The sequence below is a fragment of the Gelidibacter pelagius genome (assembly GCF_017581925.1).
Lineage (GTDB): Bacteria > Bacteroidota > Bacteroidia > Flavobacteriales > Flavobacteriaceae > Gelidibacter > Gelidibacter pelagius.
This window is the reverse complement of sequence record NZ_JAGEVG010000015.1, coordinates 57,672-115,342: the sequence shown is the minus strand read 5'-3', so window position 1 is coordinate 115,342 and position 57,671 is coordinate 57,672. Positions and strand designations below refer to the sequence as shown.

The 57,671-nt window shown below is 37.6% G+C and carries 50 protein-coding genes and 1 tRNA gene (2 of these 51 cut by a window edge); 28 read left to right on the top strand and 23 right to left on the bottom strand.

The features are described from left to right. The 5 genes from J4051_RS13470 to J4051_RS13450 form a co-directional block, all read left to right on the top strand. Positions 1-1,033: the 3' portion of a hypothetical protein gene (locus tag J4051_RS13470; protein ID WP_208234394.1), read on the top strand. Its footprint begins 251 nt before the window's first position; the window shows 1,033 of its 1,284 coding nt (coding positions 252-1,284); the start codon falls outside the window, past its left edge; its stop codon occupies positions 1,031-1,033. 50 nt (positions 1,034-1,083) lie between these two features. Then, positions 1,084-3,483, top strand: a complete 2,400-nt coding sequence (locus tag J4051_RS13465) for an efflux RND transporter permease subunit (protein ID WP_208234393.1) — start codon at positions 1,084-1,086, stop codon at positions 3,481-3,483. A 105-nt stretch (positions 3,484-3,588) separates the two neighbouring features. Beyond that, entirely contained in the window at positions 3,589-5,022 is a 1,434-nt protein-coding gene (asnS, locus tag J4051_RS13460; protein ID WP_208234392.1) for an asparagine--tRNA ligase, read from the top strand. Positions 5,023-5,164: 142 nt separating this feature from the next. After that, positions 5,165-6,625, top strand: a complete 1,461-nt coding sequence (gene rpoN / locus J4051_RS13455; protein WP_208234391.1) for an RNA polymerase factor sigma-54 — start codon at positions 5,165-5,167, stop codon at positions 6,623-6,625. Beyond that, the gene (locus tag J4051_RS13450; RefSeq protein ID WP_208234390.1) at positions 6,622-7,230 is read left to right on the top strand and encodes a hypothetical protein; all 609 of its coding nucleotides are present in this window, start codon (positions 6,622-6,624) and stop codon (positions 7,228-7,230) included. Before rpoN ends, J4051_RS13450 begins: the two co-directional genes overlap by 4 nt. A 53-nt stretch (positions 7,231-7,283) precedes the next feature. Here J4051_RS13450 and J4051_RS13445 read toward each other — a convergent pair whose 3' ends face one another. The 10 genes from J4051_RS13445 to J4051_RS13400 all read right to left on the bottom strand — a co-directional run bounded on the left by J4051_RS13445 (position 7,284) and on the right by J4051_RS13400 (position 14,012). Continuing rightward, on the bottom strand, positions 7,284-8,027 hold the full coding sequence (locus tag J4051_RS13445; RefSeq protein ID WP_236027440.1) for a porin family protein: 744 nt from the start codon (positions 8,025-8,027) through the stop codon (positions 7,284-7,286). Positions 8,028-8,086: 59 nt separating this feature from the next. Next, the gene (locus tag J4051_RS13440) at positions 8,087-8,566 is read right to left on the bottom strand and encodes an ExbD/TolR family protein (protein ID WP_208234389.1); all 480 of its coding nucleotides are present in this window, start codon (positions 8,564-8,566) and stop codon (positions 8,087-8,089) included. 21 nt (positions 8,567-8,587) lie between these two features. Then, complete coding sequence (locus tag J4051_RS13435; protein ID WP_208234388.1) at positions 8,588-9,187, bottom strand: ExbD/TolR family protein; 600 nt, start codon at positions 9,185-9,187, stop codon at positions 8,588-8,590. A gap of 2 nt (positions 9,188-9,189) precedes the next feature. Next, a complete protein-coding gene (locus J4051_RS13430; RefSeq protein ID WP_208234387.1) occupies positions 9,190-9,642 on the bottom strand; it encodes a hypothetical protein in 453 nt (150 codons plus the stop codon). 21 nt (positions 9,643-9,663) lie between these two features. Then, on the bottom strand, positions 9,664-10,449 hold the full coding sequence (locus tag J4051_RS13425) for a MotA/TolQ/ExbB proton channel family protein (RefSeq protein ID WP_182202403.1): 786 nt from the start codon (positions 10,447-10,449) through the stop codon (positions 9,664-9,666). A 195-nt stretch (positions 10,450-10,644) separates the two neighbouring features. Then, positions 10,645-10,732, bottom strand: a tRNA-Ser gene (locus J4051_RS13420). A gap of 72 nt (positions 10,733-10,804) precedes the next feature. Further along, positions 10,805-11,836, bottom strand: a complete 1,032-nt coding sequence (locus J4051_RS13415; protein ID WP_208234386.1) for an asparaginase — start codon at positions 11,834-11,836, stop codon at positions 10,805-10,807. 2 nt (positions 11,837-11,838) lie between these two features. Continuing rightward, positions 11,839-12,606, bottom strand: coding sequence for a TatD family hydrolase (locus J4051_RS13410; protein WP_208234385.1), 768 nt, complete (start codon positions 12,604-12,606; stop codon positions 11,839-11,841). Positions 12,607-12,690: 84 nt separating this feature from the next. Then, a complete protein-coding gene (locus tag J4051_RS13405) occupies positions 12,691-13,428 on the bottom strand; it encodes a tetratricopeptide repeat protein (protein ID WP_208234384.1) in 738 nt (245 codons plus the stop codon). 2 nt (positions 13,429-13,430) lie between these two features. Further along, positions 13,431-14,012 (bottom strand): RNA polymerase sigma factor, encoded by a 582-nt coding sequence (locus tag J4051_RS13400; protein ID WP_208234383.1) that lies wholly within the window; start codon positions 14,010-14,012, stop codon positions 13,431-13,433. Between the two features lie 138 nt (positions 14,013-14,150). Between J4051_RS13400 and J4051_RS13395 the strand changes: the two genes are divergently transcribed. From J4051_RS13395 to J4051_RS13370, 6 genes are all read left to right on the top strand, one after another. After that, on the top strand, positions 14,151-14,594 hold the full coding sequence (locus J4051_RS13395) for a hypothetical protein (RefSeq protein ID WP_208234382.1): 444 nt from the start codon (positions 14,151-14,153) through the stop codon (positions 14,592-14,594). A 74-nt stretch (positions 14,595-14,668) separates the two neighbouring features. After that, on the top strand, positions 14,669-15,667 hold the full coding sequence (locus tag J4051_RS13390) for a hypothetical protein (protein WP_208234381.1): 999 nt from the start codon (positions 14,669-14,671) through the stop codon (positions 15,665-15,667). 74 nt (positions 15,668-15,741) lie between these two features. After that, complete coding sequence (locus J4051_RS13385; RefSeq protein WP_208234380.1) at positions 15,742-17,694, top strand: DUF7849 domain-containing protein; 1,953 nt, start codon at positions 15,742-15,744, stop codon at positions 17,692-17,694. Between the two features lie 73 nt (positions 17,695-17,767). Then, positions 17,768-20,344 (top strand): CHAT domain-containing protein, encoded by a 2,577-nt coding sequence (locus tag J4051_RS13380; RefSeq protein WP_208234379.1) that lies wholly within the window; start codon positions 17,768-17,770, stop codon positions 20,342-20,344. Continuing rightward, complete coding sequence (locus J4051_RS13375) at positions 20,341-20,796, top strand: retropepsin-like aspartic protease (RefSeq protein ID WP_236027439.1); 456 nt, start codon at positions 20,341-20,343, stop codon at positions 20,794-20,796. The genes J4051_RS13380 and J4051_RS13375 overlap by 4 nt, the downstream gene beginning before the upstream one ends. A gap of 66 nt (positions 20,797-20,862) precedes the next feature. Next, entirely contained in the window at positions 20,863-21,498 is a 636-nt protein-coding gene (locus tag J4051_RS13370) for a response regulator transcription factor (RefSeq protein ID WP_208234378.1), read from the top strand. A 769-nt stretch (positions 21,499-22,267) separates the two neighbouring features. Here J4051_RS13370 and odhB read toward each other — a convergent pair. Both odhB and J4051_RS13360 read right to left on the bottom strand, forming a co-directional pair. Then, positions 22,268-23,536 (bottom strand): 2-oxoglutarate dehydrogenase complex dihydrolipoyllysine-residue succinyltransferase, encoded by a 1,269-nt coding sequence (gene odhB, locus J4051_RS13365; protein WP_208234377.1) that lies wholly within the window; start codon positions 23,534-23,536, stop codon positions 22,268-22,270. Positions 23,537-23,730: 194 nt separating this feature from the next. Then, positions 23,731-26,499, bottom strand: coding sequence for a 2-oxoglutarate dehydrogenase E1 component (locus tag J4051_RS13360; RefSeq protein WP_208234421.1), 2,769 nt, complete (start codon positions 26,497-26,499; stop codon positions 23,731-23,733). Positions 26,500-26,621: 122 nt separating this feature from the next. Between J4051_RS13360 and J4051_RS13355 the strand changes: the two genes are divergently transcribed. Then, positions 26,622-27,155 (top strand): alpha-ketoglutarate decarboxylase, encoded by a 534-nt coding sequence (locus tag J4051_RS13355; protein WP_317192720.1) that lies wholly within the window; start codon positions 26,622-26,624, stop codon positions 27,153-27,155. 157 nt (positions 27,156-27,312) lie between these two features. On the opposite strand, the gene J4051_RS13350 is transcribed toward J4051_RS13355, so the two are convergent. After that, on the bottom strand, positions 27,313-28,248 hold the full coding sequence (locus J4051_RS13350; RefSeq protein WP_208234376.1) for an isoaspartyl peptidase/L-asparaginase family protein: 936 nt from the start codon (positions 28,246-28,248) through the stop codon (positions 27,313-27,315). Positions 28,249-28,646: 398 nt separating this feature from the next. Between J4051_RS13350 and J4051_RS13345 the strand changes: the two genes are divergently transcribed. From J4051_RS13345 to J4051_RS13335, 3 genes are all read left to right on the top strand, one after another. Then, positions 28,647-29,237, top strand: a complete 591-nt coding sequence (locus J4051_RS13345; RefSeq protein ID WP_208234375.1) for a HupE/UreJ family protein — start codon at positions 28,647-28,649, stop codon at positions 29,235-29,237. A 114-nt stretch (positions 29,238-29,351) separates the two neighbouring features. Further along, complete coding sequence (locus tag J4051_RS13340) at positions 29,352-29,786, top strand: deoxycytidylate deaminase (RefSeq protein ID WP_208234374.1); 435 nt, start codon at positions 29,352-29,354, stop codon at positions 29,784-29,786. Then, positions 29,783-31,375, top strand: coding sequence for a S41 family peptidase (locus J4051_RS13335; protein WP_208234373.1), 1,593 nt, complete (start codon positions 29,783-29,785; stop codon positions 31,373-31,375). The genes J4051_RS13340 and J4051_RS13335 overlap by 4 nt, the downstream gene beginning before the upstream one ends. Positions 31,376-31,469: 94 nt before the next feature. Here the strand turns inward: J4051_RS13335 and J4051_RS13330 are convergent, their stop codons facing one another. The 4 genes from J4051_RS13330 to J4051_RS13315 all read right to left on the bottom strand — a co-directional run bounded on the left by J4051_RS13330 (position 31,470) and on the right by J4051_RS13315 (position 33,289). Then, positions 31,470-31,805, bottom strand: coding sequence for a n-acetylglutamate synthase (locus tag J4051_RS13330; RefSeq protein WP_208234372.1), 336 nt, complete (start codon positions 31,803-31,805; stop codon positions 31,470-31,472). 66 nt (positions 31,806-31,871) lie between these two features. After that, positions 31,872-32,480, bottom strand: a complete 609-nt coding sequence (locus tag J4051_RS13325) for an NAD(P)/FAD-dependent oxidoreductase (RefSeq protein WP_208234371.1) — start codon at positions 32,478-32,480, stop codon at positions 31,872-31,874. Then, positions 32,473-32,682 carry a hypothetical protein gene (locus tag J4051_RS13320; protein WP_208234370.1) on the bottom strand — a complete coding sequence of 70 codons (210 nt, stop codon included), beginning with the start codon at positions 32,680-32,682 and terminating at the stop codon, positions 32,473-32,475. The genes J4051_RS13325 and J4051_RS13320 overlap by 8 nt, the downstream gene beginning before the upstream one ends. A 19-nt stretch (positions 32,683-32,701) precedes the next feature. Beyond that, the gene (locus J4051_RS13315; RefSeq protein ID WP_208234369.1) at positions 32,702-33,289 is read right to left on the bottom strand and encodes a MarC family protein; all 588 of its coding nucleotides are present in this window, start codon (positions 33,287-33,289) and stop codon (positions 32,702-32,704) included. 122 nt (positions 33,290-33,411) lie between these two features. Here J4051_RS13315 and J4051_RS13310 point away from each other — a divergent pair, with 122 nt between their 5' ends. From J4051_RS13310 to J4051_RS13300, 3 genes are all read left to right on the top strand, one after another. Then, positions 33,412-33,978: a DUF3109 family protein gene (locus tag J4051_RS13310; protein WP_208234368.1), complete on the top strand. Its 567-nt coding sequence runs from the start codon at positions 33,412-33,414 to the stop codon at positions 33,976-33,978. Positions 33,979-34,087: 109 nt separating this feature from the next. Beyond that, entirely contained in the window at positions 34,088-34,789 is a 702-nt protein-coding gene (locus tag J4051_RS13305) for a DUF4412 domain-containing protein (RefSeq protein ID WP_208234367.1), read from the top strand. A 133-nt stretch (positions 34,790-34,922) separates the two neighbouring features. Continuing rightward, complete coding sequence (locus tag J4051_RS13300) at positions 34,923-35,546, top strand: FEKKY domain-containing protein (RefSeq protein ID WP_208234366.1); 624 nt, start codon at positions 34,923-34,925, stop codon at positions 35,544-35,546. 100 nt (positions 35,547-35,646) lie between these two features. Here the strand turns inward: J4051_RS13300 and J4051_RS13295 are convergent, their stop codons facing one another. Beyond that, on the bottom strand, positions 35,647-37,638 hold the full coding sequence (locus tag J4051_RS13295; RefSeq protein WP_208234365.1) for a tetratricopeptide repeat-containing sensor histidine kinase: 1,992 nt from the start codon (positions 37,636-37,638) through the stop codon (positions 35,647-35,649). 4 nt (positions 37,639-37,642) lie between these two features. Beyond that, on the bottom strand, positions 37,643-38,377 hold the full coding sequence (locus tag J4051_RS13290) for a LytR/AlgR family response regulator transcription factor (protein WP_208234364.1): 735 nt from the start codon (positions 38,375-38,377) through the stop codon (positions 37,643-37,645). 479 nt (positions 38,378-38,856) lie between these two features. On the opposite strand from J4051_RS13290, the gene J4051_RS13285 reads away from it, so the two are divergent. The 4 genes from J4051_RS13285 (at position 38,857) to J4051_RS13270 (ending at position 43,289) form a co-directional block, all read left to right on the top strand. Continuing rightward, the gene (locus J4051_RS13285) at positions 38,857-39,306 is read left to right on the top strand and encodes an RDD family protein (protein WP_208234363.1); all 450 of its coding nucleotides are present in this window, start codon (positions 38,857-38,859) and stop codon (positions 39,304-39,306) included. Positions 39,307-39,456: 150 nt separating this feature from the next. Continuing rightward, positions 39,457-41,214, top strand: coding sequence for an aspartate--tRNA ligase (gene aspS / locus J4051_RS13280; RefSeq protein WP_208234362.1), 1,758 nt, complete (start codon positions 39,457-39,459; stop codon positions 41,212-41,214). A gap of 39 nt (positions 41,215-41,253) precedes the next feature. After that, a complete protein-coding gene (locus tag J4051_RS13275) occupies positions 41,254-43,056 on the top strand; it encodes a chloride channel protein (RefSeq protein WP_208234361.1) in 1,803 nt (600 codons plus the stop codon). Next, the gene (locus J4051_RS13270; RefSeq protein ID WP_208234360.1) at positions 43,056-43,289 is read left to right on the top strand and encodes a hypothetical protein; all 234 of its coding nucleotides are present in this window, start codon (positions 43,056-43,058) and stop codon (positions 43,287-43,289) included. The genes J4051_RS13275 and J4051_RS13270 overlap by 1 nt, the downstream gene beginning before the upstream one ends. Here the strand turns inward: J4051_RS13270 and J4051_RS13265 are convergent. After that, entirely contained in the window at positions 43,286-43,735 is a 450-nt protein-coding gene (locus J4051_RS13265; protein WP_208234359.1) for a nucleoside deaminase, read from the bottom strand. The genes J4051_RS13270 and J4051_RS13265 overlap by 4 nt on opposite strands. A gap of 61 nt (positions 43,736-43,796) precedes the next feature. Here J4051_RS13265 and dxs point away from each other — a divergent pair, with 61 nt between their 5' ends. Next, positions 43,797-45,581, top strand: coding sequence for a 1-deoxy-D-xylulose-5-phosphate synthase (gene dxs / locus J4051_RS13260; protein ID WP_208234358.1), 1,785 nt, complete (start codon positions 43,797-43,799; stop codon positions 45,579-45,581). Here dxs and J4051_RS13255 read toward each other — a convergent pair. Both J4051_RS13255 and J4051_RS13250 read right to left on the bottom strand, forming a co-directional pair. Continuing rightward, positions 45,552-45,710: a hypothetical protein gene (locus tag J4051_RS13255; RefSeq protein WP_208234357.1), complete on the bottom strand. Its 159-nt coding sequence runs from the start codon at positions 45,708-45,710 to the stop codon at positions 45,552-45,554. The two genes, dxs and J4051_RS13255, sit on opposite strands and share 30 nt — an antisense overlap. Positions 45,711-45,781: 71 nt before the next feature. Then, a complete protein-coding gene (locus J4051_RS13250; RefSeq protein WP_208234356.1) occupies positions 45,782-47,125 on the bottom strand; it encodes a deoxyguanosinetriphosphate triphosphohydrolase in 1,344 nt (447 codons plus the stop codon). Between the two features lie 179 nt (positions 47,126-47,304). On the opposite strand from J4051_RS13250, the gene J4051_RS13245 reads away from it, so the two are divergent. After that, positions 47,305-50,040, top strand: a complete 2,736-nt coding sequence (locus tag J4051_RS13245) for a TonB-dependent receptor (protein WP_208234355.1) — start codon at positions 47,305-47,307, stop codon at positions 50,038-50,040. Between the two features lie 51 nt (positions 50,041-50,091). Then, positions 50,092-51,285 carry a hypothetical protein gene (locus J4051_RS13240; RefSeq protein WP_208234354.1) on the top strand — a complete coding sequence of 398 codons (1,194 nt, stop codon included), beginning with the start codon at positions 50,092-50,094 and terminating at the stop codon, positions 51,283-51,285. A gap of 296 nt (positions 51,286-51,581) precedes the next feature. On the opposite strand, the gene J4051_RS13235 is transcribed toward J4051_RS13240, so the two are convergent. Beyond that, the gene (locus tag J4051_RS13235) at positions 51,582-54,839 is read right to left on the bottom strand and encodes a zinc-dependent metalloprotease (protein WP_208234353.1); all 3,258 of its coding nucleotides are present in this window, start codon (positions 54,837-54,839) and stop codon (positions 51,582-51,584) included. A 403-nt stretch (positions 54,840-55,242) separates the two neighbouring features. On the opposite strand from J4051_RS13235, the gene J4051_RS13230 reads away from it, so the two are divergent. The 3 genes in view from J4051_RS13230 to serS are tightly spaced (at most 60 nt apart) and all read left to right on the top strand, a layout consistent with a single transcriptional unit that may run on beyond the window. Next, a complete protein-coding gene (locus J4051_RS13230) occupies positions 55,243-56,178 on the top strand; it encodes a bifunctional riboflavin kinase/FAD synthetase (protein WP_208234352.1) in 936 nt (311 codons plus the stop codon). Continuing rightward, positions 56,144-57,523, top strand: a complete 1,380-nt coding sequence (locus tag J4051_RS13225; protein ID WP_236027435.1) for an HTTM domain-containing protein — start codon at positions 56,144-56,146, stop codon at positions 57,521-57,523. Before J4051_RS13230 ends, J4051_RS13225 begins: the two co-directional genes overlap by 35 nt. Before the next feature lie 60 nt (positions 57,524-57,583). After that, positions 57,584-57,671: the 5' portion of a serine--tRNA ligase gene (serS, locus tag J4051_RS13220; RefSeq protein WP_208234351.1), read on the top strand. It continues 1,181 nt past the right edge of the window; 88 of the gene's 1,269 nt are visible here — the first part of the coding sequence; its start codon is at positions 57,584-57,586; its stop codon lies beyond the right edge, outside the window.

Here is a 57,671-nt window from a genome sequence, read left to right as displayed (position 1 = left end):
ATCTGAGAAATACCGTATGGTTGGCTATGTGGTGTACGGATTTAAGGACCATAATTTTAAATACAGTATTGGTGGTGGATTTAGAATTTCAAAAAGTACTGATACATGGGTGGATTTTTCCTATACTGACGACTTGCAAGAAACAGGGAGCTCAACCTTTTTGACAGATAAACGCTTTTTTTCATTTTTTGAACCCCGATTGCTAAACATCAGTTTGTTTCATCATCATATTACCAAAAACATTTCTCTTGAACACAGAATCACTCCTTATTTGCTGTCAGAAATTGAATTGTCAAGAAGCAATATTACCACCACCTACGACTACACCTTTTTTGTAGATGATACCGCATTTAAAGAGTTTCGCATGAGTATGGCCAAAGTATCACTCCAGTGGAACCCATTCAATACTTTTGAATCGGTTGGCGACATCGAAGTCGAAAAAGAAGGTTTCCCAAACTTTACACTACAAGTATCCAAAAACTTTAAAGATGTTTTAGGTGCCGATTTTAATTTTTTCAAAGCCGATTTTAGAACCATCTACAAATTGAATTTCAATACTGATGGCAGTTCTTTCACAGAAGCTACATTGACCGGTGGTGTATCTAAGGGCAAAACGCCATTGACACATTTATATCACACCTACCCCAACAACATTAATAAAGCCACCATCTTGAACCGTTTCTCTGTTGCGGGCATCAATAGTTTCGAAACCATGTATTTTAACGAGTTTTTTTCAGACAGATTTGCAACACTTCAACTTAAACACTACCTCAAACCTTTTAATATTTCTAAACGTATGCAGCCACAAATGGTCTTCATTTCACGTTTCGCATTAGGAAATATGGATCATATAGAACGTCATCAAGACATTGAATTTGGCACCCTCAATAAAGGCTACTCTGAGGCAGGCCTGGAATTGAATAAAATCCTTTTTGGTTTCGGCTTAAGTTTTGCCTACCGCTACGGCGCTTATCATCTGCCTAAATTGACGGATAATATTGCCGCCAAATTCACTTTTAATATTAGTCTGTAAACAAAAGTTTAATCTTTTGTTTTTTTACCTTTGTTGCAGCAATAAACACTATGTCCAAACTGTCTACAAAAAGTTTCTGGGAAGTTGTAGCGCGATTGATTTTGCGCAACAAAATTATTATCCTCGTCCTTATCGTCTTAGCCACACTTTTCCTGAGTACGCAATGGAAAAACATGCGCTTTACCTTTACGGAGGCCAATCTTCTCCCTGATGACCATGACGTCAATATCACTTACAATCAATTTCTGGAGATTTTTGGGGAAGAAGGCAATCTCATAGTTCTTGGAGTCAAAGACCCTTCACTTTTTACGGTAGAAAAGCTTAATGCCTGGAACCGACTTTCAGAGAGCTTCAAACATTATGATGAAGTTGAAACCGTTCTATCGATAAAAGATTTACAAAAACTTGTTAAAAATACTGAAAAACAAAAGTTTGACTTGCAACCTTTTATCAAGGATTCTTTGTCATCTTTAGCTGAAATAGACTCCCTGCAACAAGAGCTTTTTCAACAATATCCTTTTTATGACAACTTTCTATTTAACAAAGAAACGCGTACCATAAGAACGGCCATATATCTCAACAAAGACATTGTAAACACGTCGGCAAGGAAGGACTTCATTATTGACATTCTTCAAACCAATGTTGAAAAATTTGAAGCAGAATATGATTTAGACGTTCGGGTCTCAGGCATGCCCTATATCCGAACCCTCAATTCGCAAAACATCGTCGATGAAATTGGCTTGTTCATTGGTGCAGCACTGTTAGTGACCTCGTTAATTTTCTTTTTGTTTTTTAGATCGTTTAGGGCCACTATGATCGCATTGGTCGTCGTGTCATTTGGCGTGATGTGGACCTTTGGCATTATTGGACTTTTGGGTTATGAGATAACAGTCTTAACCGCTTTGATTCCGCCTTTGATCATCGTGATCGGGATTCCCAATTGTATATTTCTGATCAACAAATATCAACAGGAAGTCAAAAACCACGGGAACAAAGTCAGGTCTCTACAGCGGGTCATCACCAAAACCGGAAACGCTACCTTAATGACCAACGCTACAACAGCTGTAGGTTTTTCCACCTTTATCTTGACAGAAAGTGCACTTTTAAAGGAATTTGGAGTTGTAGCCTCTTTAAGTATTCTTGCCATTTTTTTGCTCTCAATACTTATTATTCCCATTATTTACACCTTTCTACCCTTCCCGAAAGAGCGTCATTTAGAGCATCTTAACCGTCGATGGACCAGCGGGTTTGTTAATTGGATGGAGCGTATGGTCAAAGAACGCCGCATCACCATTTACATTACTGCAGTGACTTTGTTGACCGTAAGTTTGATTGGAATTTTTCAAATTAAAATTTCCGGTAGCCTCATCGAAGACATGCCTCAAAACACCGAATTCTTCAAAGACATCCGTTTTTTTGAAAGTGAATTCAATGGAATTATGCCTTTGGAAATTATGGTGGATACCAAAAGAAAAAGAGGGGTCATGAGATTGAGTACGCTCAAGCGGATGGATGAATTGGAAGAGTGTATTAATGAAATACCTCAATTATCCCGTCCGATTTCTGTAGTGAGCTTGGTTAAATATTCCAAACAAGCGTATTATAATGGCAATCCAAAATACTACCAATTGCCAACAAGTCAAGAGAACAGTTTCATCTTGTCGTACGCCAAAAACTCCACCACGGAAGCCGATCTTTTACAAAGTTTTGTGGACAGTACAGGTCGCTACGCGCGAATCACCACCTTTATGAAAGATATTGGTACGGACAAAATGGAACGTATAGAAGAAGACCTTCAAATGGAAATCAACAAACTATTTCCGGCCGAAAACTATAACGTCATCATGACGGGTAAGGCCTTGGTGTTCCAAAAAGGCACGAACTATTTAGTGAAGAATTTAGCCATCTCCCTATCACTTGCCATTTTCTTGATTGCCTTATTTATGGCCTATCTGTTCAGATCGTTTCGAATGATTGTCATTTCGTTAATTCCCAATCTTTTACCTTTATTGATTACCGCAGGATTGATGGGCTATTTGGGCGTTCCTTTAAAACCTTCTACAATTTTAGTGTTTAGTATTGCTTTTGGAATTTCTGTAGATGACACCATTCACTTTTTGGCTAAGTACCGTCAAGAATTACAAGCTAACAATTGGAAGATCAAAAAATCAGTTTATGGAGCATTACGAGAAACTGGGGTGAGTATGTTTTACACCTCCATTGTCCTGTTCTTTGGGTTTTCGGTGTTTACGCTTTCCAACTTTGGAGGTACTGTCGCATTAGGTGCTTTGGTATCTGCCACGTTATTATTCGCCATGTTGTCCAACTTATTGTTGTTGCCATCCTTACTTTTATCCTTAGAGAGAAGTATTGCCAACAAGGAAACATTGAAGCAACCTACCATTAACATCATTCCTGAGGACGACGACACTGACGAAAACTCCAATTAAATAACTCGAAATTCCAACAGTGTGAGATGGAATATACAATTTCATCGTTTGGTACTTGAAACCTCATAGGCTTTTTTTATCTTTGCACTCTTAAATTTTATGACAATGACATCTAAAACCGTTGCACAACTATTAAAGGCCGATTTCAAATCGGAAGACGTTGACATTAAAGGTTGGGTAAGAACCTTTAGAGCTAATCGATTTATCGCTTTAAATGATGGCTCTTCTCTTCAAAACATACAATGCGTTGTAGACTTTCAAAACACCGACGAAAAAACCTTAAAACGAATTACCACTGGTGCTGCAGTTCATATTAAAGGCCAATTGACCGAAAGTCAAGGCAAGGGACAATCTGTTGAAATACAAGTAGAAAAAATTGTTATTTTGGGAGACTCTGATCCAGAGACCTTTCCTATTCAACCTAAGAAGCACTCATTCGAGTTTTTACGTGAAAACGCACATTTACGCACCAGAACCAATACGTTCAGCGCCGTAATGCGTCTGCGCTCCACTTTGTCCTTCGCCATTCATAAATATTTTAACGACAACGGGTTTTATTATATGCACACGCCGATCATTACCGGAAGTGATGCTGAAGGTGCGGGTGAAATGTTTCGTGTAAGTGCATTGGATCCTAAAAACCCTCCATTGACTGAAGATGGTGAAGTAGATTATAAACAGGATTTCTTCGGCAAGGAAACCAATTTGACCGTTTCTGGACAGTTGGAAGCTGAGGCTTATGCCATGTCATTAGGTAAAGTCTATACGTTTGGACCCACTTTTAGAGCCGAAAATTCCAATACGTCACGCCATTTGGCAGAATTTTGGATGATTGAACCTGAGGTTGCTTTTATGGATTTGGCTGGGAATATGGATTTGGCTGAAGATTTCCTCAAATCGGTCCTTAAATATGTATTGGAACACAATCGTGAGGACCTCGAGTTTTTAGAGCAACGTTTGTTGGATGAAGAAAAAACAAAACCACAGGCTGATCGTTCAGAATTGAACCTGATTGACAAGCTGAAATTTGTCATTGAAAATAATTTCAAACGTGTAAGTTATACGGAAGCTATCGATATTTTAAAAGATTCAAAACCGAATAAAAAGAAACAATTCAAATATACAATTGAAGAATGGGGTACTGATCTTCAAAGTGAGCACGAGCGTTTTTTAGTTGAAAAACACTTTAAATGCCCAGTGATTTTATTTGATTATCCAGCCAATATCAAAGCATTCTATATGCGTTTGAATGAAGATGGAAAAACCGTTCGTGCCATGGACATTTTGTTCCCTGGTATTGGTGAGATGGTTGGAGGCTCACAACGTGAAGAACGCTTGGATGTTCTCAAGGAAAAAATGAAAGCCTTGGATATTGATGAAGAAGAATTATGGTGGTATTTGGAATTACGCAAATACGGTACTGCAGTACATTCTGGTTTCGGACTTGGCTTTGAGCGTTTGGTCATGTTTGTGACAGGAATGGGCAATATCCGGGATGTCATTCCTTTTCCAAGAACGCCGCATAATGCCGACTTTTAAATAGCAAACAAACCTAACTAGCTTTTGCCCCTCAAAGTCAAGCGCTATAAGGTCTGAAAACGTAAATTTTTCACAAAACAATCTCCATTTATTACTTATGTAGATTGTTTTTTCTATTTTTAGACTAAATCTTTTAAAACCCATGCTTAAACAGTATTTACAGTTCAAATTATCACAAAAGTTGTCGCCGCAACAGATTCAGTTGATGAAGCTGATCCAATTGCCTACGCAAGCATTTGAACAACGTTTAAAGCAGGAGATGGAAGAAAATCCAGCCTTAGAGTCTGGAAAGGAAACGGATGAATTTGACAATCAACTGGATGAATTTGACAATACTCAGGACGACTATGAAGAGCATGAGCAAATTGGTGAAGACATCAATGTTGACGAGTATTTGAGTGATGACGATATTCCTGATTACAGGACTCAAGTCAGTAACTATAGTGCAGACGATGAGGATAGAGATATGCCTTTTGCCGCAGGCACGTCTTTCACACAATATTTAACCAATCAGCTCAACACCTTCAGATTGACTGATGATGAGCGTGATATCGCTGAGTTTTTAGTGGGTAGCGTAGATGAAAGTGGCTATATCCGACGATCATTGGCTGATATTACTGACGATTTGGCCTTTACCCAAAACGTGTTTACGGATGAGAAAGCGATAGAGAAAGTACTCCATGTGGTCCATCAATTGGATCCTGCTGGCGTTGGAGCACGAAATCTTCAAGAATGCCTGAGCATCCAACTGCATCGTAAGGAAAAAAATCCTGATGTGGAGTTGGCGATTGAGATTATTGATAATGCATTCGATCAGTTCACCAAAAAACATTACCAAAAGTTAATTCAGAAGTTTGACATCACCGAGCTTCAGCTTAAAGATGCCATTGAGGAAATAGAACGGCTTAACCCCAAACCGGGTGGTTCTTATTCTGGCAATAATCGAATTGTGGAACACGTGGTTCCAGATTTTGCAATCAGAATCGTGGATGGTGAATTAGAGCTTACCTTAAACGGTCGAAATGCACCAGAGCTGCATGTTTCTCGAGAGTACACCAATATGATGAAAGGTTACAAGGAGGCCAAGGACAAATCGAAATCGCAAAAAGATGCGGTGATGTTCATCAAACAAAAACTGGATGCCGCCAAATGGTTCATTGAAGCCATCAAGCAGCGTCAGCAGACCTTGTTCGTGACGATGAGTTCAATAATGCACTATCAGAAGGATTACTTTTTAACTGGCGATGAGCGCAAGCTAAGGCCAATGATCTTAAAGGATATTGCAGAAGAAATTGAAATGGATGTTTCTACAGTGTCGCGTGTTGCGAACAGTAAATATGTGGATACCCCCTATGGTACGAAATTGATCAAAGAGTTTTTCTCCGAATCCATGACCAACGATCAAGGTGAAGAAGTTTCTACACGTGAAATAAAAAAAATACTGGAAACCGTCATTGAAAATGAAGACAAGCGCAAGCCACTTACCGATGAAAAATTGGCGGCTATCTTATTAGAAAAAGGCTATCCTATCGCTCGACGCACAGTTGCCAAATACAGGGAACAATTAGATATTTCTGTAGCGCGATTACGAAAACAATTATGATTCATTATCTTTTAAAAAGCATTTCCTACATTTTTCATCCTTTGCTCATGCCTCTACTTGGTGTGATTTTTTATTTCTCAAAAACGCCTCGTTTCATTCCTGAGCCTGTGATGAAAGCGAAAGTTTTCTCCATTACTATCTTAACAATCATTTTACCAATACTTTTATATTTTTTGCTTAAAACTATTAAAAGAGTAGAATCTTTAGAGCTGAAAACGACCAGAGAGCGTATCATTCCATTGATACTAAATGTATTGATCATATTCTTGATTTTAAAAAGAGTCCTGTCTCATGACGAGATACCAGAATTGTACTATTTCTATTTGGGCATCCTCTTCTCTACTTTAACTTGCTTGGTCTTGGCAATTCTAAGATTCAAGGCGAGTATTCACATGATTGGCAGTGCTGGATTTTTTATGTTTGCGGTGGCTTTAAGCATTCATTTTAAGATCAACATCAATGGTACTATCGCCTTAATGTTTGTTATTATAGGTGGTATTGCAACTTCCCGATTGCACCTAAAAGCACATAACAATGCAGAATTATTAATTGGTTTTTTAGTCGGATTGGTCCCACAATTGGTATTGTTGAATTATTGGCTTTAGAACGCTTAAAATATCACTGATACGTGATCTCTACGTGATCATGCTTCATTAAACTAAAGTATGTAAAACATTAGCCCAATCTTAATACTATTCATGTCAACAGACTTTCCGTTCAATTTTACCGAATCATTAAAAATAGAATTCAATCCGTAGTAGACGTGAAAATTCCAAGTAGAGTAACCAGCATTCAAGGTGAGTCCATATTGTAATTTGTTGAAATCATCAATACCACTCAGTTTGACATCATCAATGCTTCCAACGAATTTAGAGGAATTATAAAGCAAATAGCCAATTTTCACACCTGAGTATATCCTCCAAAATTTATAATCCTTGGCTGTAGAAGTCCGCCATCGGTATTGTAATGGCATTTCAATCAAATAGGTCGTAAACTTATTTCTTTTGACCGTAATCTCACTTTCATCAATAATTTGATAAGTATATCCACCATCAGGATCTGGCGAAATCAACATGTTTTGATTAAACGAGTTTACTGAGAGTCCTAGTCCAATACCAAAGGCTTTATTTCGACGTTCGTTAATGGGCATGTCCTTGATAACCCCAAAATGAATGCCGCTAGAAAAACCACTCTGTTTGATTTCTTTAGCTTTTTTGCCGAGTAACTCGTAGGTAATTGAAAAATAGAATTGATCTTCTTTATACTTATGGTCCACAAAAGTAGTATCAATAGATTGCTGCGCAAACAAGATTGAAGTGACACAAGAGAACACAACAATAAAAATGGATGTCTTCATACTACAAATATAATTGATAATGCTGCGCTTTTGAATTTTGCCCATAAAAAAAGCATCCCATTTTATTAGGATGCTTTATAGACTATTTAACTAATAAACTAATTTTACCTGTTTTCAGATATATCACCTTTTTTGGTTGTATAGTTTATTTTTAGGGCATTTTCTTTTCTAAGTTCCTGTTTAACGTCACTTACAAGACCCATATTGGCATTTTCATCCACTTTAAGAGCAACGGTCAAAAAAGGAACCAACTCTTCTCTTTTTGAAGCTCTTTCTGATGCTATAAACGACTTTATGTCAACTAATTCAGCAAATTTATCATTAAGCTGAATTCGTGACTCTGTCCCATATTGCCCTTGGAAAGCTTCTTGTGGTTTTCCAATATAAATATACATTATCAGATCCTTCTTATCGAGTTTTTCGACTTGGTCAGCAAACGGTAATTTGTTTTCAATCTTCAATGTCGTCTCACGCATTGTAGTTGCCACCATAAAAAAGAACAATAGCATAAATACAATGTCGGGTAAAGACGCCGTTGATATTGCCGGTAATTCGCCTGACTTCTTTTTATTAAATTTGGCCATTATTGATGTTTTTCTAAATTATTATTGAACTTCTGACAGCTTCTGAGGATATTCAACTTTAATCCTATCGATTTTCTCTTTCAGAGTTTCTTTATTGCCTATCCAATTGACATCGTTATAGTTAGCTTCCATTTCCTTTAAAGATATACCATAAAGCTCCGTAGCCCTTCTATCTCTTAGTTGATTATAAGCTGCTACCAACTCATTCTGAACAGAAATATACATACCATACTTGGTTTCTCTCTCATTTTTCAATGAAATGATGGCCTTGTCAGGGTTATCCGATGACTTAGGATCCTTTTTTCCTTTACAGTAGGTACAAGCTTCATCTCCTGTACCACCACCATTGTCCAAAAATTCGACAGCTGCTTTTCTCAAATCTTTAAGTTCCATTAACTCCTCTTCAACCATAAGTTGGTTTTTACCGTTAATAAGCACTGTAAAAATATTCTTCTGCCTAATAACAGGAGGTTCCACCTCTTGATCATCAATAGGAGGCAATCTTCTGTTTAAACCTGTATCTGTTTCAATGGTTGTTGTTACCAAGAAAAAGATAAGAAGTAAGAATGCAATATCAGCCATGGATCCTGCATTAACTTCGGGTGCTGATCTTTTTGCCATAATTACTTAGATATTTTTTTGATTCCAGATAATAACATTGCTGCCGCAGCACCAATAATAAGAATGTAAAATGCTACCAAGCCTGCACCAACCATGTGTGCCTCACCTTCTGTAGCCGGAGCTCCATTATAGAGATAGTTTCCAGCATCAGAGCCACTTGATAATATATAAGATATTATCAGTACTCCGGCAAAGGCTCCTACTCCAATTAACGTACTTTTCAAGGAACTTGTATTTGTAAACAAGTTTTGTAATACGAAAATTAGAACGAGAACAATGGTCAATGCAAAAATAACGTAAGTTACATAAAGCATTGGATCAAGGATGGCACTATCGCCATCTGCAGCAGCAGATTGAATTGCCGTATCACCTTTAGAGATAACCATCACTAAAAAGATAATACCTGCAAGACCCAAAAGTGCCGCTACTATTTTTAATATTCTGTGTAAATTCATAATTTTCTTTTATTGTGCGGTTTATCTTTTGTATCTCACGAGCATATCCATCAATGTGATAGACGCATCTTCCATGTCATTTACAATACTATCAATCTTAGCGATGATGTAGTTGTAAAAAACTTGAAGGATAATAGCTACAATAAGACCAAATACCGTTGTTAAAAGTGCTACTTTAATACCACCCGCAACAAGTGAAGGTTGCATATCTCCAGCAGCCTCAATTTTATCAAAGGCTTGGATCATACCAATTACTGTACCCATGAAACCAAGCATTGGTGCCAATGCGATGAACAATGAAATCCACGATACGTTTTTCTCCAACTGTCCCATTTGTACACCACCATAAGCTATAACAGCTTTTTCAGCAGCGTCCAGATCTTCGTCTGCTCGATCCAATCCTTGGTAATAAATAGAAGCAACAGGTCCCTTTGTATTTCTACAAACTTCTTTCGCAGCTTCGATACCACCTGATTGTAAAGCATCTTCTACATTCTGTACTAATTTTTTAGTATTAGTAGTTGATAAGTTTAAAAAGATAATTCTTTCAATGGCAATTGCAAGTCCTAAAATTAAACAAAGCAATACAATACCCATAAATCCTGGGCCACCTTCAATAAAACGTTTCTTTAATTCTTGATGAAACCCAAGTTCTTCTTCTCCAGACGTAGCCGTAGTTTCATCTTCTTGAGTTACTGTTGCAACAGTTGTAGTTGCCATTGACGCTGTAGCCGCATAGTTATTTGCACTTACAGTTCCGAAAGCCATGATTCCTGCAATGGCTAGGGTAGAAAATAGTCTTTTCATTGTTCTGATCTTAATTTTATTAGTTAAAGTGTTAAAGATATAAAAAAATTGCAATTAAAAAATAAAAATACGGGAGAGTATCTCAGATTTAATATTGTTGTTAATCCTTAATCTTACCCATGAATCGCAAAATAAATTCTAATTGAAAGTTTAATTTCACTCGAAATGAAAACCTATCAAATCAAAATTAAATTGCAGAGAGGAAGGGATTCGAACCCTCGATACCCTTTTGAGGTATACACACTTTCCAGGCGTGCGCCTTCGACCGCTCGGCCACCTCTCTAAAATTTATAGCTCAATTGCTTTGCCAAATAACGAAAAAAAATATTGGCGTAAAAAATTTTATTCGTTAATTTTAAAACATTTCCCCTCTTAAGGAGGTTTCAAAGATGGTTTTGAACGTTTTAAGTGAAATTTTCTCTCCCAACATATACATTAATTTGGTCACGGCAGCCTCAGTTGTGATGTCTTTCCCTGAAATAACACCTATATTCTTGAGTTGGGAACTGGTTTCATACTGCCCCATAATGACACTTCCACCAGAACATTGAGTTACATTAATGACTGGAATTCCCTTTTTTATGGTTTGCTTGATCAGCTCAATAAACCAATTTTCTGTAGTTGTATTTCCTGCACCATAAGTTTCAATGATGATTCCTTTAATATGAGGAGAGGAAAACATGCACTCTAAAACCGATTTCGAAATCCCGGGAAACATCTTAATTAATGCAATATTATTTTCAAGTTTTTTATGAACTTTAAACTTTTTACGGACATTTGGTTTAAAAAGATACTCCTTTGACACTTTTAAATGGACCCCCGATTCCGCTAAATCGGGATAATTTAGGGATTCAAAGGCTTCAAAATGCTCTGCATTGATTTTTGTGGTTCTATTGCCGCGGTACAATTTATATTCAAAGTAAAGTCCAACTTCTCTAATAACTGGCCTACCATGGTGCCGTAAGGATGCCATTTGAATGGACGTAATCAGGTTTTCCTTTGCATCGGTGCGCAAATCACCAATCGGCAATTGAGATCCGGTGAAAATGACGGGTTTGGCTAAGTTCTCTAACATAAAACTCAGTGCTGATGCGGTATAGCTCATCGTATCACTTCCGTGCAATACTACAAAACCATCAAAAGACTCATAATTGAGTTCAATAATTTCAGCGATTTGAACCCAATACTCCGGATTCATATTAGAGGAATCAATTGGCACTTCAAAAGAAATCGTCTTGATTTGGCAATCCAACAGCTTCAATTCCGGTATTTGTTTGAGCAAATTACTAAAGTCGAAAGCTTTGAGAGCACCGGTATCAGCATCTTTGATCATCCCAATGGTACCTCCTGTATATATTAATAAGATGTTTGGTTTTTTAATGGACATAGCTAGACTTTAAATATGGCTTTAGAATTTTCAGTGGTAATTTCGGCAATCTTTTCCTGAGTCAGTCCGTAGAGTTCTGATAGTTTTTCAAGTACCTTTATAATATAGGCACTTTCATTACGCTTGCCTCTGAATGGTGTTGGCGCCAAATAAGGTGAGTCTGTTTCTAAAACAATATGTTCTAAATCAATTTGATTCAAAAATTTGTCCACGCCACCATTTTTAAAAGTGACCACGCCGCCAATACCCAATTTCATATTGAAAGAGATCGCACGTTTTGCTTGTTCTAAATCACCGGTAAAACAATGAAAGATACCAAATAGCTCCTCAGATCTTTCAGTTTCCAAAACCTCAAAGATTTCATCAAAAGCGTCCCTACAATGGATCACTATCGGCAGTTGATACTGTTTTGCAAGGCGTATTTGATGTTTGAAAGCCTCTTGCTGGATCTTTAAGGTGCTTTTGTCCCAATACAAATCGATACCGATTTCTCCAATGGCAATAAACTTTCTTTGGGAAAGCTGATCTTCAACATGGCTCAACTCGGCTTTATAATTTTCTTTAACTGAAGTGGGATGCAAACCCGTCATCAAATAAACATAATCTGGAAAATCGGCTTCCAACCGAAGCATGGCTTTTGTGTAGGTAGAATCTATGGCAGGAATAAAAAAACGGGTCACATTGGCTTTTATGGCACGCTCCATCATTTCCTTTCGGTCTTCGTCAAAAGCATCACTATATAAATGGGTGTGGGTATCTGTAATGGTCATGTTGCAAAAGTATAAGTTCTTTTGCAAATAATCCTAATTAAGGACTTTAGTGTTAAAAGATGAAGTTCAAAAATTGTAATTTCGTTATTCCAATTTTTTTAACAGTTTCTGTGCACTTTCAAAATCATCAGCGTCTTCAGGAATGGATTTTAAAACCGTTATACTTTCCGACTTTTCCTTTTGTTTCAATTTGCTCAATGCCAAATACCATTTCGCTTTGTTGCTATAGACCGATGGTGATTGAATCACGTTTTGATACAAGACATCAGCTTCCTCATAGTTGTTTAATTCCACCAAGGACACAGCCTTGTAAAGTTGAAGTTCTAAATTACCCTGATCCTTTTGGAGCAATTGGGTCAAATACTTTTCAGCATCCTTATAGTCCTTGTTATTGAAGGCTTTTTCTGCATTATTCTGCAAATCATTCTCACTGCCCCTAACCGTCAAACTAATGGTACCATAATTTGCAAAATCATCATAGGCTGGACTCGAAAACTGCTGCGCAATTACCACTCCAAAAAGTAAAATAACTCCCGCAGCAACGGAATAATACCAAGGATTTATGCGTCGCACCTTAGCTTTCCCAGATACTTCCTTTTTAAAATATCCTGAGGAAATACGCTCTAAATTTTCCTTAAAGCGTTGATTTTGTTCTTCGTTCTTGAACTTATGCTCCAAAAAAGCTTCAGCCTGCTGGTAATCGTTAAATGCCAAATTAAAGTCAGCATCAGCCTTAAGCCGATTTTCAAAGGCCTGGATACTTTCAGCATCTAAGCTTCCTGAAAGATAATCGTCAAATAATATAAAATCTTTTTCTTGCATGGTTAGGGTTTTAGGTGTTGGTATTTTGGGGACGCCTGGACCATTTTAGTCAGTTGGCCTATGCAAAGCGATTTCTTTTTTCGCGCATAAGCGTATGTAACTCCAATACTTTCAGCAACTTCTTCCATTGATTTTATTTTAAAAGTCGCCTTGAGCAGATCTTTACAAGCCTGCCCTAGTTCTTGAAACATGTCTTCAAACAGCTCATGTTGCTGTTCATTTAACGTAGTTTCAAAAGCAAGCTCTAAAGCGTCGTCACCATCAGATAGCAATTCTTCATTAATTGTTACCCCTGTTATATCACTTTTTTTTAAATAATTTAACCATTTACGCTTACAGAGCAAGAAAAAATAGGCGTCAAACGGACAGGTTAACTTTAGATTTTTTTCATGCGCCTGATTATATATGGTCATGATTGTTTCTTGAATCACATCTTTTGCCTTGTCTTCATCACCACTATTCTGCTTGATATAATTAATGACTTTAGGTGCAAATTTCTCATAAATAGATTGAATCACAAAACTGTTGTTTTGCTTTAAACCCTCAATATATTTCTGGTCTTCGTGAATTCTTTTTTGGCTCATCAACCCTCGTATTTTCTACTAAAGTAAAAAAAGTTTCAAATATAGGGGTAACAATTCTCAAAGGGTTTTGATATAAGGTTGAATCAGCAAAGGAAACAACGCTGAAGAACATAAAAATTAATCCAAAAACACCTCATCATGAAAAATTCAATTTTAATTATCGCAACAGCTCTCCTATCATTTTCTCAAATGAATGCTTTAAATGATAACACAAGTCTTAACCGATTTGACAATGACCCTAAGATGACAGTAGACCAGCTTATTCAAATCTACGAATGGAACGTAAAAACCAATCACACTTACTATTCCGGAACCTCATCCAGCGCATCGCACGCCAGCAAAATGATTGTCCTTGTTAGTACTGGAGAAGTTATTCTTGAAAAAACGATTAAAAGCTATTATATGCTTGAATCAGATTTCAATCGAAATACCAAAAGAATTTATATATGGGAGGTCACCAGTACCCTTGGTCATGCTCAGGGATATTCGACCTCGGAAAATGCTGCACGTAGAATGATCGATCTAGTTGCACACGGCGACATCATCACTTTTAAAATCCTAAAAAGTGGTCTTTCAGAATAAAAATTTATTAAGCAGGGTAACAAAATCGTTGCCCTGTTGATATAAAGATGAATACTATTTAAAACTCAATAATTATGAAATTTTTAAAAACAATTTTCGGAAAATTAAGCTTGATAGCTTTAGTATTAACCACATTGACCTTGCTTATGCTAACATTGACAAGCTGTAGCCTAAATGAAAATGATCACGCTGCACTCATCATTCCGCCTACAGCGCAAAAATTTGCAGGCATCAGAGCCCAGAGCTTAGAAAACATAACCCAGCACTTTGAATTTAATGCTGATGATGGTTACATTTCATTAACCACAGAAAACGGTGTGGAACTATCCATATATGCCAATTGTCTTTCTAAAAACGGCAACGCAGTAACCGGAACCGTAGCCTTGGAATACGTTGAAATCTTTGAAAAAGGAAACATGATCACCACCAACAAACCCACAATGGGCATCATGTCAAATGGCGACAAAGCAATGCTTGTTACAGGAGGTGAATTCTATTTCGAAGCTACTCAAGATGGCGTTGCTTTAGAAACCAATTGTCCTATGAGAATTAAAGTCCCTACAAGTTTAACCGGCGGTGACGATCCAGAAATGATCATGTGGCAAGGTATTATTGATGAAAACGGCGACTTAGCTTGGGAGGAAGAAGGTGATGTAGAAGGCGAAGCTGGTGTCTTTCTACAAGGAGAAAATTACTATGCTTTTGTCCAAAATTTTGGATGGACCAATATTGACCGTTTTTTCAGTGATCCTCGCCCAAAAACCACCATTAAAGTGCAGCCACCTGCTGGATACACCTACGAAAACAGTGCGGTATATTTATCTTATGACGGCGAAAACTCAGGCTTGGCTTCCTTGGATACTTTTGATAACGGATTGTTCAGTGAGCATTACGGACAAATACCTATCGGATTGGAATGTCATATAATTTTTGTAACCGAACATAACGGCCTATGGCGTTATGCCATAAAATCAGTAACCATTGCTGAAAACCAAGTTACCGCCTTTATCATTGAAGAATCTACAATTGCTACAGAAGCTGAACTCATATCAATAGTTAATAATTTGCCTTAATTTAACCTGCGAAAAGGCGATGGTTGTCATGACCATCGCTTTTTGTATTTTAGCAGTAAATCAATGCATTTACCATGAGAACATTTATATCCGTCATTTTTTTTTGCTGTTGTTGCCAATGGCTTTTCGCACAAAAAGAAAACGCGCATGACACCCTCTCTCGTATAGCAAACATAAAGCATGAAGTTATAGGTACTGCTATTCAATTCACTCCACAAACACCAAGATTAGAACAAATAGCAGGCGCACCAAAAGCATTTTACTCCTATTTCTGGGAGTTTGGTGATGGCAATTATAGCAAGGAAGAAAACCCTAAACATACTTATAAATCTGCAAGCGATTACGACGTCAAGCTTTGGGCAACCAATAATTATGACACTGGAAAACCGCCTACCACACGCCCTAAAAAGATTAGTGTAACAAACCCAGATCCATCATTCAAGGATGAAGCTTCCATGATTGAGGATTTAATGCTTATCCGTAATAGAGAACCCATGCCTGAAGAAGAAATTGTCGTAGTATTAAGTTATAAGAACTATTTAAATTACACATCCAACGGAAAACTCTATCTCTTTTATAACGAGCAAGAATACAACGTCGATAATTTTGAAGTCGCTGATATAAGAATGTATCACAATGAAAAACGGGTTCAAGAAACTGATTTTGTATATACCAATGCTATTGATGATTCTGATAGAAATTTTGTCGCTTCCGCGGATAAGAATCTGCTTCATCTAAGAGAGAAAGTCCAAGATACAACCATTAAGACTAACCTTCAACTAACTTTAAAAGACGCCAAAGATCAATACAGAAATTGGGAAACAATAGAGTTTCAGAATATGAAATCCAATGAAGAGCGCAATTTGTTCTTCACCTTAAAAACGCCTCCTGAAATGCTAAAAGACACCAGTGCGATTATTTCGATACGCGGGGTTTATGTTCCTGATGCTACTTATGACAACCATAAAGTGAAGGATATGGAAATGGAAATTGTCACTTCCCATGACCCCAATAAGATGTCGAGCAATGGTACTTTTATGAACTACCGTACGGTACGTTTTAAGACTTTAAAATACAAAATCAAGTTTCAGAATAATGGCGAAGGCCCAGCACGGACAATTCGATTGGAAACGGATATCCCTGAGATGTTGGACAAACAGTCCATTGAGGTCACAGACATGTACCCAAAATGCGAAATCTGCCCTGATTATGAAGTGCGATACAGTTGTTTGGACACTGCATTTACCGATAAAAAAGCCATTTTTACCTTTAAAAATATTTACCTCCCAGGAAGTGAACAAAAGAATGTCAAAGATTACGACTCTACAAAAGGATTTGTAAAATATAACATCAAATTTGCCAAGGATTTCCATAAAAAAAGCACCAAAAGTCAAACGGCCATCTTTTTTGACAAAAACGATCCCATCATCACCAATTATTCCACAACGCGTTTCATTCCCGGACTTTCCATAGGTGCGAAAGTTGGATATAATTCATTTTCAGATTTGAAAAACTCTGAAAGCTACTTTGTGGGCGCAACGCTTTCTCCGTATAAATCATATCGCTGGTATTGGCAAGTTGAATTATTGAACAGTTTCCATAAGTATGATTCAAAAACCAGCATAGTCGATGAAATAGTCGATATAGATCAACGGCGAGCATTACAACGCACCACAACCAACTCACATTTTCAAAACGTTGACTGGGAAGTCCCAGTTCTGGCTCGTTATAATATCAATAATTATATTGGTGTTGGTGCTGGATTACAAGGCATGTTCTCATTGAACAAGAAGCAAAAACAAGAAACGTTGATTGAGCAATTTGAAGGCAATACCGATGAATACCTTATGGGTAGTGAAATCACAAACATTAAAGAAAGTAGTGTTTTTAGCAATTTCAGAACTGGACTTTTATTTGATGTTACTGCTGGTTTTGCTCGAATTGGCCCAAGCCTTGGGGCAAGATATGTGTTAGATTTTAAGGATGACTTCAATTATCTGCAATTTTACGCGATTTGGAAATTTTAATTCTGCTCCGACTAAGGTTAGGCAGCGAATGACAATTCAGAATGAGCCATTTTAAAACAAAATATTCACTGGGATGAAAAGTATCTGCTTCATTATCTTTTTTATTAGCGGACTTACCTTTTCCCAAAATTTGGAGGAGCAGATCTATAATGCCGCCGAAGCATTTATTGCCAATAAAAACGACCAATCCTACCAACGCCTCATTCAGCAGGAAATTGATTTCAAAAACAAAATCAAAACCAAAGATGAACAGCTTGCCCTCGTATTTTTACAATGCAACAAAGCGTTCTATCTCAAAGATTCAAATCGGTTAACCATAGCCATCTCCACCTACGAAGTGGCTTGGAAACGCTATAACGACCATCAACTTTCCGCTATTTCCGATTATGATATCATTGAATATTGCTTAAAACCGCTTGGTAATTTATACACGAAAACAAATAATTACACCAATGCCGAAAACACTATTCAACAGTACATCACTTTAGCCGAAAACAGCAAAAATAAAGATCAATACATCGCTGGAATGATCAACCTTTCCGCTTTATACCAAACGCGCGGGATGCATTCATCGGTGTTGGAACTGGTGGCAAAGGCAGAGCGCATTTCAGATATCAGCATCGCACAAAAAGAAAAACTGAACAGTCTAAAAGCATTCAGTTCTTTATCATCAAAAAACACCAATGACAAAGATTTATCCATAAGACAGAATATGCCAACTATTGAAACACCATTTGCAAAACATAGATTGGCTTACCAACTGGCACTTAAAAACAAAGATTATGTCAAGGCATTGGAACAATTCAAAATGTCAAAGCAAAACCAGAAAGAGAAATTGCTCACCATTAGGGATTTGGCAAAACGACATGTGGAGGAAGCCCAGTTGTATTATCTTCTTAATGAGTTTCAAGCTGCAGATTCATTTCTGGAAAAGGCTATAAGATTATTACTTCCCAATTTTAAAGATCAAGGAATCCCTGAAAAATCGAATCTATACGCTGAAAACACCTTTATAGATATTTTTGATCTTAAGGCCCGATTGCAAACCCAGTCAGAAAAAGCATTGGCATTTTATGATCTGAGTTTTCATGTTGCAAACCTGCTCACTTCCAGCCTGACCTCGCAAGAATCAAAACTAGCCAATTTAATCAGCAATCGAAAACGCAGCGAATGGTGCATTGATATATTGTTTGAAGATTATGAAAAGAATGCAAATCCTGAAATTTTTAAACGCGCCTTAAACTATGCGGAAAAAGATAAGGCGGCTGTTCTACAAGAAGTTTCACAGAAAAAAACATTATTGTCCAAACACCCTAATGACAGCCTATTGCTTCAAGAACAAGAGCTTTTAAAAAAACAAGAACACCTCACCGATGTTCTGATCAAATCTCAATTAGGATACCAAGCCTCTAAAAATGACAGTTTAAACAAACAGTTGTTGGAGGTCAGTATATCCTTGAATTCCTTAGCTCAGGCCATTTGTGATAAATATGGTTCCACACAAAATAAGACCCTTGATTTTGTTATGATAGAGAATCAATTGGAGTTTGATCAAGCAGCGCTCGTAGTCTATTTTTACGGCAGTAATGCGATTTATCAATTTGAAATTTCATCGAGGCAACACAAGTTATTTAAAATTGAACTGAACACTGAGGTCACAAAATCCATCACTGATTTTATACATTTGTTTGACAATGCGTCTGTCATAAATAACAACGTCAATAGCTTTACTTCTCAGGCATTTGAACTTTATAAAACTTTAAAGATCGATCAGGTGGTTAGTCATCCCAATCTGATCATCATTCCTGACGGACTATTAAATTTTATTCCGTTTGAAGCCTTACTTACCGAACTGACGGAGACTACCAATTTCACGAAAATGCCATTTCTGGTCACCTCGAAAAATGTCGTATACAATTCCAATATCAATTTCTATCTACAAAAACAAGAGAAGGCAACCAACCATCAGATTCTTGGCGTCTTTCCTGTGTTTGAGGACAGCAGTCAAGCCCTTGTCTATTCAGTAGATGAAGCTTTAGCCATCAAAAAGTTATCAAAAGCCAAAGTTCTTATGCATACCGACGCAACTAAAGCTGACTTTTTAAAAATGGCTTCCCAATATAGTGTTTTGCATCTATCAACCCATGCCACTGGAGGCGACTTCACAAACCCTGCTAGCATTGCATTTTATGACCAACCCATGTCGGCCAATGAATTGTATAGCATGGACATCCAACCGGAGCTTGTGGTATTAAGTGCCTGCGAAACTGGTATTGGAAGACTGCAAAAAGGTGAAGGCGCTATGAGCATTGCACGGGGATTTCAATATGCAGGTGCCAAAAACCTATTATTTTCACTTTGGCAAATCAATGATGCCTCGACAGCAACATTAATGTCATTATTTTATAACTCTTACGAAAAAACAAGATCAACCCATCTTGCCAACAGACAATCGAAGCTCGATTATTTAAATGACCCTTCGGTTAGCACTACAAAAAAATCACCCTATTACTGGAGCGCTTTTGTTTATTATGGTAAGATTGAGACTGAAGAAACTCATGGAAGCGTCATTTATTATTTCATTAGCATATTTACGATGCTAATTGTCCTATTTTTATGGTTTAGAAAACGAAAACCAACAATTAGATGATTAATAACAACGATATGTCACTTCAGGACTTTCTTTTAGAAAAAGGCTATATTAAAGTCAAGTTGAAATTGACCAAAACAAACCATTTTGAAATCAAAGCGACCTTAAATGGAGTTAAAGGCCTATTTATTTTGGATACGGGCGCATCTAATTCCTGTGTAGGTTTTGAAGCCATTGAAACATTTAACCTAACCGCCAAAGATTCTGAAATCATGGCCGCTGGTGCCGGTGCAACGGATATGTTAACACAGATTTCCAAAAAAAATAAACTCAAAATCGGAAAGTGGAAGAAGGATAAAGTCGCTCTAGTACTTTTCAATTTAACCCACGTCAACACAGCGCTTCTTAACTATAACTCAAAGCCAGTAGATGGCATTATAGGTGCCGATATTTTGAAGAAAGCAAAGGCCATTATTGATTATGACAAACGCTATGTGTACTTGAAATTGTAATGTTTTTCCTTCGTATTAAATATATAAGGGTTATATTTAAGTCCCTATACTTATTATTAATAGCACATGGCAGCCTCTATCATTATAGCAGACGATCACCCCCTTATTCTTAAAGGTCTCACTGATTTTTTAAAAGAAAAAGAATATAATCTTATTGGAAGCGCCATTAATGGCAAGGAGGCTTTTGATATGATTAAATCTGATAGCCCAGAAATTGCCATCTTAGACATACAAATGCCTTTTTTAACCGGTCTGGAAATCGCCGAAAAATGTAAAGAATTAAATCTTCCAACCAAAATCATACTCATTACATTTGAAAAGGATGAAACCATATATAATCAGGCAAAAGCTCTTGAAATTTATGGTTATGTCCTTAAAGAATTCGCACTTGTTGAGATTGAAAACTGTATCGCAGCAGTACTAAATGGTAAATCTTATTTTAGTCCTGAACTGATTGAGTATTTAGAAATAATCGAACCTCCAAAAGAGTTGGAACTACTTACCCCAACTGAAATTGAGGTATTGAGACTTATTGCCTTAAATAAAACAGCTAAAGAAATTGGGAGCATTCTTTTTATATCAGGCAGAACCGTTGAAAAACACAAGAGCCATATCATTAGAAAATTAGATTTAGAGTCCAAAGGTGGGAGCTTGGTACTATTCGCTAAAGAAAACGAAGAATTTCTTGGCAAAAATACGTAGTTCTACGTATTGTTTGGCGTTGATATAATCGTCATCTTTACACTGCTATTAATCAATTCTCTTTTAGGAGAGTCAAAAGGCTCTGGATTGTTACTGGTCCAGAGCTTTTTAAATACCAAGTATCGTGAAAAACACCTTTAGTTTTTCGATCCTTTTTTTGCTCCCATGTTAGGTTCATCTTTGATTATCTATATTCCTACGAATATTACCGTGCATTTTAAGTAGCCAATTCATTTAACAAGCTATAAAAATTCGCGCTCGATTAGTCAATCTGCACAGATTTTTCCGAGAAAAAGACCTAAATCAATTAAAATATACGTAGAACTACGTATTGTTTGGTGTGATATAATTGTCGAAATTTACATTGCTATTAATTCTTAGGGGAATTATTATATAAGGCTCTGGATCTTCATTGATTCAGGGCTTTATTGTTTTAAGCAATTTTTCAAAAAAATACGTAGAACTACGTATTGTTTGGTATCCTTTTAATGGTGAAATTTACATTACGATTAACGTGTTGATTCCTGTGGAAGAATTACCTCTACTACAATTAAGTAGACACTATAAACCCAAATTTTTAAAAACCTATGAAAATCATGAAAGATAATTTCAAAAGTGGCAATCGTTTACTAATCATAGGATTGATAATGAGCGCTATATTGATCATAACTGCAAATATTCTGGTTAATTTCTTTTAATTGTTAGTTAGTCAAAAAAAGGGCAACTTAAATCTTTAAGTTGCCCTTTTTTATTATATAAACGTTTTTATTTACAATTCCAACGTTCTCTTAACATCATTATCCATTAAGAGCTCTATAGGATTTTCAAGAGCTTCTTTGATTGCTACCAAGAATCCTACACTTTCTTTACCATCAATAATTCTATGGTCATAAGATACCGCCAAGAACATGATTGGTCTAATTTCTACATGCCCGTCTATTGCAACAGGACGTTCCACAATATTGTGCATTCCTAAAATAGCACTTTGCGGTGGATTAATGATTGGCGTAGACAACATACTACCAAAAACACCTCCATTGGAAATGGTGAAGGTACCACCGGTCATTTCATCTACCGTGAGCTGACCGTCACGCGCTCTGATGGCCAATCGTTTAACTTCATTTTCCACTCCTCTAAAGGAAAGATTTTCAGCATTTCTAATTACTGGAACCATCAAGCCCCTTGGTCCTGAAACAGCAATACTGATATCACAAAAATCATAACTCACCATTTCCTGACCATCAATCATGGAATTGACTGCAGGATATTCTTTTAAGGCCCTAACCGCTGCCAGGGTAAAGAAACTCATAAAGCCTAATCCAACACCATGCTTGTTTTTGAAGGTTTCTTTGTATTCTTCACGCAATTTGAAAATTGCGGTCATATCCACCTCATTGAAGGTGGTCAACATGGCCGTTTCGTTTTTGGAAGCTACCAATCGCTCTGCGACTTTACGACGCAACATCGATAGTCTTGAGCGCGAAACACCACGATTTCCTCCTGTTGGTGTACCCATTGAAGGTGTTGCCTTGATAGCATCATCCTTGGTGATACGTCCATCCTTCCCTGTTCCGCTTACCTCTGAAGCCGACATGTTTTTTTCTGCCAATACTTTTTTGGCTGCAGGACTAGCTGTTCCAGAAGCATAAGTTTTCTGATCAGGATTTGGTTGTTTCTTTGAATCTTCCTTATTAGGGGTTTCCCTTTGTTCTTTGGAAAGTTCTTTTTCAACATTTTTATCACCAGAACCTTCATCACCTTTGCTTTCTGACTTAGAATCAGAATCACCTGCAGGTTTTTCGGCGGATGTGTCAATCAGACATACCACGGCGCCCACGGCAACTGCATCTCCTACTTCTGCCTTCAAGGTAATGATCCCACTGGCTTCTGCGGGAAGCTCCAAGGTAGCTTTGTCGCTATCTACTTCAGCAATGGCTTGATCTTTTTCTACATAGTCACCATCAGCAACTAACCATTCTGCAATTTCTACTTCTGTAATGGATTCTCCTGGTGAAGGAACTTTCATTTCTAAAATCATAGTTCTTATTGTTTTTTAATTCCTGCGAAGGCAGGAATCTTTTAATTTTATTTCAATTTTTCTTCTACTCTGTAAAACATGACAACACCTTGTTCGATAAAGAAGATAGGCTTTATCCCTTTAAGATGTTGTTTTGAACGTATCACATTTTGTGATGCCACAAATATAATCTCTATTAAATCTATTCTAATACCCTATCGCTGGTTATTCTTTGTTTTGTCAAACACATAATCAACCACTTCTTTATGACGACGTTTCGAACGTGTTGCACTTCCTGCCGCTGGAGCACCATAAGCGCGTCGCGAGGCTATTCTAAAGGATTTCGACTCTTCAAAATGCATCATCATAAAACTGTAGGCTCCCATATTGCGAGGCTCTTCTTGTGCCCACACAATATCATCGGCATTTTTATATTTTTTAATGAGGTCTCGCATCTGTTTTGCCGGCAAAGGAAATAATTGCTCTATTCTCACTAATGCGACATCCTCTCTTTCTTGTTCTTCTCTAACTTCCAAAAGATCATAATAAAACTTCCCAGTCATAAAAACCAAGGTTTTTACTTTATCGACCTCAGCTTTTGCGTCATCAATCACCATTTGGAAACTTCCATTTGCAAATTCATCCACAGTAGAGACCACTAATGGGTGTCTCAATAAACTTTTTGGAGTAAATATGATAAGCGGTTTTCTAAAGTTGGTTTTCATCTGTCTTCTCAACAAATGGTACATGTTTGCTGGCGTTGTACAATCTGCTACAAACATATTATCGCTGGCACAAAGTTGTAAAAAACGCTCCATTCGTCCTGAAGAGTGTTCTGCACCTTGGCCTTCGTAACCATGTGGCAACAACATGACCAATCCGTTTTGGAGTTTCCATTTATCTTCGGCTGCAGATATATATTGGTCCACCATAATTTGGGCACCGTTTCCGAAATCTCCAAATTGCGCCTCCCAAATGGTTAAGCTATTTGGACTTGCCATAGCATATCCATAGTCAAAACCTACAACGCCATATTCAGAAAGCAACGAATTGTAAATATAGAATTTACCCTGGTCATCATTAATATGGTTTAGAAGGACAATTTCTTCTTCACTGTCTTCTACTTTTATAACGGCATGACGATGTGAAAACGTTCCACGTTCAACGTCCTGACCCGAGAAACGTACATCATGGCCCTCTGCTAAGAGTGTACCATAGGCTAAATGCTCTGCCATGGCCCAGTCCAACTTGTTTTCATCAAACATGGTTTTTCTGGATTGAACAAGCCGTTCTATTTTTCGAATGAATTTTTTATCTTTTGGCAAAGTTGAAATGACTTCGGCAATCTTTGATAATTTCTCTTTAGAAAATGTGGTATCCACATCTTGCATCATCATATTAACGTCAGCATATTCATAACCTGTCCATTCATCGTGCATGAATGCTGAAATAACAGTTTTTTCTTGCTTGCGCGAATCTTCTAATTCTTCTTCCAAAGACGCTTTATAAACGTCTTCTAAGTTTTTAACATAGTCCTGGTCAACAAGCCCTTCTTTTATAAGAAGGTCAGCATAAATCTCTCTCGGATTTTTATGTTTTGCAATAGCTTTATATAATTTTGGCTGAGTAAAACGCGGTTCATCACCTTCATTATGTCCATATTTTCTATATCCTAAAAGATCAATAAACACATCGCGCTTAAAGGTCATTCTAAAATCTAAGGCAAATAGCATGGCATGCACTACAGCTTCTACATCATCAGCGTTAACGTGCAATACCGGTGATAAGGTAACCTTACCAACATCAGTACAATAAGTACTTGAACGTGCGTCAAGGTAATTCGTTGTAAAGCCTATTTGATTATTGATCACTATATGTATGGTACCATTGGTCTTGTAACCATCCAAATTCACCATTTGAATCACTTCATAAACCAAGCCCTGTGCGGCAATAGCAGCATCTCCATGAACAATAATAGGCAATACCTGTGATGGGTCATCAACATACTTATCATCTTGCTTGGCTCTTGCAATACCTTCAACCACAGCCCCTACCGTCTCTAAGTGAGATGGATTTGGCGCAATGTTCAAGTTTATTTTCTTACCCCCTTTAGATTCTCTATCGCTCGTCCATCCTAAGTGATACTTTACGTCCCCATCAAATATTTCCTGTTCGTAATCTTTTCCGTCAAATTCGCTAAAAATATCTTTAGCCGATTTTCCAAAAATGTTGATGAGTGTACTCAAACGACCTCTATGGGCCATTCCCATAACAAATTCCTTAACCCCCATTTCGGCAGCAGTTTCGATGAGCGCATCCAGAGCCGGAATTAAAGACTCACCACCTTCCAATGAAAAGCGCTTTTGACCTACATACTTGGTATGTAAAAAGCTTTCAAAAGTAACCGCTTCATTAAGTTTGCTAAGAATATGTTTTTTCTGGTCAGCAGAAAATTTGGGCTGATTATCATTGATGTTCAACTTTTTTTGGATCCACTCAATTTCTTTTGGGTTCCTGATGTACATATATTCCAAACCAATGGAGGAACAATAGATCTTTTCCAGGTGATCCACAATACTTTCTAAAGTCTGCGGTCCAATTCCTAAAATTTCACCTGCAGAAAAAACAGTCTTAAGATCTTCCCTAAGCAGTCCGAAATTTTCAAGAGCCAAAGTGGGCTCGTATTTTCTTCGTTCTCTAACCGGATTGGTTTTAGTAAATAAATGACCTCTATTTCTATACCCATCAATCAGTCTGATGACATTGAACTCTTTGTGCAGATGCTCAGGAACTTCTGGAGAAATACAGACAGCTCCGTCATCATAGGTGCCCTGACTGTTTTCTGAGTTTTCTGAACCAAAGTCAAACCCTTGAAAAAAGGCCCGCCAACTTGGTTCAACGATATCTGGGTTTTGTAAATATTGATCGTATAATTCAGCAAAATAAGCTGAGTGAGCGGCATTTAAAAAGGAATATTTATCCATCATTTTGTAAAACGTTCAGATGTTTTCAAATTTTATTCAAAAATACAACTTTTAGCAAAATAAGAATTGCTTTTAGTATATTTATATGATATAACTGTATCAATAAACAAAATACCAAATTTATGCGATTCTCACTAAATAAAACCCTGTTTTCTTGTATTATTATGATATCATTAACCTTAAACAGCTTTGCGCAAATAAATGCAGGTCAATCTTCTCCTGATTTCTGGAACCACGTTCGATTTGGAGGTGGGATAGGATTGAGTTTTGGTGATGGTTTTTTCAGTGGGACATTAGCTCCAAGTGCTATTTACGAATTTAACGAACAGTTTGCCTTAGGAGTTGGTCTCAATGGCACCTACAACAAAAGGAAAGATTTCTATAAGTCGACCGTTTTTGGAGGAAGTTTGATAGGTTTGTTCAATCCAATACCCGAAATTCAACTGTCGGCAGAATTTGAAGAACTTAACGTCAACAGGAAATGGGAAGACAGACTCAATATTGCTAACGAAAATTACTGGTATCCCGGACTGTTTTTAGGTGCTGGCTTTAGATCTCGTAATGTTGCGGTTGGGATCAGGTACGATGTCTTATACGATAAAGAGAAAAGCATTTACGCCGATCCTTGGGCTCCTTTTGTGAGGGTTTATTTTTAAGAAAAAAGACCAATTTCGTTATTGGCTATTCAAAAATCATCAATCGTTAATCCCCCTTCGCAAGAGCTCCGGGCGGGCATTAATCAAATTTAACTCACCACTCATCCCCATTGACCCTCCTCTTAATACTTTGTACTACATTCTTAATACTACTCCTTTATTTATAAATAGCAATCTCCACTTCCCCACTCGAAGTTCTAAACCCACGGTACATCCCTTCCGTATTGAACGGCATTGCAATATTGCCTTGAGCATCAACGGCAATCAATCCGCCGTCACCTCCTATTTTAAGAATACGGGTATTGATCACTTCGTGAGCAGCTTGCTGCAATGACAATCCTTTATACTCCATCAAGCAAGACACATCGTAAGCCACAACACCTCTGATAAAAAACTCACCACTGCCCGTACAACTTACTGCACAAGTAGTGTCATTGGCATAAGTACCGGCGCCTATCATCGGGCTATCGCCCACTCGGCCCCATTTTTTATTGGTCATTCCGCCAGTTGAAGTGGCCGCAGCAGTATTCCCATTTTGATCACAGGCCACTGCGCCTACGGTTCCAAACTTACCATCCTTTTTGACGCTGTGGTCCAATTGAAAACTATCGCTGTCTTTGATGCCTTGCCATTGTTGGTATCGGACTTCATCGTAAAAATACACAGGATCCAAAATCTCATAACCATTGCTTTTGGCAAATGTCATGGCACCTTCGCCTGCTAAAAAAACATGATAACTCTTATCCATAATATCACGTGCCAATGCCACGGGGTTTTTAATGCCTGTTATGAGAGATACCGCTCCTGCCTTGAGGGTTTGTCCATCCATAATAGAAGCATCCATTTCGTGTGTGCCCTCAGCGGTGAACACCGAACCTTTTCCAGCATTAAAAAGCGGGGTGTCTTCCAACAATTTGACAGCTGTTTCAACCGCATCGAGTGCCGTGCCACCAGTTTCCAAAACACTATAACCTGCATTGAGCGCAGTTTCCAAAGCGGCTTTATAGGCAGCTTCCAATTCTGCCGTCATCAAACCTTTCACTAAAGTTCCTGCACCACCGTGAATGGCAATGCTGTATTTTTTATTCTTCATTTCTATATTGCTGATGGTCATGCTTCAAAAATACGCTTTGATTTTAAATATTTTTCATTGGATGAAGTTTCTTTTGTGTGGCTTCCGCAGAACTCGCAGAAGGACGCAGATAAAAAACAACATGCTTCGTGTTGCCGTGTAACAACCCTCAGATAATAGCATAACAAAATCCTTCGAGTTACATTATTCTATTCCTTACAATATATTTTACGCTCTTTACGTTTAATCATAGCTGTCATAAAACGCAAAAATCTCAGAACTTTATTGCGAACATCGGAAAGTCATACAAACACCATTAGACTCTGATTTTAGGATTTTTAAGGCTGGTTGTTTTCTGTATTATATTTTGCAACTCAGCCCATTCCTCGTACCTTTGGAGCTACCCAAATAACAACCTTATGCTTGACAATTTTTGGTTTAACGTGAAGTACGGCATGAACCATGTTTTGGACATCAATGCATACGATCATGTCCTATTTTTACTGGTACTCACAATACCTTACATGTTCAAAGATTGGAAGCGTATTATCCTACTGGTCACCATATTCACCTTAGGTCACACCCTTAGTTTAGTGCTGGCTGTGTATGGTATTATTAGTGTTAATGCCAGTTTGGTTGAATTCTTAATTCCCATAACGATTATGGTTGTGGCGCTCTACAATGTTTTTACTGCAGGCAAAAAAGCACCCAGTGAAAAAATTGGAATTCTGTTTTTATCGACTTTATTTTTTGGGTTGATCCACGGTCTCGGTTTTGCAGGCGAATTTAAAATGTTTGTAGGGAGGGCGGAAAGCAAATTGATGCCCTTGGTAGAATTTGCATTGGGAATAGAATTAGCGCAGATAATCATTGTTTTTGTCGTGCTGTTTGTAGGTTTTTTATGTCAAACTATTTTCAGGATTTCAAAACGCGATTGGATTGTGGTGTTATCTGCAGTGGTTGTGGGTTTGGTCATCCCAATGCTGATAAACAATGAGTTATTTTCATAAGAGCTATAAGGTTTGCTGAAATTTTAACTCTAAATTGTAAAAATTAAAACATGAAGCTTTTATTTTCGTTGTAGGTTTGCATGAAAAATAGCGACCAAATAATTAAATTAATTAATGCCAAGAAAAAAACAGCTACGCTACGACAAAGCGTATTTAAGAATCGCAAAAGAATGGGGTAAACTATCCCATTGCAAACGCAAGCAGGTTGGTGCACTTATAGTTAAGGACAGAATGATCATTTCTGATGGCTATAATGGCACTCCTACGGGTTTTGAAAACTATTGTGAAGATGATGAAGGATACACAAAATGGTACGTCCTTCATGCCGAAGCCAATGCAATTTTAAAGGTTGCGGCCTCAACACAATCTTGTAAAGGCGCGACCTTATATATTACATTATCACCTTGTAAAGAATGCAGCAAATTGATCCATCAAGCTGGCATCATTCGTGTTGTATATCACCAAGGCTACAAAGATGATTCCGGACTTGCATTTTTGGCCAAAGCGGGAATAGAAATAGAACTTATTGAAGAATTATCCACAGAATGACGTCTAAGAAAAAATATATTCCATTGATTATCGGTGTTGCCATTGCAGCAGGCGTTTTCGTTGGTGGAAAACTCAATTTTACGGATACTTCTGATCGCTTGTTTACTTCAAATAGCAAAAAAGATAAACTCAACAGGCTCATTGACTATATTGATTTTGAATATGTTGATGCTGTGAACACGGATAGTATTGTAGATGTGACGGTCAATGGTATATTAGACAAACTCGATCCACATTCCGTTTACATTCCTAAGAATGAAATGCAACGGGTCAGTGAAAACATGAAGGGTGATTTTGTAGGGATTGGCGTCAGTTTTTACACTTACAAAGATACCATAGCAGTGATCAGATCACTTCCTGGAGGCCCAAGCCATAAAGCAGGGATTAAAAGTGGTGACCGGATTATAATGGCCGATGGCGACTCAATTTTTGGACATCAATGGAGCAATGAAGACATCATTAAGAGATTAAAAGGCGATAAAAACTCTAAAATCAAATTAAAAGTTTATCGTAAAGGGGAGAAAGAACTACTTGATTTTACCATAAGACGGGCGAGCATTCCTATTAACAGCGTGGATGCAGCCTATATGATCACAAAAGATCTAGCTTATATTAAAATCAACCGATTTGCTGAGTCTACTTATAAAGAATTCAAAAAAGCCTTGGACGATCTGCAAGACGAAGGCGCGACCAAATTGGTGCTTGACTTGAGAAATAATCCAGGTGGATTCTTGGGGATTGCCGAACAAATTGTGGACGAGTTTTTGGAGGATGGCAAATTGATCCTTTTCACAAAAAATAAATCTGGGCGGGTAGAAAAAAGTTATGCTACACGTAAAGGCGATTTTGAAGAAGGCGAAGTATTTGTCCTGATCAACGAAAACTCTGCTTCTGCCAGCGAAATAGTTGCTGGCGCCTTGCAGGATAATGACAAAGGCACTATTATTGGACGTAGAAGCTACGGGAAAGGCTTAGTGCAACGCGAAATGGCATTGGGCGATGGCAGTGCTGTGCGTTTGACCGTGTCCAGATATTACACCCCGACAGGACGTTCCATACAACGCCCCTATGACAATGGGCATAATCTAGAATACTACAACGATTATTACAAACGTAGAAGTAGTGGCGAACTTAACGATGAGATCAATATTCAAGTAGCGGATTCCTTAAAATTTACAACTCCCATGGGCAAGGTTGTTTATGGTGGTGGCGGCATTATTCCTGATGTTTTTGTGCCTTTAGATTCAAGCATCCAAAACGAAACCTTAAATTACATCAGACAAAGTGGTCTTATCAGCTATTTCGTTTTTGAAGAGCTCGACAAAGATCGTGAGAGTTATACTGGCGTTTCCGAGCAAGATTTCATCTCTAATTTTGAGGTCAGTGACGACATTCTGATCAGATTCCAAGAGTATTTAAATGGCAGACACAGAGCTAACGTAAATTTTGTAGCTTATAATAAGGAAATGAAACAACTAATCAAAGCCGCCTTGGCCGATCAATTGTATGGTTCAAATGCTTCTGAAGAAATCCTAAATATCACCGATGATATGATTGAGGAAGTGATGAGATTGATCGAAAATAAGTAGCGGAGCTATTGGGTATTTTATCTTGTTATTCTTTATTAACAATATCACTCTTATACACAATCATAGTTGAAAACCAGCATTCCCTTGGTTTAGACTATATCTCCTCCAATATGGATTTTCCACTCGAGTTGTCGCCGGAAGTCCATTGCCAATTTTCATAAAGTCTGATTTTTCCGTTTTCGTGAAGTTCAGGTGTTGAATGACAAACTCCAGTCATTAATTCGCCTTTGACATTGACTTGGTGGTAACGCATTTCGATATGTCCATTTTCGTCCACCAATCCAATTAAATGACCTTTTACTATTTGCCCTCCCTTATATTCCGATGTCAGGATATTGCCTGTTTGTTTATATTCAAATATCGTTTTCTCTGAAGTTTCACCATTTTTGGAGTTTTGAACTGGTCGAAATCTTTTGTTGTTGTAGTTCATTTAACTATAGTTTCTGATGACGTTTACATTTAAATCAGTGCCAGCTCAATCCGTGTTTTCCGCATTCTATTCTTGGGTTTTATCGTGTACATGGGCATCATTCCCATCGTTCCAAAGCGTTAAAATATCCGTTGCCACTTGAGCGCCACTACCAGAAGCAATCGCAAACTGACTTCTCCAGCCTGCCAAGGTCCCCGCAACATACAATCCATCGTCTACCAAATGATCTACGTTTTTCAACCAAATACGCTCCTTAGCGGCAGCGGCTCTTGGATGTGGACCAACGTAGGCCTCCAATCCCTTAATCGTCATTAAATTGGTATAACCCACTGCTACTATTACTGCTTTGGAACTATAACTGTTTTTATTTGTTGTGACCGTATAGCCTTCAGCAGTCTTCAAAATGGAATTTACCCGTTCATTTTTAATTTGATCCACATGTGGATACAATGTGGAGAGTTGCTCTATACCTTGTGCAAGAATATCAGAACCCAAAGTACCTGAAGGAAAGCCTAAAACATTATTGAACAGTGCAGTTTGCAAATGGGAAGCTCTCTGATGTGCAATCAAGCCAATTCGCCTATTCTCGGCAAAGGACTTCGACTTTGCTGATCCTAAAACCAAGGCACAAGACATACCTGCAGCTCCAGCACCAACAATCAATACATCATACATTGCGATTCTGTTTTGAAAGTTTCTCAATACGTTTTGAAATTCTCAAAATCTGCAATAAAACAATAGCACAAAGCGAAAGGATAATAGTAACCGCTGCCACGAAACTTTGACCATACAATAAGCCATTAAAATTGAGTTCTCCAACATTGAAAGCTATTAGTCCCAATGCGACGACAGTTAAAATGATAGTTGCGATTTTCATATACTAATTATTGATTTGATTAAGACAACATGAACAATGTCTTGATATTATGGGCAAATAATTTCACAGCGATAGCTAGCAAAATCACACCAAATATCTTTCGGATGACATTAATACCGCTCGGCCCAAGAAAACGTTCAATTCTTGCTGAGGTCTTTAAAACGATAAAGATAACAACAACATTTAACAAAACCGCCACGATGATATTTTCTACTGAATACTCTGCTCGTAAGGACAATAAAGTGGTCAAGCTTCCTGGACCAGCAATCAATGGGAATGCCAAAGGAAAAACGGTCGCAGTCATACTGCCGCTATCTTCAGTTTTATATAGAGTAATTCCGAGCGTCATTTCTAAAGCAATAAAAAACAGAATAAAAGCACCTGCCACAGCAAAAGAATTGATATCAATACCTATTAAAGACAAAATATTCTGACCTAAAAACAGGAATGTAATCAGTATCAATCCCGCAATAATAGAGGCTTTCCCACTTTCAATATGGCCGAATTTTTTACGTAAGTCAATAATAATTGGAATGTTTCCAATAATATCAATTACCGCAAAAAGAATCATAAATGCGGTGAAAATCTCTTTGAAATTAAGTTGCATAAAATGTAGCTTTAAACTTTTTGCAAAAGTAGATTATTAATACTAATATATAACTATAAATTTTAGCTACTTTTGCAGACTACTTTTTTATATAATTCAGCTCATTTTTAAGCCAATAGACTATGTTTCAATTAGGAAAAACCATCGTTTCAGAAGACATCCTTGAAAAGGATTTTGTATGCAATTTAGCTGCCTGCAAAGGTGCTTGTTGTATTGATGGTGATGCAGGAGCTCCTTTGGAATTGGAGGAAACAAAAATCATGCAGGCCATTTATCCAAAAATCAAACCGTTTTTACGTCAAGAGGGCATTGATGCCATTGAGGCTCAAGGTACGTTTATCACTACGGAAGACGGCGATTATGAAACGCCGTTAATTGATGGTGCAGACTGCTCCTATGTGATATTTGACAAAAAAGGGATTGCGCTTTGCGCCTTTGAAGAGGCCTACAATCAAGGTGAAACAGATTGGAAGAAACCGGTGTCCTGTCATTTATATCCTGTTCGTGTTAAGGAGTATTCTGAATTTTCTGCCCTTAATTATCATAAATGGGATATCTGCGATGCCGCTTGCACTTTAGGCAAAGAACTTCAGGTACCTGTTTATAAGTTCGTCAAACAAGCCCTTATCAGAAAATTTGGAGAAGATTGGTATATGGAACTTGAAGAAATTGCGGAAAAGCAAGGATAACCTTCATTTTTGTTCCAACTATACATTATTCACTACAAACTATACATTGGTTAAATTTTTAATTCATTTGTTTTCATAACTTTAAGGTTCACTTAAATCAATTTAACAGATGAAAAATACATTATATAGAGTCGCATTTTGCTTCATCTTTTTATTTTCTTCAAGTTTGGTCCTATCTCAAAACGGCTCGAAAGAGCTTAAAGATGCCTATGATTTTGACTATATCTATAAACTTAAAATGACCAACAAAAAGGATGATATCCAATTTGACTATTATCTCAAAAAAGATGCGGGCTATTTTGGTTTTGATATTTCAGAAATGACTAAGGGCCAGGAAGGCATGAAGATGTTTACCATTATGGATAATGATAGCGGTACCACTGGTATGTTCATGGATATGATGGGCAAAAAAATAGTCCAAAAATCAAAAATAAAGCTCAGCGATTTTGATTCAGATAAGAATGCGCCTGATTACACACTTACAGAAATAGGATCCAAAACCATTTTGGGTTATAATTGTCAAGGCTTTATCATGGAAAATAAAGACAGTAAAATCACTGTTTACATTACCGACGAAGCCCCTGTGAGCTTTAGTAAAATGGGGGACAATAGCAAAACCAAGATGCCAAAAGGCTTCAACCCCGTTTGGATGGAAAAATATGCGGAAAATGGACTCATGATGGAAATGCAGTACATTGACAAAAAGAAAAGTAAGAATAACATGACCATGTTATGTGTAGGCTTGGAGAAAACAGATTTTTCAATTCAGGCTTCAGATTATGGTTCTATGTTAGGCGCTTTGGGAAATTAACTCCTGTATTCGATTACAGAACTGTTCCCTCAACCTAAAAGGCATTTCACGCATTGAAATGCCTTTTTTGCGCAATTAAGGTTGAGAATGCTTTTCATTGTATTTATCTTTGAGAACATTAGAAACATGTTTTATGAAAACATTTATAAGTATCGTCATTGCAATACTCTCTTTCACTTCTGCCTTTTCAGATCAAATTACGGCAACCGTTGTCTTTGAAAATTTCACCGAAAAAACTTCTATTTCTGGTGTGTTTTATATTTCAGAAACGAATCAAAGATTTCAAATCAGTTCATTAGAGCAATTCACCATTACACTTCCAAAAAAAGGAAAATATCAATTTGAGTTTTATTCTGAAGATGTCAATACATTCACCTATTATCCGATTAGAATTACGGTACGGAAAAATACGGTGACCATAAGATTGGAAAATAAAACCGTCGATTCTGACGCAGTCACAATTCCGAGAGGTTTTCCGATAAAAGACATTTCCAACTTTTCAAGTGAGCAAATTGAGGACGGCATAAATAATGGCACTATCAACTTTATAGTTCACGGATTGTTGACAATAAGTCCTGAAGCCATAAAACCATTTAAAGATGCCTATGGCATTGGTTTTATTAACGAAAACTGTGTGGTAGATCCAATTTCGTTTAGAACTGCAATGAACACCAACAAAAAGATCGAAGGCTACTTAACTATGAAATTTGGTGAGGAATGGAAAAACCAATTACCCGCACAACCTTTTGGGCTATGATGTTTTGAATTCGTTTATAACCCTCCTAGCAAAACCCAACCAAATCAGCTTACGTTTATAAAGCGCTTAGGCAACACTTGAACAACTGTTGAACGGCCACTTAAGCAGAAGATTTCAAGCGGTTGGCACGTGTTGGAATATGCACAACAACCTTAGTGCCCAGCGGTCTTCCTTGCGCATCATATAAGTCTTCAATATCCATTTTGTAATCTGTTGTAAATCGTTTAGAAAAATTGGCCAATCGTGCTTTGGTTATGGCTATACCTACAGACTTACTTTTAAGCACTCGTCCATCGTTTATTTTTTCTGAAGCTTTTCTTCCGATACCATTGTCGGTAATTGAAATATTAACAAAATCATCATCGTCTTTGTAGACCCTTAATTCTATCTGCTTGTTCGCTTTTTTGGAGGAAAGACCGTGCCATAAGGCATTTTCGAGAAAAGGCTGTAAAATAAGAGATGGCACTTTAATAACCGATGTATTAATACCTGGCTCAACATCGACCGTGAAGTTAATTTCATTCGAGAATCGGATGTTTTCAATGTTCATATATAGCTGCATCGTGTCCAGTTCATCTTCTAAAGAAATCTCTTTTTCAGTGGAAGCAATCAATATTTTTCTGATGAATTTTGAGAATTTATTCAAATAATAAACTGCATTTTCCTTTTCATTATTGATGATATAGAGCTTTATGGAATTTAATGAGTTGAAGATAAAGTGCGGATTCATTTGACTTCTCAACATATCTTGCTCTAAAGTCAATATCTGCTTTTCTTGGCTTAACTGTCGGTTTCTGTTAATGGCAATTATAATACCGGCAACAATTGCTAAAGTCAAAAGAGCTGCCCAAAATATGGTTTGATTGCGTTGTAGCTTTGATCTTACCAATTCATTTTCGTTGGCAAGCTGTATGATCTGATTGGTCTTCGCTTCATTTTCATATTGAATGATTATGTCACTCACATATTGCATGTTTCGCTCCGTGAAAATCGTTCTTTCAAGTTCAACGGCCTTCTCATAATGTTTCAATGAGGCCTTGTAATCATTCTTTTTCTTATATAACTCGGACAAATGTTTATGGGCGTCAACAGTTGACGTTTTTAATCCGTAGGTTCCAGAAACTTCCAATCCCTTCTTTAAATTGATTTCTGCTATTTCGTCCATTTCTAATTCCTGTTGCACCCAACCCAAATTGATATAGGCATATGAAATATAGTATTGATCGCCCAATTGAAGCGCCTTCTTCAAACCTTCTTCAATGATAACTTTAGCGTCCGTAAATTTCTTTTGCTTTATATAAACCTGCCCAATACTATTGTAGCAGATCACGCGGCCTACTTCAGAATCAATCTGTTCATTATAATTTAAGGATCGTTTATAGTTTTTAAGTGCAAGATCCAAAAGTCCCTTGGCCTCATCTGCATAGCCCAGATTATGATAATTAATGGCCAACCCCAATCTATTTCCCAATTGATTTTCAATGACCAATGATTTTTCAAATTGCTCAATGGCCAAGTCATACTGTTTTAAAGTTAAATAAATATTTCCCATGCTATTTTGCGAAACCGCAATACTGTGCATCAATTCGTCTGTCGGATCTTTAACAGTTTTTGCAAGATCCAAGGCTTTTTTATGGTAATCAAGAGCAGGTTTTATAAGATCCATCCGCCTGTATACCACACCTATCATATTTAGGCTTATAACCTCCAATTCTGTACTATTAACTTTTCTTGCCAATTCCTCAGCCCTTTCGTGTGCTTCTAAGGCAGCATCGTAAAGCGATTTATTCCTATAGATTTCTCCTAGCTTATTCAGAGCATAACACTCAACTTCCAATGAATGCGCATCGGATGCTTTGACCACCAAACGCTTTAAAATCAAACTGTCTTTTTGAAACTCAGCGAATATCGAATTAATTTCAGTGTATTCTTTTGGCCAATTGCCCTCTACCTTTTGTAATACAGTTTCAAAGTCAGTAGTGCTTTCATTTTGAGCCTGAAGTGCTGGCATAGTGGCAAAACAAATCAACCCTATTGCAAAATGCTTTAAGGCTTTTTTAAAAAGTGCCACTAATTTTTGGAGATGTTGCATAAGTCTATAACTTTTCTAAAAAGTCAGATTTTCGTTGTCTTGCCACGGGAATCTTAAAATTTGAAGCCATCACAACATAGCCTTCACTTTTTATAAATTCTTTTATTTTTTTAAGGTTGATAACGTAGGAGTTGTGAATTCTGAAGAATTGATTTTCTGGCAAAAGATCGTTTACTTCTTTTAGCTTCTTCGTAATGACAATTTTCTGGGCATTATCCATGACAATAGTGCTATAATTACCATCTGACTCCACGTATTCAATTTCTTCAGCATCCAAAAAAATAAGCTTGCCGTCGGTATTGATTGTGATTCTCTTTTGATCAAATCTTGCATTAAAATTAAGCAGTACTTCTTCAATCTTATTTGAATTCACCAATTTAGAAGTGTGCTTTTTAACTTTTTTGATGGTTTCCTGCAAATCATCAGAATCAATAGGTTTCAATAAATAATCAATAGCTTCATTCTTTAACGCTTTTATGGCAAATTCATTATACGCCGTGGTAATGACCACGGAAAAATCCTTGTTGGTAAGTTTCCCAAGCAACTGAAATCCGTCCATTGTTGGCATTTGAATATCCAAAAACAGACAATCAAGAACATTGTTATCTATATAATCAATAGCATCTTCTGGACTCGTGAATGTTTTGATAACTTCGATCTCATCACTAAAACTCGAAAGCTCCCAAGTGAGGCTTTGTATCGCCTTAGACTCATCATCAATAATTACTGCTTTTATCATAATTTAAATATAATAATATTAAAGTTGGAATTTTTATAAAATTGTATGCTTAGTAGTATTTAATGTATAGTGTGTCCATTTTATCACTTTTTTAAAAATCAAGCACCACTATTTTGATATAAATCATGTAAGAATTACCAACTATACATTATTTCATACCAACTATACAAATGTCCTTACTTATCACCTATAATTTTATGATATTTGAAAAGGGATTTATTATTACCCAATAACAATAAAGTGATCGTGGGGATTCACTTTAAGATTAAATGCTATTAATCAAATAAAAAGTCAGGGTTCGTCCCTGGCTTTTTTTAATAAAAAACAGCGATATTACCCTGTTATTTTATAACATTAATCTTAGTTAGTTAGTTAATCGGGAAAGCATCATTTTCATAATTTGGAAAGTGATGCTTTTTAATTTTTGGTTTTGGCTGAAAGCATTATAGTTGAGAACTCTGATCGGATAGTACATGGATGTGAAAAACATAATAATCACGGAAGAGATGCTCGCAAGTAAGACCAAGCGTTTCGTCAATTACCTCATCGATTTAATTCCGTTTTACCTTATTAGTTATGGCCTTATTTATAGCATCTTCTACCTAGGCGACTATTTGGACAATTACGAACTAAGTCAATTTTTTATAAATTTATCGTTCATTGAGGAACTAATAATCGATTCTATCATAATTGTTTTTTATTACTTTATTTTCGAAAGTCTGACCTTCAGATCTTTGGGAAAATACGTAACAAACACCAAAGTTATAATGAAGAACGGCGATGCGCCAACTCCCAAGGATGTTTTAATTAGAGGTCTATGCAGGATAATTCCTTTTGATGGCCTGTCCTTTCTTGGTACAAATGGTAAAGGTTGGCATGATGCCATTTCAAAAACCTATGTAGTGGATATTGAGAAGTTTAAAACATGACAAATTTTGGCAAATGAACTTGATCAAATAGGTCAATCTACTGATTAAGTTCTCTAAATAGGGGATATCGGGATAACCTCAACAATTGTTTTCTCTTTTTATTTGATACTCACATAACTTCATTAAATTTGCATTTCAATTTTTCATACTATGTACAGAAGTCACAACTGTGGTGAGTTAAGAGCATCACATATCGATAATGAGGTTATACTTTCAGGTTGGGTACAGAAAGTGCGCGACCAAGGATTCATGCTTTGGGTAGATTTACGCGACCGTTACGGCATTACACAACTTGTTTTTGATGATGAACGCAGCTCAAAAGCCTTAATGGAGCAAGCCCAAAATTTAGGTCGTGAGTACGTTATCCAAATTAAAGGTAAAGTCATCGAACGTGCTTCCAAGAACGCTAATATTCCAACTGGAGATATCGAAATTTTAGTGTCTGAATTGACTGTTTTGAATTCAGCTATTCTTCCACCCTTTACAATTGAAGACCATACGGATGGTGGCGAAGAATTACGAATGAAATACCGCTATTTGGACATCCGAAGAAATCCAGTAAAAAACAGTTTGATCTTTAGGGCCAAAGTAGCGCAAGAAGTCCGCAACTACTTATCGAGCGAAGGCTTTATAGAAGTTGAAACGCCATATTTAATAAAGTCAACGCCAGAGGGCGCACGCGATTTTGTGGTGCCAAGCCGTATGAACGAAGGACAGTTTTATGCCCTTCCACAAAGTCCACAAACATTTAAGCAATTGTTGATGGTGGGTGGCATGGATAAATATTTCCAGATTGTGAAATGTTTCAGGGATGAAGATCTACGCGCGGACAGACAACCAGAGTTCACACAAATTGACTGTGAAATGGCATTTGTAGAGCAGGAAGACATTTTAAATGCTTTTGAAGGCTTGACCCGTCATTTATTGAAAGAAGTCAATGGTGTTGATATCGAAAAATTTCCCCGCATGACTTATGACGAAGCCATGCAAAAATACGGAAACGACAAACCTGACATCCGTTTTGGGATGGAGTTTGGTGAGCTGAATGCAGTCTCTCAACATAAAGATTTTGGGGTGTTTAACAGTGCTGAATTGGTAATTGGTATTGCAGTTCCAGGCGGAAATACATACACCCGTAAAGAAATAGACCAATTGATTGATTGGGTAAAACGTCCGCAAATTGGTGCATTAGGCATGATTTACGCACGTTATAATGACGATGGAAGCTTTAAATCTTCTGTTGACAAGTTTTATGATCAAGAAGATTTGGCAAAGTGGGCCGAATTAACGGGGGCAAAACCAGGAGATCTTATTTGTGTACTTTCAGGAGATGCTCATAAAGTAAGACCACAATTAAGTGCACTGCGAATGGAATTGGCGACGCGTTTGGGCTTGAGAAACCCGAAGGATTTTGCACCATTATGGGTGGTCGATTTCCCATTATTGGAATGGGATGAAGATACAGAGCGCTATCACGCCATGCACCATCCATTTACAGCTCCAAAGCCAGGACAGTTGGAATTGTTGGATACCGATCCTGGCGCAGTAAAAGCCAATGCCTACGACTTGGTATTGAATGGGAACGAAATTGGTGGCGGATCAATTAGAATCCATGACAAGAAAACTCAAGCGCTTATGTTTGATTATTTAGGGTTTACACCTGAAGAAGCCAATGCGCAATTTGGATTCTTAATGGATGCTTTTCAATATGGTGCACCTCCACATGGTGGATTGGCCTTTGGTTTGGACAGATTGGTTGCCATTTTGGGCGGACAGGAGACCATTCGTGATTTTATTGCATTCCCGAAAAACAATTCTGGTCGCGATGTCATGATTGATGCACCTGCACCAATAGACGATAAACAACTTGCCGAACTGAGTTTAAAATTAAATATAAAGTCAAAATAATATATGTCCTGCTTTACGCAGGACATTTTGTATAAAGCAATGCCAAAGCATAAATCATTAAAACGTTTTTTAATTTTGAGATATAAATATATTTCACAAAAAAACTATGTTTATATCCTTTGTATTATTGTTGGCTTAATGGTGGGCTTGGCCTCTGTAACATTGAAAAACATCACTTTTGCCATTCAAAAAGCTTTGGAGCAGGGCATTGTTGTTTCAGAAAATCAACTTTACTTTATTTTACCGTTTATCGGACTATTGCTGGTATATCTCTTTAGAAAATACCTTGTAAGAAAAGAACTTGTCCCCACAGTACCTTCGTTTTTAAAACGAGCCATTCCATCTCTATTATATTCTCTATTGCGACAAAAAGGACTATTGTCTTATAAACTTATCTATCACCCTTTAATTTTGGCGCCACTAACCGTTGGTTTTGGTGGATCTGTCGGGCTTTTAGGCCCAGCCATTACTTCAGGATCAGCTTTGAGCTCCAACTTAAGTAGGTTGCTGCATGTGGACAAAAAAACCAGAACCTTACTCATTGCCTGCGCCACAGCTGGAGCTATGGCTTCTATGTTTAAGTCACCCATAGCAGGGATCGTTTTTGCTATTGAAGTGTTCAGTCTTGACTTGACCTTTGTCTCATTATTGCCATTGCTAATCGCTTCAATTTGTTCGATTTTGACCTCTTACTTCTTTTTGGGAGATGAGGTATTATTCAACTTTTCGGTTTCAGATAATTTTTCGATCTCAGACACCCCATTCTATATTATTTTAGGCATTGGCACCGGGATTGCCTCATTGTATTTTACAAAGATCTATTTTGCGATTTATGCTTTTTTTGACCGATTTAAAACACGTTTTGTGAAGTTGTTGGTTGGAGGTCTCGCCATAGGAATCATGCTTTATTTCATTCCACCACTTTATGGGGAGGGATTAAGTTTTACACGCGATTTGTTTAGCGGTGATTATTTGAGTGCTTTAGGCTCCAATCCCTTCGACAAATATTTGGATAATGTGTGGGTGGTCATTGTCCTTCTTCTCGGATTTTCAATTTTTAAGGTTATCGCCATGACCACCACGTTTGCAGCGGGTGGCGTAGGTGGGGTCATTGTCCCAACAATGGTGATGGGAAGTGCCTTAGGAAATGTTATTGCTAAAACATTAAATAATTTAGGATTAGGTTTTCAAGTTTCCGAAGCTAATTTCACATTGGTCGGCATGGCAGGATTGATTGCAGGAGTGATTCACGCACCGTTGACCGCTATATTTTTAATTGCCGAAATTACTGGAGGTTACGCACTGTTTTTGCCTTTAATGATTACGGTGGCCATTTCGTATATGATCACCAAAAACTATATGGAACATACCATTTACACGCGGGAATTGGCGGAACGAGGTGACTTATTAACTCATGACAGAGATAAAAATGTGCTGACCCTAATGCGCCTTGAAAGTGTGATTGAAAGAAACTTTATCACCCTACATCCAAAAATGACCTTTGGAGAAATGCTGCACGAAGGGGTGTCAAAATCAACACGAAATTTGTTCCCCGTAACAGATGAGGACAACCAGTTTTTAGGTATTATTTTGTTGGATGATATTCGTGAATTATTGTTTGATCAGAAATTATATGACACGACTTTTGTGAAAGACTATATCCATAATCCTCCAGATGTCATTATCTTTGAAGAAGATACAATGCAAACCGTTATGGACAAATTTCAAAGTTCTGGAGCTTGGAACCTTCCAGTGCTAAAAAACGGAAAATATGACGGTTTTGTATCAAAATCCAAACTATTGACTGCTTATAGACGTCAATTGATTAACTTTAATAAATAATGAAATATCTAATAATCTTTCTATCTATCGCTGCTGTTGGCAGTATTGCTGTAGGGCTTATGGTCGAAACTGAATATTCTCAAAAATTCATTGGTTTTGGAACCATGGGTCTGTTTGTGCTGGTATTTCCATTATTTGCCTATTACCGATGGAAAGATAAAGACTTTAGAGATTATATGCTTACCAAGGAAAATCTTGACAAGATGCGCGATAAAGAAAAACACAATTTCTAATTCAGATTTCGTTTTTCAATAAAAAACCGTTTTAACAACCGCGAGGATTCTTCCGCTAAAACACCGCCAACCATGACCGTTTTCGGATGTAGTTTGGTGTTCAGTGCTGTACAGCCTCTTTCGTCATCTTTTGCGCCATAGACAATCTTACTAATTTGGCTCCAATACAATGCACCGGCACACATTTGGCATGGCTCTAAAGTGACATATAAAGTGCAATTGTTCAGATATTTACCACCTAAGAAATTAGATGCCGCAGTAATGGCCTGCATCTCGGCATGAGCCGTCACATCAACAAGAAGCTCGGTCAGGTTATGGGCTCTTGCAATGATCCTGTTATCAATCACAATGAGTGCACCCACAGGAATTTCACCCTTTTCAAAAGCGTATTCGGCCTCCTGCAAGGCTTTTTTCATAAAGTAAACATCATCAAAAGGGTTTTCCACTGTACAATCTTCAAAGGTTAAAAATCAAAAATACAATTTCAAATGCTACATTTGTACTCTGATGAAAAAATTATTGGATCATATCAATTCGCCTTCTGAATTAAGGCTCTTAAATCAAGAGGATTTACCACAACTTGCCAAAGACTTACGCGAGTTTATTATTGATATTGTAGCCACTAAAGAAGGGCATCTGGGCGCCAGTCTTGGGGTGGTGGAACTGACCATTGCCCTTCATTATGTTTATAATACACCTGAGGATTTATTGGTTTGGGATGTTGGGCATCAAGCCTACGGACACAAAATCCTGACGGGTAGAAAATCGATTTTCCATACCAATAGACAACTTCATGGCATCAGTGGTTTTCCAAAACGAGATGAAAGCGTATATGACACTTTTGGCGTTGGGCATTCTTCTACCTCCATTTCTGCGGCTTTGGGAATGGCTATTGCCTCCCAATTGAAAGGTGATCACAAACATCATGTCGCCATTATTGGTGATGCATCTATTGCGAGCGGAATGGCTTTTGAGGGTCTCAATCATGCAGGTGTTACGGATGCCGATTTTTTGGTAATCCTCAATGATAATGCTATTGGGATAGACCCAAGCGTCGGTGCATTAAAACAATATCTGACCAATGTCAAAAAAGGCACTGAAAAACAAGACAATATTTTTGAGGCCTTAAATTTTGATTATACCGGTCCCATTGACGGTCATGATTTAGACGTGATCATCAAGGAACTCAACCGACTCAAAACGGTAAAAGGTCCCAAGTTTTTGCACGTCATTACTACCAAAGGAAAAGGGTTAAGACAAGCAGAGGAAAATCAAGTTACCTATCATGCTCCAGGAAAATTCGATTCCCTAACAGGAGAGTTGGCTATAAAATCAGCGTCTACACTCACTAAGTTCCAAGATGTTTTTGGGCTGACCATTGTTGAATTGGCAAAACAGAATCCGAAGATTGTAGGCATTACACCTGCAATGCCAACAGGAAGTTCATTAAAATACATGATGGACCTAATGCCCGATCGGGCCTTTGATGTGGGTATCGCAGAACAACATGCCGTCACGCTTTCCGCAGGAATGGCAACACAGGGCATGGTGGTTTTTTGCAATATTTACTCTACTTTTTTACAGCGTGCTTATGACCAAGTCATTCATGATGTCGCTTTACAGAATCTGCCTGTTATTTTTTGTTTGGATCGTGCGGGTTTGGTTGGTGAAGATGGTGCTACCCATCATGGTGTTTTTGATTTGGCTTATTTGAGATGCATTCCGAACCTCATCATTTTTGCGCCACGGGACGAAACTGAATTGCGCAATATCATGTACACAGCACAATTGGGTCTTGAACATCCGATTGCCATTAGGTATCCTCGTGGTTATGGTGTCACTCCAGACTGGAAACAATCATTTAAAAAACTGGAGATAGGGAAAGGTGAATTACTTAAAGAAGGAAGTGAGATCGTCATTTTAACCATTGGATTTATTGCTGAAAATGCAAAAGCAGCTATTTCGAAATTGAGTGCTAATAACAAAGTTGCACATTATGATATGCGATTTGTAAAACCTTTGGATGAAGCACTATTACATGAGATTTTCAAAAAATTCGCTTACATCATCACCGTGGAGGACGGGACAATCAAAGGCGGATTTGGATCGGCAGTTTTAGAATTTGCAGCGGAGCACAATTATTACATTCCCATAAAAACATTAGGTATTCCTGATACTTTCATCGAACAAGGCAGTGTGGCGCAATTACAACAATTGGCTAACGTAGATGCCTATCATATTATAAAAACGATCGAAGCAGCTCTACTCTTCGTCAAAACCCGCAAAATCTAAGTGCTGTTGCGTCTTATGAATGTTAGCTTGTGATGGCTGTTCCTTAGTGTGTGAAAGATCATTAACCACAAATAAAAAAGCTACAGTTATAAGCATGATAACGATGGCGGTAAATGCATTCTTTTTCATAATAATTATGTTAGGATTCATCAAATATACATAAATATCGATTAAAAGCAAATTTATCCGATGAAATGTATTTAAAAGTGAGTTCCCTTCAATTTTTTATGAGTTGATATGGCCTTACTGTCTGAGAATTTAGCAATATAATTGCAAATGCCCATTAAGCTGTTGTATAAATTTTCTTTATCCAGATCCAAAGTTTTTGGGAAGATTTTAAGCACCAATTTGTGATAGTTGCTTAAAGTGCCATGATGATGATTACTGATGGTATCTGTAAAAACATCCAAAATACCGTCGATGATTTTAAAACCTGCTATCTCCTTATCCACAACTTCTTCCGACTGATACACTTTTTCAACACTTAGTTTGATAATATCATTTATCTGAGCTTGATATTTAGAAACGTCCAATAATGCCTTATCGAAAGTACCATTTAGAATGTCTCCCTCATGGGCCATAAATAACTCAACAGCCTCGTTGATCAATGTGCTAATTGCCAAGGCGCGCAAGTAACTGACTCGATCTTCGGTGTTGGATAAGGCATGGTAATTTTTAGAATTAATGGTGTTCTTCACTAATTTGATGAGATATTCCAATGCAAATTCTTCCTCAATCAAGCCTAAATTGATACCATCTTCAAAATCGATTATGGTGTAACAAATATCGTCAGCAGCTTCAACCAGAAAAGCCAAGGGGTGTCTGGAATAGCTCACATTTTGGGTATTCCCACGATTTATCAATCCGAGTTCCTGAGCTACATCTGCAAAGGCCTCCTTTTCACTTTGAAAAAATCCGTATTTTTTATCCGCAATATTCGGCGTTGGTTTTTTGGGTAAGGATTCTTTCGGATATTTCATAAAAGCCCCGAGGGTTGCGTAACTTAATCGCAAACCACCTAATCTCCCCACGCGACTTTCAGTCAATATTTTAAAACCATTCGCATTGCCTTCAAAATCGCATAAATCTTGATATTCCTTATCCGTCAAATGGTCTTTAAACCGTTTGCCATTGCCGTTTTTAAAAAATTCGCCAATCGCTTTTTCACCAGAATGTCCAAACGGCGGATTTCCAATATCATGGGCCAAGGCAGCTGCAGCCACAATGGCCCCAAAATCATTGGTCTGATAGCCATGGATGTTTTGAAGATGAGGATATTTGGCCAATACTTCTTGTCCCACACGCCTGCCAAGACTTCTTCCCACGACGCTTACTTCCAAACTATGGGTCAAGCGGGTGTGAACAAAATCAGTTTGTGACAAAGGAATGACCTGGGTTTTATCCTGAAGGCTTCTAAATTCAGAAGAAAAAATGATACGATCATAATCCACTTCAAAGCCCAAACGGGTTTCATCCTGTTCTTTTCTAATACGTTTATGCGAATCTCCAAATCGTTTTAATGACAATAATTGTTCCCAGTTCATAGTAAGGTTTTATGCGTCCGCAAGATACATTTTTCAATGTTAAATTAAGATGTCCATTTTGTAATAATTAACCCAAAGCTAACATTCACCTAACTTTTTTATGACTTAGGTTTCATCTTGACTTAACCTTCCTCTTGCACATCATGGCTTTCTTTGCAGTGAATATTTATAACCAACAAATGAAGTATATTTTAATTGCATTGCCATTTCTTTTCACCTCAATTCTGAGTGCACAATCTACAGCATCTATAGCCGGAAAATTAATTGATAAAGAATATAACAATGAGCCTTTAGCTTTTGGAAACGTTCTGATAAAAGGCACCACCATTGGAACCACGTCAGATATGGACGGTGTGTACGTTTTTGATAATTTAAATGAAGGACGCTACACGCTCATCTACAGCTTTGTCGGCTATGAAACTAAGGAAATGGAAGTGGCATTAGAGGCAGGAAAAGTAGTCAGTATCGATGTTGATATGGTTGCCAGCGCTGCAAGTTTAGATGAGGTGCTCATTAACGCAACCACCCGAAAAATCAGTGAAACTGCTTTATTGATGGACCAAAAAAGGGCCATTGAAATTAAGCAAAGTATTGGTATTGAAGAATTGTCAAGAAAAGGTGTGAGTGATGTTGCTACTGCTGTAACCAAAACGACAGGGGTTTCAAAACAGGAAGGATCCAATACAATCTATGTGCGTGGTCTTGGCGATCGCTATAATTCAACCTCCATTAATGGCCTTCCTGTAACCTCAAATGATCCTGAAAAGAAAAACATAGACCTTGATCTTTTTTCGACAGATATCGTAGAATATATATCAATTGATAAGGTTTATAGTCCGAAAATCTCAGGAGATTTCGCTGGTGGAAATGTTGATATAACTTCCATTAACTATCGAGGCAAGAGGATGTTTGAATTTTCGTTAGGCTCCACCATGGGAACAAATGCCATGAATAAATTCAATGATTTCAAATTACAGGATGGCCCAAATAGATCTGGTTTCTCTTCTTATGGCGTTCCCAATAATCCACTAAGCGGTTATCATTTTGAAAATAGCTTAGCACCCGTAAAAGAAAAGCCATTAGGAAGCAATTTCGGATTAAAAGCGGGCAAATCTTTCGAGATTGGAGATGAGGGCAGGCTTAACTTATTTGCTACTGCAAGTTTTGACAATAACTTTGAATCTCGTGAAGGCATTAACCAAAGCGTCAGTGCGCAAGGTGCAAAACTAAAATCTTTTCAACAAGAACGATTTTCTTACAACACCAATACGACAGGCATGTTCAATGCCAATTATCGCATCAACGCCATGCATAAAATTGCCTATAACTTTTTAATGGTCAATTCTTCAGAGCAAATTAGAGATACTTATCAAGGATTTATTCGTGACATTGCTGAAGAGGACAACGGACTGATACAACGCAGCACTTACATTCAAAATACTTTATTGATTCATCAACTGTTGGGGAACCATAAGTTATCCGATAAATTCAATTTTGACTGGGCAACTTCTTACAACAAGGTAGAGGGTGACATGCCAGATAGAAGTCAAAACACCTTAAAGTATTCGGACGATGCCAATGGTTATGTTTTTGCGCAAAACACCATTACCGACAACCACCGATATTATCAAAACTTGATTGAAGATGAATTGGCCGCCAACCTCTCAGTAAACTATAAACTTAATGAAGATGTGGATGGCAATTCCAAAGGCAAAGTGACTTTAGGCTATAACGGAAGATTTAAAAAACGTGATTTTGAAGCCATTCAATTTAATTTCAGAATTTCAGGATCTCAATTAAATACACCGATTGACCCTGACAATTTAGACCTGTTCTTAAACCAACAGAATTTTGATAATGGCTTATTTGGCATTGAATCCTTCGCTGGCTTAACCCCTCAAACTTATGATGGTGATCAAAACATTCACGCTGGTTATGCGAGTTTGGAATATCAATTTTCAGAAAAACTGAGCGCTATGGCAGGCCTGCGCTTTGAAAAAGTAGAACAGACCGTGTCTTGGAGAACACAACTCGACGCCTCAGGAAAAAGCAACACATTCGACAGAAATGAGTTTTTGCCAAGTGTTATTTTAAAGTATGAATTGAATGACAAACAAAATTTACGTTTAGGCGCGAGTAAAACCTATACGCTCCCACAATTTAAGGAGAGAGCCCTCTTTATTTATGAGGATGTCACAGAGGTAAAAGTTGGTAATCCAGATCTCTATCCTTCACAAAATTATAATCTCGATTTAAAATGGGAAGTTTTCCCTAAAAGTTCAGAGCTTTTTTCTGTCACAGTCTTTGGAAAATACATTCTGGATCCGATCAACGAAATCACTTTAGCCTCTTCCACCAATGATATTTCATTTATAAATACAGGAGATGCCGGATATGTTTATGGTGCTGAAATCGAACTCAGAAAGGATATTTTCAAGTTTGATGAAGCCCATTCCAATCAACTTTCTGCAGGGTTGAATGCCACTTATATGCAAACAACTCAAGATTTGGATTCTGAAAAAGTAAGGCAAGAAACAAATTACAACACCAATCTAACACATGACACTTCAGGTTTTACCGGAGCTTCTGATTTTTTGTTGAACGCAGATTTATCATACCTCACAAAGTTTAGTAGTGACGCTAACTTGATGGCCACCTTAGCTTATTCCTATACTTCAGACAGACTTTATGCCCTTGGTGTAGAAACCAAAGGAAATCTGGTCGATAAAGGTGTGGGTATTTTGGATTTCATACTAAAAACAAAAATAAACAAGCACATAGGTCTCGATTTCTCGATCAAGAATTTGCTTAATCCAGCCGTAAAAAGAGTTCAAGAAAATGAATCAGAAGATATTACGGTACTGTCGTACAAGCGTGGAGCGTTTTTCAAATTAGGATTGCGTTACAAATTATAACAACTCAATAATTATAAATTAAATAACCAAAATCAATTAACAAGTAACATTATGAAAAAAACAATTTCGAAACTTTTAGGAACAGCACTTTTATTTGCTTTAATATTTACAACGGCCTGTTCAAGTGATGATGACAACTCATCGGATGATGATGGTGGAACTACATTTGTCTTAGATCGTGATAATCTTACAGGAGAAATCAACGACGGGGAAGTCATTTTGGAATCAGGAACTTATAAATTAACCGGAAAATTAATTGTCAACGCGGGCGCGAAGCTGACGATTAAAAGCGGCGTTAAAATAGAAGCTACCTCAGCCACAAGTGGTGATTTTGCGGCGGTACGCTATATTGCTGTTGCACAAAATGGTGAAATTGATGTGCAAGGCACGGCTTCCAACCCAGTAGTTATGACCTCCACAACTCATGCTCCTGGCGCTTGGGGAGGACTGGTATTATGCGGAAATGCTCCAATAAACAAAGGCACCACCGCTTCTGCTGAAGTCTCTGATTTGACCTACGGAGGAGGCGATGCGAATGATAGCTCAGGATCTCTTAAATATTTGAGAATTGAATACTCTGGATTTGCTTACAATTCAGAAAAAGAATTCAATGGTCTCTCACTTTTCGGCGTGGGTAGTGGTACAACCATAGAATATGTTCAAGTTCATGAGGGTTCAGATGACGGTTTTGAGTTTTTTGGAGGAACTGCTACGGCTAAATATTTAGTGGTAAGTAACTTTTCTGAAGATGTAGGTGATGATTTATTCGATTGGACTGAAGGTTGGTCAGGAACTGGTGAAAACTGGTATGGTATCAGAACAAATGCGGGCAATAGAGGCATTGAAGCAGATAACAACTCCAATAATCATTTGGCTACACCAATCTCTAACCCAACTATTAAAAACCTCACCTTAGTTGGTTTGGGAGCTGCTGACACAAGTTCTGAAACACAAGCCATTAAGTTGAGAGTGGGTACTCAAGCACAATTTGACAATGTGGTACTGAGCAACTGGAAAACTGGGTTCGACATTCAACATGATGAAAGTGTAGGTTATGTCACCGCAGGCAGTTTAGCTGCTACAAATGTGAGGTTTGACAATGTCACCACACTATCTGTAGGGAAAAACACTGCAGGTGAAGCTGTTGATGTATCAGGTGTGTATAGCATCAATGAAAATGCTACAGGTGCAGGTAACGGCAGTGCAAAACCTGCTTGGGCGAATGGCTGGACCATAGGTTTATAAAATCAAGAACTTCGGGGCCGTCCAACCGGCACGGGCGGGTATGCCTCGAGGTATAAAAACCCACTGGTATGAATAAAATGCAAGTTAATATTTGAGTTAGTCTTTAAGTTGCAACAGACCTTTTCAATCTTTTGAAAGGGTCTTTTTTTTGTTTTACATTGAAATATGACAAACAATGCAATCCTATGATTTTAAATAAATACTGAATTATACTATCTACAGTTTCCAAAAAGTCCATAAAAAAAACCGTCTTAATTAAGTAATTGAGACGGCTTTAGTACGTCACTAAGCATTCTTTAATTAACTAAAATCTTTCTTGTAACCGATTTAAATCCATCCGAGATATTGATCAAATACATTCCAGATTCTGCATGATCCAATCGGATGACTTCTCTAAAGTTAGTGGTATTCTCAAAACGATTCTCCATAACTTTTCTCCCTCTAATATCGAAAATTGCGACCTTAATTTCCAAACCAGAATGAGACTGTAGTTTAATTGTAAAGATCCCATTATTCGGATTCGGGAAAATTGCAAAAGCATCAAAGCTGTTTTCTTCAATAGATAAAGGTTGCGCCAGACAGAGCTCTAATGTAAACTCATCTAAGCTTCCACCATCATTATCAAAAAGATCCGTGACTTCCAGAGTCCAATTTCCCGCAGACATTTCGCCATAAATTGCAGACAAATCTTCTTCAGGAATAAAAGAGCCCGTAAAAGGTGCGTTCGCATCGATGATAGAAGTTAAGGCTTCTTGATCAAATACTGTGTTCGTGTAATTTTCCTCAAAATCAACGCCATTGTTGTTAGATAATACAATTCGAGTCCCTGCTGGACTGATCAAAACCATTTTTATATCTCTTACCCATGTATGCGCAATATTAACTTTCACATTCACATCCGTTACAGGCAAGTTATCTGTCACTACTATGACAGAAGTATAGACATTTGAACCCATTGCTGCAATTGCAATTGGCGTATCTGTTGCAGTAAAAGCATCCTCACAAGTAGATATTCCTGTAGAGAAACTATAAACAGGAGAGGTTGTACCTATTGCGCATCTATTGGAGCCTGTAACTCTCCAATAATAAACGGTCTCCAAGGCCAGGTTAACAGCGTATGAATTTGATATTATCGTCTGAGAATCTACAATATCGATAAAATTGCTATCAGTTGAAATCTCGATTAAATAATTTTCCACATTAGCATCTTCTTCCCAGGTAAGCTCCACATCACTGTAAAGTCCCGAGGTCCCATTAGCAGGTGTGGTTAATGTTGGCGCATCAATAGTATTGCTAAAAACACTAAGTGCTACTGTAGAGCTGTTTGTTACACTGCCCGAGGTTCCCACTGCTGAAATTTCATAATCCCCAATCGAAGCATTTCCAATGCCAGTAAGCGTCATCGTAACTGGAGTATCATTAGCATTTGCCGAAGTTGGACTGAATGTAGCCGTGATTCCTGCTGGTAAATTCACCGCTGAAAATGTTGTATTCTGAGAATAGCCACCAAATGTATTATAGATAAAATTATAGACCGCACTATCATTAGGTTGACACACTGTAACTGAAGTCGTTGAAAAATTCAAAAGATAATCAACACTTATGATCTCAAAATTAGAAGTATTCACATTGAAAAATATATTCCCTACACTTTCAACCATAATTCTTGCTTCAGTGGTATTGGCACCGGCAGGAACCAAAACTTCATAAGCGCCATTATTAGGGACGTTTGAAGCCAAGGTATACGGGAAAGTCACACCACCATCTATAGACAATTTGATATTGACATTTGTTGCATTTATTGGTGCCATATTAGTATTGGCAACATCCCAAGCAACTGTTTTGGTAGATCCAATTTCCCAAGTTACATTTGAATTTTGAGAAGTTACTTTAAACGAGCCACCAGTGGCAACAGTAGTGACAGCCATATTATCAACAGCTGTTTGTCCGCCTCGAATATCATTGTCTCGCACCGTCAAGACAAAATTAATATCTCTTTCCACTGCGGATAATTTTTCCCAAGCTGTTGAATTTCCACCATTGGCAAGTAGATCTTGTAGTCTTGGAATGTATCTCACCGGATTTGGCGTACCTTGAAAAGATCGCACTATTGGACCAAATTCTGTAGTTTCCGTAGGCATACCAGTAGACCCCAAATCAAACTGCTCCCAAGTGTAAGTGTGGGTGGAGGTACCATCAATATCTGTAGAAGACCCCGTCAATCGATAAGGTGTAGAAATTGGAATATTATAGGATGCCCCGGCCTCAGCTGTAGGAGCTGTATTTCCAGTGACCGTCAAAGCGCCACACGTGCTACTTCCAGTAGTAATGTTAGTCCATATTTGTCTTAAACTAGCCTGATGGAAATAATCATTGCTATTGTTTTGAACATTCTGAGATCCACAAATACCGGCATAACTCAAAATTGTAGAACCACTTCCAGGCTCATAAGCCGTAGCAGTTGTTCTATTCCCCGCTCCACAATTTCCTGCAGAACCATTAAAAGTATGAGTCGCACCAAACTGATGCCCAATTTCATGGGATACATAATCAATTGCAAATGGGTCTCCTAAAGGGTTTGCCAAACCAGTGGTTCCACCACCTTTGTTCGTGTCGCAGGTACTGCGTAAATAGGCAGCTCCTCCAGAGCCTGTAGTAAATGTATGTCCAATATCATAATTGGTGTCTCCAATAAGTCCATTAAAAATGCCTGTAAGTGTTGAAAGACTTTCATTATTTGGAAAAATACTGTCTCCTGTGGTCGAAATCAAAAGATCATTATTGGCTACTAAGGTCATTCTGATGGATAATTCCCGATCAAAAATTCCATTTACTCTTGTCATAGTCGTATTGATTGCAGCCAAAGCAGAGGCTACCGTACCACCATGGAAATTTGTGTACTCAATACTTGTGCCTACCGCTAACCTAAACGTACGTCTTGTACCGTCGTTAGCGTTTCTTGCCGCTGAGACATCCACCTTTAATTCTATTCCATTCGAAAGACCATCATCCAAATTATGGCATTCAAAAAGGTTCTGGGTTACAGAAATGCTTTTCCTCGAAAACACCTCATAGGCATTGTCTGTGGCATACGGATTAATAAACTCTGTTCCCCGTTCAATAGACATGGTCATGGTATGAACGTTGTCTGGAGAAACACTAAAATAGATGACTGTAGATGAATTTTTTAAACTATATCCAACATAAGAACGAATGTCAGGGAATTTTTCTTGGAGTGCAGGATCCATCACTGAATATTCCATAACTCTGAAGGTTTCAATAAATCCATCAGAATTTGGAAAATCAATGAGTGTATTGGATAGCTTTCCTGAATCTCTTTCTGGAGCGGTCTTTAATCTTGACTTCAAACCCTCCATATTTAATGTATAGTATTGGGCTTTGGTCGGAGTAGAATTCTGTGGCAACAATCTTTTCTGAGAAATGCTGTTCTTTGTTGTCTTTGTCCAAAGCGATTCACTTTTTTGTCCATAGATCATGGAAAAAGTAAAGATGAAAATAAAAAACAAACTAAACTTTAAGTAGTTATCTTTCATATAGTTTAAAGGAATTTATTGATATCATAATATAGTCGAGTGAAAGTTACATTCAAATTAAAGAAATCACAAAACAATCTGTTAATGTTTTTAAGAGTTCATATGCAACTTATAATTTAAAATCCTTAATTCTAATATATTCCTGTAAAAACATCATCATAATTAACGGAAATCAAAAAAAATAAAATCAGCTATTTTGATGAAGGAAAATACAACTTCTTTTTAAATCAGAACCTTGTTCGCAATCCCTAAAACAAATTTCGAAATTAAGAACCAGCATCTGTAATTGAATTTTAGAGCACTACTAAGCTTCGGTAACTTCCAAATAACAACACTCAAGATTCAATTCGCAAATAGTAATTTTTTTTAAACCCTGAAATAGCTATTTTTACAAAAAAATCAATTGAAGGTACTTACAGCATCAAACAGTTCCATCCCACAAACACCATCGGTAGTTACGATTGGCACCTTTGATGGCGTCCACATCGGACATCAAAAAATCATCAAAAAACTCACAAAAAAAGCATCCGAAGAAAACTTGATCTCTGTCGTGCTCACTTTTTTTCCTCATCCACGAATGGTCTTGCAACAAAACCCTAACATTGAACTGTTGAATACCATTTCTGAGCGTAAAGAGATTTTATCAGCATTAGGCTTAGACTTTATTTACGTAAAAGAGTTCACTAAGGTTTTTGCAGAACTCTCCGCGCGTGATTTTGTCAAAACTATTTTAGTGGATACACTTCACGCCAAACACGTAATCATCGGATATGATCATCAATTTGGAAAAAACCGAAGCGCCAATATTGATGATTTGAAAAGATTTGGAATAGAATTCGGATTTCAAGTTGAAGAAATCTCTGCCCAAGATGTAGAAGATGTTGCCGTGAGTTCGACAAAAATAAGAACGGCCCTCAAGTCTGGCGATATCAAAACCGCTAATTCCTTCTTAGGATACAACTACTACATTAATGGCACTGTGGTCAGAGGAAAAGGATTTGGTAAAAAAATGGAATTTCCCACGGCCAATATCAACGTTCCTGATGCTTACAAACTCATCCCTAAAAACGGTGTTTATGTGGTTTCTTCAACCTATAACGGGAAAATGATTTTTGGGATGATGAACATCGGAGTCAACCCAACCTTTGACGAGGACAAAAAAACCATTGAAGCCCATTTTTTTGATTTTGACCAAAATCTCTATGATCAAAATTTAAAAATAGTTTTCTTGGATCGATTAAGAGATGAGCATAAATTTGAATCGGTTGAGGCGCTTATCGCACAGTTAAGACGAGATCAAGTAAATGCCAAACAAGTTATTGCAGCGCTCAATGCATAAGCTCCTTTTTAAACATATAGACAATAGCGCGCTTATTGTATTCCGGATTATTTTCGGATTTCTGATTTTTATGGAAAGTGTTGGCTCAATCTTTACAGGATGGATCCGACGAACGTTAATGGAACCACAACAAACATTTTCGTTTATTGGGTTTGAATGGCTTCAACCCCTTCCTGGGAATGGTATGTATGTTTATTATGCTGTGATGGGCCTTTGCGGACTTTTGGTCATGATAGGCTATAAGTACAGGTGGAGTATTCTTGTTTTCACCATCCTCTGGACAGGCACCTATTTGATGCAGAAATCATCGTACAACAACCACTATTATCTTTTGATCTTGCTAAGTAGTATTATGGTATTTCAACCCGCTCATAAATATCTTTCTATAGACGCTCGTTTGAATCCAGAAATCAAAATGATCTCAATGCCTCGTTGGTGTGCCCTGGTATTTATCTTTCAAATGTTTATTGTTTATACCTATGGGGCTGTTGCCAAAATATACCCTGATTGGTTAGATGCAACGGTGCCAGAAATATTAATGAGGGGCAAAAAAGACCTCTTTTTGGTGGGAGAGATCCTGCAACAGAAATGGACACATTATGCTATTGCTTATGTTGGGATTTTATTTGACGCCCTAATTATTCCATTATTACTTTGGAAGCCAACACGGAAACTTGCGTTTTTCGCTTCTATTTTCTTTCATTTATTCAATTCCTTCGTATTTCAGATTGGAATTTTCCCTTACCTATCCTTAGCTTTGGTGCTCTTCTTTTTTCCTACCAAAACCATACATCGCCTCTTTTTAAAGCGGAAACCGTTTTATAATCAGGAAGAAGTTATCGTTCCAAATTATCACAAACCTTTTGTAGTAGTATTCATAATCTACTTTATTGTTCAAATTGGATTGCCGCTTCGTCATTGGTTTTTTAAGGACGATGTGCTCTGGACAGAAGAAGGCCACCGTTTATCATGGCGAATGATGCTTCGTGCCAAGAGCGGCCGAACTACTTTTAAGGTTATTGATGCCGAAACCAATTTGCAGATTCCGATACAGATTGAAGATTATCTCAGTAGAAAACAATTGCGAACCGTCAGCACTAAGCCTGACGTTATTTGGCAGTTTGCACAACGCCTAAAAAAGATGTTTGCAGAGAAAGGTCAAGACGTAAAGATTTATGTCAACACCTCTGTTCGAGTGAATGGTAGCGAACTCAGACAGCTCATTGACCCTGATGTAGATTTGGGCAGCGTGAAATGGCATCCGCTCAAACACAGCGAATGGCTGAGACCGTCCAAACATGAAAACTCCTCAAAAAAATTAGAAGACGACAATTATCTTGATTGAGGCTAAAAGACTTCAAACAGACGCTTAAAATTCCTTATTTTTGACATCAAATTAAAAATTATGTTACAAGTACCATTTATTAGAGATCACCGTGAAAAAGTGATTGAAGGTTTGAAAAAAAGAAACCTTGATGCTGCGCAAATGATTG

Coding starts and splice junctions, on each gene's coding strand:
- J4051_RS13245 (WP_208234355.1), top strand. CDS start 47,305: ATGAAGTATATTTTAATTGCATTGCCATTTCTTTTCACCTCAATTCTG.
- J4051_RS13305 (WP_208234367.1), top strand. CDS start 34,088: ATGAAAAATACATTATATAGAGTCGCATTTTGCTTCATCTTTTTATTT.
- J4051_RS13250 (WP_208234356.1), bottom strand. CDS start 47,125: ATGAACTGGGAACAATTATTGTCATTAAAACGATTTGGAGATTCGCAT.
- J4051_RS13385 (WP_208234380.1), top strand. CDS start 15,742: ATGAGAACATTTATATCCGTCATTTTTTTTTGCTGTTGTTGCCAATGG.
- J4051_RS13325 (WP_208234371.1), bottom strand. CDS start 32,480: ATGTATGATGTATTGATTGTTGGTGCTGGAGCTGCAGGTATGTCTTGT.
- J4051_RS13345 (WP_208234375.1), top strand. CDS start 28,647: ATGCTTGACAATTTTTGGTTTAACGTGAAGTACGGCATGAACCATGTT.
- J4051_RS13255 (WP_208234357.1), bottom strand. CDS start 45,710: ATGAAAAAGAATGCATTTACCGCCATCGTTATCATGCTTATAACTGTA.
- J4051_RS13340 (WP_208234374.1), top strand. CDS start 29,352: ATGCCAAGAAAAAAACAGCTACGCTACGACAAAGCGTATTTAAGAATC.
- J4051_RS13225 (WP_236027435.1), top strand. CDS start 56,144: ATGCCAAACAAGTTATTGCAGCGCTCAATGCATAAGCTCCTTTTTAAA.
- J4051_RS13440 (WP_208234389.1), bottom strand. CDS start 8,566: ATGGCCAAATTTAATAAAAAGAAGTCAGGCGAATTACCGGCAATATCA.
- dxs (WP_208234358.1), top strand. CDS start 43,797: ATGAAAAAATTATTGGATCATATCAATTCGCCTTCTGAATTAAGGCTC.
- J4051_RS13375 (WP_236027439.1), top strand. CDS start 20,341: ATGATTAATAACAACGATATGTCACTTCAGGACTTTCTTTTAGAAAAA.
- J4051_RS13360 (WP_208234421.1), bottom strand. CDS start 26,499: ATGGATAAATATTCCTTTTTAAATGCCGCTCACTCAGCTTATTTTGCT.
- J4051_RS13310 (WP_208234368.1), top strand. CDS start 33,412: ATGTTTCAATTAGGAAAAACCATCGTTTCAGAAGACATCCTTGAAAAG.
- J4051_RS13335 (WP_208234373.1), top strand. CDS start 29,783: ATGACGTCTAAGAAAAAATATATTCCATTGATTATCGGTGTTGCCATT.
- J4051_RS13405 (WP_208234384.1), bottom strand. CDS start 13,428: ATGCAAGAAAAAGATTTTATATTATTTGACGATTATCTTTCAGGAAGC.
- J4051_RS13380 (WP_208234379.1), top strand. CDS start 17,768: ATGAAAAGTATCTGCTTCATTATCTTTTTTATTAGCGGACTTACCTTT.
- odhB (WP_208234377.1), bottom strand. CDS start 23,536: ATGATTTTAGAAATGAAAGTTCCTTCACCAGGAGAATCCATTACAGAA.
- J4051_RS13465 (WP_208234393.1), top strand. CDS start 1,084: ATGTCCAAACTGTCTACAAAAAGTTTCTGGGAAGTTGTAGCGCGATTG.
- J4051_RS13240 (WP_208234354.1), top strand. CDS start 50,092: ATGAAAAAAACAATTTCGAAACTTTTAGGAACAGCACTTTTATTTGCT.
- J4051_RS13435 (WP_208234388.1), bottom strand. CDS start 9,187: ATGGCAAAAAGATCAGCACCCGAAGTTAATGCAGGATCCATGGCTGAT.
- J4051_RS13270 (WP_208234360.1), top strand. CDS start 43,056: ATGAAATATCTAATAATCTTTCTATCTATCGCTGCTGTTGGCAGTATT.
- asnS (WP_208234392.1), top strand. CDS start 3,589: ATGACATCTAAAACCGTTGCACAACTATTAAAGGCCGATTTCAAATCG.
- J4051_RS13395 (WP_208234382.1), top strand. CDS start 14,151: ATGAAAAATTCAATTTTAATTATCGCAACAGCTCTCCTATCATTTTCT.
- J4051_RS13415 (WP_208234386.1), bottom strand. CDS start 11,836: ATGTCCATTAAAAAACCAAACATCTTATTAATATATACAGGAGGTACC.
- J4051_RS13290 (WP_208234364.1), bottom strand. CDS start 38,377: ATGATAAAAGCAGTAATTATTGATGATGAGTCTAAGGCGATACAAAGC.
- J4051_RS13390 (WP_208234381.1), top strand. CDS start 14,669: ATGAAATTTTTAAAAACAATTTTCGGAAAATTAAGCTTGATAGCTTTA.
- J4051_RS13350 (WP_208234376.1), bottom strand. CDS start 28,248: ATGAAGAATAAAAAATACAGCATTGCCATTCACGGTGGTGCAGGAACT.
- aspS (WP_208234362.1), top strand. CDS start 39,457: ATGTACAGAAGTCACAACTGTGGTGAGTTAAGAGCATCACATATCGAT.
- J4051_RS13275 (WP_208234361.1), top strand. CDS start 41,254: ATGCCAAAGCATAAATCATTAAAACGTTTTTTAATTTTGAGATATAAA.
- J4051_RS13450 (WP_208234390.1), top strand. CDS start 6,622: ATGATTCATTATCTTTTAAAAAGCATTTCCTACATTTTTCATCCTTTG.
- J4051_RS13355 (WP_317192720.1), top strand. CDS start 26,622: ATGCGATTCTCACTAAATAAAACCCTGTTTTCTTGTATTATTATGATA.
- J4051_RS13235 (WP_208234353.1), bottom strand. CDS start 54,839: ATGAAAGATAACTACTTAAAGTTTAGTTTGTTTTTTATTTTCATCTTT.
- J4051_RS13430 (WP_208234387.1), bottom strand. CDS start 9,642: ATGAATTTACACAGAATATTAAAAATAGTAGCGGCACTTTTGGGTCTT.
- J4051_RS13330 (WP_208234372.1), bottom strand. CDS start 31,805: ATGAACTACAACAACAAAAGATTTCGACCAGTTCAAAACTCCAAAAAT.
- J4051_RS13400 (WP_208234383.1), bottom strand. CDS start 14,012: ATGAGCCAAAAAAGAATTCACGAAGACCAGAAATATATTGAGGGTTTA.
- J4051_RS13425 (WP_182202403.1), bottom strand. CDS start 10,449: ATGAAAAGACTATTTTCTACCCTAGCCATTGCAGGAATCATGGCTTTC.
- J4051_RS13315 (WP_208234369.1), bottom strand. CDS start 33,289: ATGCAACTTAATTTCAAAGAGATTTTCACCGCATTTATGATTCTTTTT.
- J4051_RS13320 (WP_208234370.1), bottom strand. CDS start 32,682: ATGAAAATCGCAACTATCATTTTAACTGTCGTCGCATTGGGACTAATA.
- J4051_RS13410 (WP_208234385.1), bottom strand. CDS start 12,606: ATGACCATTACAGATACCCACACCCATTTATATAGTGATGCTTTTGAC.
- J4051_RS13445 (WP_236027440.1), bottom strand. CDS start 8,027: ATGGGCAAAATTCAAAAGCGCAGCATTATCAATTATATTTGTAGTATG.
- rpoN (WP_208234391.1), top strand. CDS start 5,165: ATGCTTAAACAGTATTTACAGTTCAAATTATCACAAAAGTTGTCGCCG.
- J4051_RS13295 (WP_208234365.1), bottom strand. CDS start 37,638: ATGCAACATCTCCAAAAATTAGTGGCACTTTTTAAAAAAGCCTTAAAG.
- J4051_RS13370 (WP_208234378.1), top strand. CDS start 20,863: ATGGCAGCCTCTATCATTATAGCAGACGATCACCCCCTTATTCTTAAA.
- J4051_RS13300 (WP_208234366.1), top strand. CDS start 34,923: ATGAAAACATTTATAAGTATCGTCATTGCAATACTCTCTTTCACTTCT.